The sequence below is a fragment of the Reinekea marinisedimentorum genome (genome assembly GCF_004341165.1).
In the GTDB taxonomy this organism is placed as follows: domain Bacteria; phylum Pseudomonadota; class Gammaproteobacteria; order Pseudomonadales; family Natronospirillaceae; genus Reinekea; species Reinekea marinisedimentorum.
In genome coordinates, this window is record NZ_SLZR01000017.1 from 1 (window position 1) to 55,562 (window position 55,562).

Here is a 55,562-nt window from a genome sequence, read left to right on the forward strand (position 1 = left end):
CCAAACCGCCTCCAGCGGGTCTTCGCGAGTTCGCCAATTGCGCTCGTTCTTGCTTCGAGGGGTTGTGGATTGTTCGATGCGTCGCCCGGATCGGACGGAGATGCCTGCCTTGGCGGCTGCGGTTTCCTGGGTGGCACCCTGTTGTCGATGCTGCATGTACAGCTCCTCTTGTCGGTTGGTGATGTGATGACCTGGCACCTTGTACTCCGTAGTGGATAACAAGATGCCGATTGTCACACCAACCGGCCAAGATAGTTGTCGTCAACCGGTCACGCTAATTGTCGCCGAACACACAGTTAACAAATATCTAAAAGACTACGCCAAAAAGCCTTTAATCAATATTACAGAAGAGATAGTAAAGAAAGAGCACGCCCGAATATCTGCGTTTAGCCATGCGCAGGCTGATGCCGTTATGCGGCTACTGCGTGCCATATTTAACTACGCCAAATATGAATACAGGGGTGTGGATAACTCGTTCATCTTTGCTCTGAACCCAGTGGAAATACTTAGCCACCACCGGCTATGGAACAATGTAGGCCGCCGCAACACCCGAATCACTATAGGCCAGCTGCCAGACTGGTTTAAAGGGCTTGAGGCCGTTAGGCAAACTGGTGACAGCTTTACTGTTGCGGTATGCGACCTGGCAGAAATGGCCATACTTACCGGCCTGCGCCGCTCTGAACTACTTAGCCTACGTTGGGAGCAAGTAAACCTTACTGAGAAAACCTACTACCTGAGTAAAACCAAAAACGGCGAACCTTTGGAATTACCTATAGGTGACAGAGTATTGGAAATTCTTCAAAGCCGGTACAAAGTAAAAGATGTTATCGGTTTTGTATTCAATACTGACAATGCTTACGGCGTTATCAAGGAACCTAAAAAAGCCCTAACCAAAATACGCACCGAAACCGGCATTGAGTTTTCGCTACATGATCTTCGCCGTACCTTCACCACAACAGCGGAATCAATAAACGTTGGTCAGTATATGATCAAGCGACTGCTAAACCACAAAACCCGCCGTGATGATGTTACCGCCGGTTATATTGTTCTTACGCCTGAAGAACTGCGAGTGCCTGCTCAACAAATTGAAAACAGAATATTAGAGCATGCGGGCATTCTACTTTCTGAGGACACACATAAAAATGAAGGCTCAACAGATAAAACCTTGTTGGAATTACTAGCCAAACTTTCGGAAAAGCAAAAGCAGGACTTAATAGAATCAATCAAGGAAGAAAATAAATGATCAAACTGTTTAAGGCATTGGCATTTGTATTATTTACCACCCTTTTAGCCACCAGTTCAATCGCTATAGGAAAGCTGGAAATGCCTGAAGGGATGAGGCTTCATTTAGATCATTACTTGAATACTGGTGATTTAGCTTATTCGTACAACTGGGATGGATATCCATATCGGTCTGAGAGAATACAAATCAGCACGGAAAAAGTTAAGAAAATGCTAGACGAAGCAATTGCTATTTATATTGAAAACGGGCATGTCAAATACAACCCATGCTCAAATATCTACGGATATAAGTACCCCGCGCAAAATGTAAAAACAGTATTCTACAGACTGACAGAAACGGGATTCTTAATAATAACTGCGAATGAAGGCAGTGAACTCTTTGAATATATTGAAGGGCAGCTCTGCGAGGTGCCTAAACAGAAAAGCTAACCACACGATTCCATGAATTTATAGGAATTCAACCATCAAAACTAAGCGAGCGTGAGTAAAGCATGAGTAACGAAGATGACAGCCCAGCATATGACCCTTGGGCAGATTTCGAAGACGAGTCAGAACCATACACCCCCCTAAGCGAAAGACAAAAAATTGAGCAGCGACAGCAACGAGTATCTGTTCTAGAAAATATTGAGTTACAAGCTCAACTATTAAATGAATTTACTTGCTTAGACTCATGGGCGCTCTTTAGTGAAGCAATCCCTTTAGCCATGGGAATCCACCCGAAACATTCAGACTCGATTGGGCTAATCGACTTTGAAATGTTCAACGATATATCAAGGCTAGCCCGTGCAACTATCGGTGCAAATTCACTAGTTCTAAACCCTTCAGACAAAGAAGAGCTATGGAGGGTAAAGCCTAAAGAATTTGCACAATGGCTAATATCTAAGAAAATCAACATGATTGAGCCATTGCGAGCCATAACTTCCGACAAGCCTTCAAAGCAAAAGAAGGCAGACCCGAGCATAAAAGAACCAAGCGCCAGGCTTGAGCGTTTTGCCGCAGTTAGAGAAAAAATATTTATAGCGGCTTTAGCTGTACTCGCTAACTATCGCGATCAGTGCATTGGTAAAAGCGGGCATGTCTCGGCAAACGCCATATATGATGTCATGAACGACAAAGCGTTAATCTGGTTTGAAGATGGTGAACTACCTCTTGATGATCGAACGATAATAGATCATATTTCGAAAGCGATCAAAACAGCCAAATAATCTCATATGAGCCTAGGAGCCATTCAATTTGAATTCTAGTATCAAGCTTCCAGATTACTTACAAAACATAACTTTCAACAAGTTCAGGGCCCCCGCAACCAGCCTTGAAACTGACCTTCCTTTTGAGTTATTGGAACCACGCATATTTGAAAGGCTTTGCTGCGATCTAGTTCACAAAAGACTCAACCTAACGCTTACAGATGAAGTGATAGATATCTTGCCAATTGGAGAATCCGGCCAAAAACAATATGGTGCAGATATTTTTCTAAAGAACAACGAGAATGGCAAAGGAGAGGTTACTCTCTATGAAGTTAAACGTGTTAAATCTTATACATTAAGTGACTATAAGAAGGCTGTATCAAGATTTTTAAATAACTATGACAACTGGGGTTTTGATATCACCCAATTCAATCTTTTTGTGGCTGATAACATATCTGCAGAAAGCATTGCTTTATGGCAACGTGAAGCGATGAAGCTATCTAAAAAGAACATTAGCTATAGGGTTATACCTAGCTCTACATTAAATAAATGGATCAGAAGATTTCCAGAGCTAGTATATAAATATTTTCACCCTGCCTGGACTGAGATGCTATTTGGTGAATCAGCAATATGGCACTTAGAAAAATATGGTATTTGGTCCTATGAGGAACCCGCTTGCTGGGTGAACTACACAACCCCCAAAAAAACGCTTTATCATGACACATTAACTTACATTAACGACCATGTGAAAATTCATGCTTATTTACCTACCATTGAAAAGAATAGCGCCAGTTGCTTTATTGAGTTTCGAAACGGTAGATTTTCTCATGTTCTCTTAACTCTCAATCACAAGCAGTTAGTCAACAATTTTTTCGTGGCTGCAAACTTTCCTATAAATGAAACATCTAGGCCATTTTTAACAAAAAGAATAGATAGTGATGATTACTACTGCGATATCGGTAATTGTAGGATCAGCCTAACTCTACATGAAGCTGAAAGCTTTTGTGAGGCTTTAGATGTTTGTTCGGAAGAATATTGCCAAAATGTAGAAAATATCGAAGACACATGGAGATCAAAGAACTTCAACTATCACATAAACTCAACCGAAAATATTCCTATGCTTAAAGTCAATCGAAGCTTATGGTCTCTGCTGCTTGATTTTTCTAGGTACCATGACGCATTTAATACAACCGGTCCCTGGAGCATATTTGATAGCTGTCCTGGGTGGCTAAAGGTATATACCAAGCATGCATCAAAAAATATGGATGCAGGGTATCACGTGTTTATTACTCCAATGGGTGACGATAATAGCTTTTCAAACTTCAGAAAAAGCGATGACGATGTAATATTAACTTGGCAACCACCAAACGATAGAGCATTGTCCACAGACAATGCTATTATCAACCCTAGAAGATATTGGGATATCGAAACAACTCACAATTGGATTCGTTTTGAGTTAATCCCAAGGGCGCTAGAATGGGAAAAAGAAATTAGAAAAAAACCACTTAAAGAAAGAGTCAAGAGTATTGTCCTCAGAAGTAACGGCCAATTCCCTAACTATGACCCTCAAAAATATAGCAAATCTCTTTTTACTGAATCCCCGTCGTCTAAAATAAACACTTCAGGCAGTGTTAAAAGCCTATTGTTTGTAGTGAATGAACTACAGTCATTCTTTAACAGACATGTAAATAGCGCCTACATCGACCATGACAGCTATAAAAACTTGTTTCATGTCCTTAGTGAAGTTTTATCTAAATCCGATAGTAATGACTTCTCATACCTTCATGGGAATCTGAGTTACCTTGAGGCATCAGATATGAGCTCACTTATTAGATCAATAAGAGAACATCCATATGGGGAGAAATCAGGGTGTGGAAACTCATTCCGTATAGATTGCGTACTGCGATGCATACAAGTTTCTTTACGAGATTATAAAAGCCACCTAAACAATTATGAAATTCGAGGCTTAATTAATGACTTAACTCCATTAATTAAAATCGTAGAAAGGCGAATGCTATTGATACGACAGACTCGATTTTTCAATCAATAATAGAACAACTCATTTTACGAGCCACCCCACCGAATTTAACTACGTACGAAGTTAAGGTTAACTTCGTAACCATCTAGGTCAATAGCATTCATTATCCCCCTCAGAAATAAAACGAACTGAGGTGAACTAATGACTTACTACCAGAATGATCAACTATTAACCCCAAACCAAGCCTCCGAAATCCTAGGCGTATCGGTCCAAACCCTTGCAATCTGGCGCTGCAACAAACGCTACAACCTGAATTACGTAAAAGTAGGCCGTTACGTGCGTTATCGCTATGCCGATATCCTCGCCTTCATTGAAGCTCAAACCGTAGTTGCGTAAGGGGGTTGAACATGACTTCCAACAAGCCACACACAAAAGGCAAACGCAGCAACACCCGACCTATAGGTAAGCACTACCCTAACCCTAAATCCCGTAGGGTTGGGGTCTACCTCGTTTGCATTGCGGGGTTTGGGGTTTTAATGCTGATTTTACAGGTAGCCATATTGGCTAGACCCAGCGTGTGCTCTGGGGTTTTGGGGTCTGACCCCAAACCTACTGTGGTCGCTAAAAACGATCTAAAACCCCTAGACCCTTGGAAATAAGCGGGGTCTAGGGTTTTTGGATCAGAAAAAGCTAGATCAGCGATTATCCGTAATCGGTACGCCTGAGTGCCGCACTTTTGCACGTGAGATATTTATAGCTCACATGCCGGTTTCCTTGATCCTGAAATCGTATTACGTACGCACAGCAAAATATGAAGGCTATGTTGAAGCAAACCGGAAACTTGGCCGAATTAATAAGCGTCTAACCTGGCATGACGGCGGTACGTTCATTTTTGATGATTCCCGGGTGAAGCACCTGGCTATTATTTACAGCGGCGCGGCAAAGGGCATTTTTGACAAAAGGCTAAAGAAAACCTCTTCACTTCTTACTGCTGTAAAAGCGGTACGCACCTACCTGCACACCAACAGCATTACCGGCTACTTTCCTAAGAACCTTGAAACTCGTTCAGATGAGCAGCTAATGGGCTTTGTTGTCCGTACATTCGATGAAGGATTCTGGCGTAGGCACTTACGCCGCATCTCAGAGCAAACCATTGAATCTGTACTGCGTGAGCTAGGCGCAACTAAGAAGCAGGTAGCGCCATACATTTCTAACTTCAGCTACAGCAAGAAAAAGCTAAACCGGCGCCGTAACCGTGTTTTCTTAGAAACTCACAAAGCCGTTTCTGAGTCTGGTGAAGAAGTCAGCCTAGAAAAAGCTAACGAGTCTTCTGTGTCTAACCCTAAGAACCGAGTCGCTGAACTCATGGTGCGTATGCGTGGGCAAGAAGAATTCGCACGCGAAGAAGGCCGTACAGCCCTATTTATGACGATGACCTGCCCTAGCGCTTATCACGCTTTTATGGGTAGCTCTGGCCGGGCCAACCCAAATTTCAAGGGCTTTAACCCTAAGCAGGGCCTAGAGTATCTGAACTCAACATGGCAACGAATAAGAGATGAGATCAAGAAAAACAAGATTCAAACCTTTGGTATGCGCGTATGCGAGCCTCACCATGACGGTACACCTCACTTTCACTTTTTGATTTATATCGAAAAAGATGATGTTCAGAAATACAAAGAAATATTCAAGAAGCATTGCCTGAAAGTCGATGGTGACGAACAGGGCGCAGAAGAGCACCGCTGTGACATTGAAGAACTGGACGTTAAAAACGGCTCTCCTACAGGTTACTTAGCCAAGTACATATCCAAAAACATCAACGGCGAAGGCGTAGGTGAAGATTTTGAAGCCGATCTTGATGCTACTGCTTCATCTGACCGCGTCAGCGCCTGGGCTTCTCTATGGGGTATTCGCCAGTTTTCAGAGATTAATACCATTCCGGTAACGGTTTACCGTGAATGCCGCCGTTTAAAAGGTCAACTAACAGGTGAAAAAGCAGGAAAAGCGGAAGAAGTTCGCGCCGCGGCTGATAAGGCAGACTATGCCGCCTATATGCGTGCCATGGGCGGTCCAAATACTAAACGTACTGATTTAGTTCTGCGTGCGTTCCATATTCTGAAAGATAAGAAAAACAAGTTTAACGAGGCAGTTACTCGTTTACTGGGGTTGCTGGATAAGGCCAGCAATGAAGTTATTCAGACTAAGCCTGAAGAATGGTCTATTCAGCCACTGTGGATGGTGGTTGATCAAGAGGCGGCGCAGCCGCCTCCCTTGGAGTACTGGCAATAAGTGTAGAATCAAAATTCAAAACGAGATTGCGTAATACTAATGAAAGGCTGCTGCAAGTGACCACTACTTTGATCGATTTCCAACAAACCCCCAATAAAATCTGCAACATCAAGGCCACTACTTTCTAAAAACTCAATCTCACCATCTATATATTCTATCCATTGCTTACGCTTATGAACTAATACAGGGCTATTTAGGTTTAATAGCTCAATAGTGTATTCAGCTTTTTTAATTTCTTCCGCTTCAAGGCTTGCATTTGGGAAAACCTCACCAGAAGAAAGATAGACAATAAATTCATTTACATTGCACTCTGTGCAAAATAAAAATTTTTCTTCATCAAGAAAAGCTCTTTTATAGTGTCCACCAAAGTACTCTTCTTTATTGATTGTACGCAAATCGGTATCGGACAAAGAGCAAATGATCAGATTGTCAGGCTCGAAAGTTAGTTCGGGGTAGCCCGTTTTAGGTCGAATGTGCTCAATGTGGCAGCCATACCTACTACTGCTAATCAAAATTTCCGTATACGCGCACAGTCCCTCTTGTTCGCGTAGGAAAGACTCTCTAATTTCCTTTTTATGGGGAGATCTAAACCTTTTCCATGCCTTAACCGCTTCACTAGCTGTAGCTAGTGGATTGAGTCTCTTATTCTCTAAGGCTTGCGTTGTGCTCACCCTATTAACTTTTCGCACGTTGTAATGCCTTAATTCTCTTAATTGACCTATCTAACCTAACAATTAAAGAATGCCCATCACCAAGCTTACGCTTCAACTCTTCAATCGAGTCAATAACCTCTCTATCTAAGATTCCACTCTCAATCTTTTGGCTTAATTTTTTATACTGATCAACTTCTGGTAATGGAGGTAAAGGATCAACGTACATAATCTGATGCATCACATCGCCACTCGTCTCAGCATATGAATTTCCTCTAGGACGGCTAACAATAAGATCGTCCTCCACATTCATCCCTATGGACAAAATATTGTTATATGGGACAGTAGTTAATACAGTAGGACTATGCGTTGAAAAGATAAACTGAATATTTGGAAAGGTACTTTCTAGTACTCTAACTATTCTTTGTTGCCACTCAGGATGTAAGTGCAAATCAATTTCATCTACTAACACTATGCCTTTCCCTTCTAGTGGGTTGCCCTGATTTGGATTTAATAAAATCAATCTTCGCGCAATATCGGCGATAAGGGCAATCAGAGATCTTTCACCTTGTGAAAGCTGCAAGATATTTAATGTTTCTTCATTTTTTTCTATAAGTAATCCAAGTGGCTTTCGTGACACACGCAAATTCTTGTAACCAGGCATAACTCCAGAAATCGCATTGGATAGCATGTCAATTAGCGCCTGAGGATTAGATGTCTTTCGTTTTGATAACTTATCTTTTAAAACGGCTATTTTATTTCTAATATCACTTTCCATGCTTTCTAAGGTGGTAATATTAGCATTTCCACTTTCCAGCATATCTTTAAGGACTTTTCCCTGCCCTTCTAAAGCTGCCAACTCAGTTGTGAGAGGGGAGCTATTTGCTAAGGCTTCATTACGAAGGTCGTCTAAGTCTTTAAACCATCTAAAGAACTGCTTAAAGTCGGTAGATCCATTGAGTGAGTCACTGTAACCTGCATGCTTTGAAAAAAAACCATCAGGAGTTATGTCATCTGGCCACTCAATATCTTTTTTGATAACTTCAATTGCCCGTTCGACTGAGTAAAATGCTATAAGAGGCAGGTTAAAATCTTTAACATTACTGTCGGCAACTCGAAACATTGAGCCAAGTGTTTTTATATCTTCGTATTCACCTCTCTTGGAAACGTCGGCACCTGAAACCACTTTTGTCACATCGGTTGTGAAAATCTGGGAGCCACAAAAACTTAGCTTTGAAATGATTGAAGCATAGCCATGTTCTGAGTCGTTATTAATATCTAAAGAATCTATCTTTTTACCTTGCCCACTCTCAGACATAATAGTATTTGCAAGCCAACTCAACGATTTTGCTATTGCCTCTAAAATCGTAGTTTTACCAACGCCGTTATTTCCTACAATAATTACTGAATTATGTTTATTTTCAAGCAACCTAGGAAACTCAATATTTACAGACTTAAAAATACGAAAGTCAAAAAGAGCTAAAGAAGAAAGGGAAATTGTATAGTTTTTAATGCTTTCTAAGAATATCGATAAATACTTATTAGACTCAGCAACGTCCTGTTCAACAAACTGTCCTTTACCATAATATTTATATAGCTGAAAACTAGCGCGAATATCTCCATTTTTTGCAGCAGATTCTAACTTTCTAATCGTAGCTCTGTGCCTCTTTACACCTGAATCAATCATTTCCTTTCTCACATGTTAAAATCTGGTGAATTACCTTACTTGTATATTTTTTTTCGAATCTACGCCTTAGATCCGGCTCAACATCAAATGCAAAAGACAGCAAACCTTTTAAATGCAGGGTATCATCTGGGTCTAACTGATCACTTGAAAACTGATAAATTAAAGAGGATATATACCTCTTTCTTTGCCTTCCGATGGACAAGCTTCCTTTATTAGTAATTGTAATTCCCGTCACATGCCGATTATGAGCCTTTGAAGAAAAGACTGTCTTTGATTCATTGACCGACAGCTTTCCTTGATACTCATTAGCTAGAACACCCTTAATATAGTCTGGCAAATCAAAGAGACACCCTCTTTTATTGGTAGACAAAGTAATGTCATCAGCGTATCTAGTATATTTAAGCCCATTAGCAAAGCAGTATTCACTCATTCTTATATCAAATGGATACATAATAAAATTTGATACTAGGGGAGAGCTAGGCGCACCGACGCTTAAAATAAGTCTTCCAGATGAACTTTTGTTTGGAGACCAAAACAGTAACTTTGTCAGTAGCCATTTGTCGCGGTCGGCTACCTCCAAACCTACCTTTTCAACTACATCAAAAAATAAACTGGGATTAATAGAATTGAAAAAATTCTGAAGATCCATTTTTAATAGATAACTAGATTTAGCGTGAACTCGCGCGTTATCTTTAATCCCAACGCCTTGCCGGTACGCATAGGCACAGCTATGTACTGGAAGAAGCTCAGTTACGTAGGAGATTATTAACCGTTGATAGGCTTTTAACATTCGGGAAGGGTGGGCGATAACTCGAGAACCTGATGTTCTCTTTGGAATCCGATATATCTTATATCTATTTGGGGCTGTTAACGCAAAACCCCTAACATCTTGCTCTGAAATATCTAGATCACGCGCTAGTCTTTCAAAAAAATCCATCTAGGACCTATATATGTTGGAATAAGGCGGCGCTAAACATATTAATTTAGCGCCGCCTTAATAACCCTTTACTAGAGGCCGCGGGGTTAAGGCTTTGCCCTGATTCCCGAGCGAAGAATGAGAGAGGGAATCAGGGCAAAGCCTTAACCCCGCAATCATAATCTTAATCAATAAGTTTGAGTCTGGCTAAACGCCCGACTAGACCGAAAGTACTGTAGGTCCAATAACACTAAAGAGTTAATCCAAGTTTAACTGATGCTTCTATAACCAGCAATCCTGTCATTTCTACTAAAGGTTGAAGTAGCACCAGGGTAGCACCAGAATTCGAAGATGAAAATTCAGGAGCTAAAATCAAGATAGGTTAGAACGACGAAAGCCCCGTGCTTTATGGGCTACGGGGCTTTCTGAATGTGGTGCCGGCACCAAGAGTCGAACTCGGGACCTACTGATTACAAGTCAGTTGCTCTACCAACTGAGCTATGCCGGCTAACGGAGGCGAACTATATAGATGACTTTTTAAAAGGTCAACAACTATCTGATAAATAACAGGTTTTTATTTATTCCCCGGCAAAATATTTACCAAATACGCCGGTTTGCCAATGAACTATACTAGCCAGAACGCTTATTTTCCCGGGTCGATGTATGCTGCGCCTGATAATTCTTACTTTTACCGCTGTGTTGGTGCAGCAAAGTTATGCTGAAAGCTTCACGTTTTGCCTGGAAGATCAGGCCAATCCGCCTTTTATTCACGGGCCTAACGACTGGGGCCAAAGCGATAACGGGCTGTTCCCCGATCTGGTGGCGATCGCCGCTAAAGAAGCCGGTATGGATATTCAGTATATAAGGCGCCCATGGAAGCGATGCCAGCAGAGTCTTAAACAGGGTGAGGTCGACGCCCTCTATGCGTTTATTTATACCGCAGAGCGAGATCAATGGGCGGCGTTCCCTAAAACGAAAGGCCAGCCGGACCAGCGCTATGCGTATCTTGGCAACTATAAGGTATTCACCCACAAAAACAGCAGCCTGAATTGGGATGGGACGGCCTTCAGCGATCCGCAGGCGATGGTTCAGTCGATACCCGGCTACGTTGCCGACCAGCGCCTTAAGGCGATGCAGATCATGCCGCAGATTGAGCTGCAACCGATGCAGGGCTTAGAGATGGTGTCCAGAGGCAGGATTGATGGCTACGTTATCGACCGGCTGATTGGCTGGGAGCTGGCGCACCTGCTTAATATCGCGGACAGCGTTAAAACCATAGAGCAACCCTTTATGGAGCAACCCTGGTATATCGCTTTTTCTAAGCAGGCTTATGGTCATTCAAGGCCGGAGATTGAGGCGTTTTGGACTGCACTGGAACAAGCAAGGATCCGGTACAGCCCAACACTGGAAGCTAAATATATCGAAGTACCTGAATAGTTACCTGTTCACGGTCTCTTCTACTTTTTCCAGCTTCTTATGACGAACGTCTTTACCTTTAACCAGATAAATAACGTTTTCTGAAATGTTCTGGGCGTGATCACCAATACGCTCCAGCGCGCGCAATGCCCACAGTACATTCAGTGCACGGGTAATGGTGCGCGGATCTTCCATCATCTTGGTCACCAGCGTGCGCACAGCGGTGTTGTATTCCAGATCTACCGCCTTATCTTGCTGCATCACCTCAAAGGCGGAGTCTGCGTCCAGGCGGGCAAATGAATCCAGTGACGACTGCACCATTTCACGCACCTTTTCGCCCAAGTGACGCAGTTCAACATAGCCTTGCGGGCCGGCGCCGTCGTTGGAAAGCTCAATCGCCTGCTGGGCAATCTTTACCGCCTCATCGCCAATACGCTCAAGATCGTTTACCGTTTTTGAAACAGCGATAATGAAACGCAAATCGGTTGCTGCCGGGTTACGCTTGGCCAGAATCTGAGTTGTTTCTTTATCGATCTTCAACTCCATCTTGTTGACGTCTTTATCCATCTGGATGGCTTCAGAGGCCAGTTCGCTGTCTACATTCACCAAAGACTTAAAAGCAATTTCAATTTGCTGTTCAACAATGCCACCCATTTCCATCAGGTGGTTACGCGCTTCTTCCAGTTCAGCATTGAATTGCCCTGAAGTGTGCTTATCAAACGTGATACTTACCATGCTAATTATCTCCTTAACCGAATCGGCCAGTGATGTAGTCTTCCGTTAAACGATGCTCAGGCGCAGTGAAGATTTTATCAGTCGCGCCAACTTCTACCAGTCTGCCCAGGTGGAAATAAGCAGTACGGGAAGAAACTCGCGCAGCCTGTTGCATACTGTGGGTAACAATAGCAATCGTGAAGTTTTCTGAAAGCTCAGCAATCAATTCTTCAATGCGCGCGGTTGCGATTGGGTCCAGCGCAGAGCATGGTTCATCCATCAGGATCACTTCCGGAGAAACCGCAATCGTTCGGGCAATACACAGACGCTGCTGCTGACCACCGGATAAACCGGTTGCCGGCTGATCGAGGCGATCCTTTACTTCATTCCAGATACTGGCTTTTTGCAGCGCAGTTTCAACAATTTCATCCAGCTCCGCCTTACGCGTCACCAGGCCATGAATACGCGGGCCATAGGCAACGTTATCGTAGATAGACTTTGGAAACGGGTTCGGCTTCTGAAACACCATGCCAACGCGTGCGCGCAGGTTTACCACATCCATTTTTTTGTCGTAGATGTTGTCGCCATCCAAATGGATATCGCCCTTCACCCGGCAAATATCAATGGTGTCGTTCATACGGTTCAGCGTTCGCAAAAAGGTGGACTTGCCACAGCCAGACGGGCCGATCATCGCCAACACTTCGTTTTTACCGATATCCAGATCGACGCCGAAAATCGCCTGTTTTTCACCATAGAAAACATCAACGCCACGGGTTGTCATACGCGCGTTGTCTTTTAACGTTGGCTTACCTACCGTGCTGGACCAGCCTTCAAAGATTTGTGCCAATTCATCGTTCGTGTTCGTGGTCACTTTAAAACCCCTTAAAAAAATATGTACGGTCTGGTGTTACCAGGTTTTCTCGAATTTCTTACGCAAATAAACAGCCAGCAGGTTCATGATGGCCAGGAAGCCCAGCAGCACCATGATTGCGCCCGATGTTTTCGCAACAAAGGCGCGCTCTGGCAGGTCGGACCACAGGTAAACCTGAACAGGAAGTACTGTAGCAGGGTCTAGCGGGCCACCCGGAATATCGGCAATAAAGGCTACCATACCGATCATCAGCAAGGGGGCTGTTTCACCCAGTGCCTGAGCCATACCAATAATAGTACCCGTCAGCATACCCGGCATCGCCAGTGGCAATACATGGTGCATCACCATTTGCATCTTGGAGGCACCCAACCCCAGTGCAGCCTCACGAATGGATGGCGGCACGGCCTTAATGGCGGAACGAGATGAAATAATAATCGTCGGCAGTGTCATCAGCGTTAACACCAGGCCACCTACAACCGGCGCTGAACGCGGCAGGTGGAACACGTTAATAAATACCGCCAAGCCCAATAAACCAAAGACAATGGATGGCACGGCTGCCAGGTTATTGATGTTGACCTCAATGACCTCTGTTAGGCGGTTCTGCGGTGCAAACTCTTCCAGGTAAATGGCCGCAGCAACCCCAATCGGGAAAGACAGCAGTAACGTGACCAGCAAGGTATAGAAAGAACCGATCATGGCACCCCGGATACCGGCTTGCTCGGGCTCGCGCGAGTCACCTGCGGTAAAGAAGGTGGTGTTAAACTTCTGTCGGATCTCACCTTCGGCTTCCAGACTATCGATCAGAGACAGCTGCAGATCGGTAATACGGCGCTCACTTTCCGGCACGGTACGGTCGACCTGACCTTTCATCACGGCGTCGATTTCATCGTCGGCAACAATCCAGATTTCTTCCGATGTACCGAGCTTCTCGGGGTTAGCCAGCAAACGATCACGAAGTGAGTACTCGGCAATGCTACTGACCAGCGCGTTACGCTGACGAACGGCGGAGCGACCACTTACTTCCGGGAAGCGCTCAGCCAGGGAGGTACTCAGCAGCCCGCGCCAATCGGCCCATTTCAGCTCATCTTCGTCTGTCAGATCGGTAACGCCAATAACATCCGGGTCGTAATTAATGGTCAGCTTGATTTCCGAAGTCATAAAAGACGACGCGCCGCCATAAAAAATGGTACCCAGCAGCATTGCCAGAAACGCCATGCCTAAGCAAATAGACATTATGCCGTAAACCTGAAAACGCTTTTCCTTGGCATAACGGGCCTTCAGGTTTTTCTGCATGCGCTCCTGCTTTACCTCAGCAAGGCGCTCAATGGCATTCAATTGATTAGTCATATTGCTCTCTAAACCTCTTAACCACAGCCAATGCAATCACGTTAAGCATCAGCGTTACAAAGAACAGCATTAAACCAAGCGCGAATGCAGCCAGGGTTTTTGCACTGTCGAACTCCTGATCACCCACCAACAGAGTTGCGATCTGAACCGTGACCGTTGTAACTGCCTCTAATGGATTGGCCGTCAGGTTAGCGGCAAGGCCTGCCGCCATCACAACAATCATGGTTTCGCCAATCGCACGCGATGCCGCCAGAAGCACACCGCTGACGATGCCCGGAAGCGCTGCCGGGAAGATAACCTGTTTTACAGTTTCACTTTTGGTTGCACCCAGGCCGTAGGAGCCATCGCGCAATGAACGCGGCACGGCATTGATAACATCGTCCGCCAGGCTGGATACAAAAGGAATAATCATAATGCCCATAACCAGGCCGGCGGCCAGAGCACTTTCTGAAGAAACACCGTTAACACCGATGCCTTCGAAGAAGCCCTTCAGCTTTGGTGCCATGGTTAATGCCGCAAAGAAGCCGTAGACAACGGTTGGAATACCGGCCAGCACCTCAAGCAGTGGCTTGATAATTGAGCGCACCCGGGAGCTGGCATATTCAACCAAATACACAGCCGTCATCAACCCGACCGGCACCGCAACCAACAGCGCGATACCGGCAATCATCAGGGTACCGACAAACAACGGGATTGCGCCAAAGGCACCGGATGAGCCGGCAACCTCAGCATTAATAGCGATTTGCGGGCTCCACTTAATACCGAACACAAACTCGGTAAATGGCACCTTATGGAAGAAGCGAATAGATTCAAATACGACGGAAAACACAATGCCTACCGTCGTTAGAATAGCGATCATTGAGCTGGCCAGCAGTAAAGCCTCGACCACCTTCTCGAACTGGTTGCGCGCACGCTGTTCGGGCTTGATCAACCGCCAGCCCCAAACACCACCAAGCACAGTCAGGGCAATCACCAGTACGGTTCGGCCTGTGGTGCTGGTTGTCATCAGGTTGTTTAATGCTTCTACCGCCGGATAAAAGGCCGGATCGGAAGCCTCGGTAATAATACCTTTCTGCAGGTTATAGATTTCAGCCCAGACCAGATCCAGGCGCGACCCGGAGAGAGCCTGATAACTTTCCGGTAGCAGAGAAAAAACGGAATTCTGAATTATGACGTCTTGAAACGCACTCCACAGGGCAAGCAAGATAACCCCAGGAATAGCTGCCCATGCCGCAGCCAAAAGACCATAATAGTTGGGTAAGGAATGGAGATACCTAATACCACCAACTGATTGTGCGACATCTACCGAGCGCTTGCGGCCTAAAACAAAAACCGCGGCGACGATGATAATCAGCAACAAAAACAAGGACGAAGACGTCATATTGGCTCCTGAAAAACCTATTATTTTCTGTTATCGCCCTAGCGAAACGGCGCTTTTCCAGTCCTTTCCAGCATTCAGCTAATGGCGACAAACAGAATTCAACTACCTAACGAGCCATTTCCCTGGCTTTCTTTTTACAACGAAAAAAAAGAGCCTGGCTGAGCCGGCTCTTCTTTTTTAAAAGTAATGAATGATTAGTTCATTACCAAAACTTTTTGAGTCTGAACGGCTTTACGCATTTCTTTCAGCTCAGCGCCACCCAGAGGGATCAGGCCTTTTTCAGCCAGGTAACCATCTTCAGCCTGTGCAGCCGGGCTCAGGAACAGCTCAGCATATTCCAGAACGCCAGGGATTACACCGATGTGCTGCTTCTTGATGAAGAAGTGCAGCGGGCGAGAAACAGGGTAAGAGCCATCCGCAATGTTGTCGAAAGTGATATCAACACCGTTGAAGGAAGCGCCCTGCAGCTTATCGCTGTTCTGATCCAGGAACGAGTAACCGAAGATGCCGTAAGCTGTGGTATCGGCATCCAGCTTCTGAACGATCAGGTTGTCGTTTTCACCCGCTTCAACGAAAGCACCATCTTCACGCATAGAAGTACATACTTCATCGCTCAGGCCTTCATAGGCTTCACAGCCTTCTTCCATAACCAGCTCAACGAACGCGGCACGAGTACCGGACGTTGGCGGTGGACCCAGAACGCGGATCGCTACGTTTGGCAGAGATGGATTCACATCCTTCCAGGTTTTATTTGGGTTAGCGATCAGCTTGCCACTCGCATCCGGTACTTCAGCAGCCAGAGCCAGGAACAGATCCTTTTGGGTTACGTCAAGCTTAACGCCTTTCTTGCTGTTCGCCAGAGCGATGCCGTCATAACCGATTTTAACTTCGATAATATCAATACCTTTCTCTGCACAGGCATCGAACTGAGATTGCTTAATGTAGCTTGAAGAGTTTGTAATATCCGGAGTGTTCTCACCCACACCTTCACAGAACAGCTTCAAACCACCACCGGAACCGGTAGATTCAATAGTAGGCGTCGCATAAGAGGTCGCTTTACCAAAACGCTCTGCAACAACGGTTGCAAACGGGTACACTGTAGATGAACCAACGATGCTGATTTGGTCACGGGCGAAGCTCGGTACTGCAGCCATGGTAGCTGTAGTTGCCAGAATCGCAGCAAAAATAGTCTTCTTCACAGGATTTCCTCCAAAAATTTAGGTCTGAGCCTTCAACTCGGGGAAGGATCGTAGACGCCGTTAATGACAATCATATGAATTAAATGTGACAGAAAGATTACAGCCGTCATATTCTGCCGGAGCTGCCGTCTTCTATGTGAATACGGCGGTTTCACGCGTATACTTCCGCCGTATTTTTTAAACCATTTATGACAGTAAGTGCTGCTATATGAAGAAATTAGACGAATCCAACCCTGAACCACGCGGTGAGTTACAGCTACGCGTTTTAGCAATGCCAACGGACGCAAACCCGATCGGTGATATTTCCGGTGGCTGGCTGGTTACCCAAATGGATTCCGCGGCCAGTATCGTTGCCAATCGCATTACCAAAGGGCGCACCGCCACTATGGCGATCGGTGACATGAGCTTCATTCGGCCAATCAAGGTTGGCTCAGTGGTTTGTTGCTACGCCCAGGTTAAATCGGTCGGCCGCAGCTCCGTTCGCATATCCATTGAGGTTTGGAGCCGCATGCCGGAGGATGAAGAGCGTCAAAAAGTAACAGAAGCCGAATTTGTTTATGTCGCCATAGACAGCAATCGGCGGTTGCGTTCGATCAGAGAGGCCTGATCCTGCGGCCTGATGGCCCCACTCATCCATCAGGCCTGTGAACTCAGCATTACAGTAATTCCTGACATCTGTCATTTGTTACAGTTTTATTAACCCGCCGATCAACTATAATTGCTCTTCAAAATTATCATGCGAAGACTGCAATAATGACAAGTACCAGTCCATTATCCTTACTGTTCGGTAAGTCACCTGTTAAGCCGATGCAACAGCACATCGTGAAAGCGTATAGCTGTGCCAAGCTACTGATACCCTTTTTTGAAGCAGCCTACGAAGGCGACTACGCAACTGCGGAGACTGTCCGTCAGGACATCACCCTGCTAGAGCGCGAAGCAGACGCCTTAAAAAAGGATATCCGGAAACACCTGCCAAACAGTTTGTTCATGCCTGTACCGCGATCTGACCTTCTTGAGCTTTTAAGCATGCAAGATCGTATCGCCAACAGGGCAAAAGATATCTCCGGAATTATGCTCGGACGGGAAATGTCCATCCCCGCACCGATCCAACCATTGATGATGAAATACCTTAAAGCGGCCATCAACACCGCAAAACGCGCCAAAAATGCACTGGATGAGCTTGATGAGCTCTACGAAACCGGATTTTCCAGTAAGGAAGTCGACCTTGTGGATACCCTGCTGAAAAAGCTTGATGACCAGGAGCACAGAACTGACGAATTCGAAATCGAAATGCGCCGGTCTCTGAAAGCGATCGAAAGCAACAACCCCCCTATAGACATGATGTTCCTATATCGGGTCATAGAACAGATTGGCGACCTGGCCGATGTTTCACAACGTGTCGGTAGCCGCTTACAAATCCTGATGGCCCGTTAACAAAACCGTTTTAAAATATTTAAGGAATTTCTCATGTCTATCATCAGTGAATATGGGCAGATATTTATTATTTTGGCCTGTATCTTCGGCTTTATTATGGCCTGGGGCGTTGGTGCTAACGATGTAGCCAACGCCATGGGGACGTCAGTCGGCTCTAAAGCCCTGACCATCAGGCAGGCGATTGTTATTGCCATCATATTTGAATTTGCCGGCGCCTATCTGGCCGGCGGGGAAGTTACCGGAACTATCCGTAAGGGGATTATTGACCCGGCTATCATGGCAGATAATCCCGAATTACTCGTCTACGGGATGATGTCCGCACTGCTGGCTGCGGGCATATGGCTGGCCATAGCCTCCTGGCGCGGCTGGCCGGTTTCAACCACCCACTCCATTGTTGGCGCGATTGTCGGCTTCGCGGCAGTGGGCATTGGCGTCGACTCCGTAGCCTGGGGCAAGGTATTCTCCATTGTTATGAGCTGGGTTGTTTCACCGCTGATCTCCGGGGTGTTCGCCTTTATTATCTTTACCAGCGTTTATAAGCTGATTCTCAACACCGACGACCCGTTCACTAACGCGAAACGTCTGGTCCCTGTCTATATGTTTTTCGTCGGCTTCATGATCGCCATGGTGACGTTACTGAAAGGCCTGAAGCACGTTGGTCTTCATATTTCTTTTGGCCAGGCAACGCTTTATGCCGCTGCGGTGGGTGTCGCTGTCATGGCTCTGGGTGCAGCCATGCTCTCCAGAATTAAGATGGATCCGGAAGCGAACAAGGAATTCAGGTTTTACTCTGTTGAGAGAGTTTTCTCCATCCTGATGATTTTCACCGCCTGCGCCATGGCATTCGCCCACGGCTCAAACGATGTTGCCAATGCGATTGGCCCGCTGGCTGCCGTTGTCGGCGTCGTTCAGAACCACGGCGAAATCCTGGCTAAAAGCGCACTGCCCAGCTGGGTACTGTTGCTGGGCGGCTTGGGCATTGTGACCGGCCTGGCCACTTACGGCTATAAAGTCATTGGAACAATCGGCAAGAAGATTACCGAGCTGACACCCAGCCGTGGCTTCGCCGCAGAGCTGGCCGCAGCAACAACGGTAGTGATCGCTTCCGGCACGGGTCTTCCGGTATCAACCACTCATACACTGGTGGGCGCGGTACTCGGTGTCGGTCTGGCTCGGGGCATTTCAGCACTCAACCTTAAGGTTATCGGCAACATTGTCTCTTCCTGGGTAGTGACCCTGCCTGCCGGTGCCGGCCTTTCTATCCTGTTCTTCTTCCTGTTTAAGTCTATATTTGGTTAAGCAGCACCGATTGGGCGTACAATGAGTGCGCCCTTCCCTTTACCATTCTATGCTCTTCTCCGGCCTACAGTGGCCAATTGAGCACCACACCGTCGTCTTACACCCAATATGCGTAGGTGCGTTTTGAGGCGCTATAACAAACTGAGTACTGATAGCGAGCCCAAAAAACCGGGCCTCACCACCGAACCTCTGAACCTCTGAACCTCTGAACCTCTGAACTTCTGAACTTCTGAACTTCTGAACTTCTGAACTTCTGAACTTCTGAACTTCTGAACTTCTGAACTTCTGAACTTCTGAGCCTAACCTCGCTACCCTGATCTTTCCCCTGTAGCCCTGCTATGACGCTGTGAACCAACACTCCCTTCGCAACCAACACGCTGGTCGACCGTGACGCCTCTTAACCGAGGGTAAATGACTATCTGGACTTTTCGGCAAGCATAAAAAAACCCAGCCTAAGCTGGGTTCTTCATTTCGTTAATTCGCTAACTTAGTCTTCGCTTTCTTCAGCTTCAACTACAGGGCGATCAACTAATTCAACGATGGCCATTGGTGCACTGTCGCCAGCGCGGAAGCCACACTTAAGAACGCGCAGGTAACCACCCGGGCGGCCTTGGTAGCGAGGACCTAATTCGTTGAACAACTTACCTACAGACTCTTTTGAACGAGTACGGTCGAAAGCCAGTCGACGATTAGCAACAGAATCTTCTTTTGCTAATGTGATCAGTGGCTCAGCAACACGTCGCAATTCTTTCGCCTTAGGCAAGGTCGTTTTAATCACTTCATGCTCGAACAGGCTGTTAGCTAGATTTTGCAACATAGCCTTACGGTGAGCACTGGTGCGGTTAAAGTGACGACCACTTTTACGATGACGCATTTCTACATTCCTTACCAGTCAGACTAAAGGTTACGCAAGAACCTTGTCGTCATTCTTTAAACTTGCAGGCGGCCATGCTTCCAGAACCATTCCCAGAGACAGACCTTTAGATGCCAACACATCTTTAATTTCAGTTAATGATTTCTTACCCAGGTTAGGCGTTTTCAACAGCTCAACCTCAGTACGTTGAATCAGATCACCGATATAGTAGATGTTCTCTGCCTTCAGGCAGTTCGCACTACGTACGGTCAGTTCCAGATCATCAACAGGGCGCAACAGGATAGGATCGATCTTATCTTCTTCCTTCTCCTGAACCGCTTCTGCCTGATGGTCCAGATCAACAAACGCAGCAACTTGCTGCTGAAGAATAGTCGCTGAGCGGCGAATTGCTTCTTCAGGATCTAAAGTTCCGTTTGTTTCTAATTCAATAACCAACTTATCCAGGTCGGTGCGCTGCTCAACACGCGCGTTATCAACGCTGTAAGCAACACGACGAACCGGACTGAATGTTGCATCTAACTGCAAGCGACCAATTGGTTTACTCTCATCTTCCTCGCTGCCACGGGCTTCTGCTGGTACGTAACCACGACCCATTGAAACTTTCAGAGTCATATTAACGTCTGCGCTACTGCCCATATGAGCAATAACGTGTTCCGGGTTGGCTACTTCCACTCCATGATCAAGCTGAATATCTCCAGCAGTCAGGGTGCCGGCACCAGACTTTTTCAAGACCAGTGTGCACTCTTCGCGATCGTGAAGCTTTACAGCAACATCTTTCAGGTTAAGAAGGATTTCTTGAACGTCTTCCTGTACACCCTCGATTGAGCTGTATTCATGCAAAACACCGTCGATTTCAACTTCGGTGATTGCCGCGCCTGGCATGGAGGACAGCAGAATACGACGTAAAGCGTTACCCAGGGTATGTCCAAAACCACGTTCCAGTGGCTCCAGAGTAATTTTCGCCCGGTTGGCGTTTACTTCCTGCACATCGATATGACGTGGTGTCAAAAAGTCGTTTGCTGAACGCTGCATAGATGCCCCTATTTGCAGTGAGATTACTTGGAGTACAATTCTACAATCAAGTTTTCGTTGATATCAGCGGAGATGTCTGAACGATCAGGTACTGATACGAACTTACCTTCCAGCTTCTTAGCATCAACTTCAACCCAGGAGATTGGATTACGAGAAGCAGCAACTTCCAGCGCATTTTTAATACGCAGCTGGTTTGCAGACTTTTCGCGAACAGATACAACATCACCTGCTTTAACTTGATATGACGGAATGTTTACCGATTGGCCATTCACCAAAATTGCTTTGTGCGCAACCAGCTGACGTGATTCAGCGCGGGTAACACCAAAACCCATACGATAAACAACATTATCTAAACGGCTTTCAAGAAGCTGCAGCAAGTTTTCACCTGTTGCGCCTTTGATACGTGCCGCTTCTGAATAGTAGTTACGGAATTGCTTTTCAAGCACTCCGTACATACGACGAACTTTCTGCTTTTCGCGAAGCTGTACACCGTAGTCGGATAAGCGACCGCGACGAGCACCATGAACACCTGGTACAGTCTCGATCTTACATTTCGAATCCAGTGCGCGGACACCGCTCTTTAAAAATAGATCAGTGCCTTCACGACGAGACAGCTTACACTTAGGACCAATATAACGTGCCATTAATCTCTGTCTCCTTAATTAAACGCGACGCTTTTTAGGCGGACGACAACCGTTGTGTGGGATTGGGGTAACATCAGTAATATTGCTGATGCGATATCCCACTGCGTTTAATGCGCGTACCGCAGATTCACGACCTGGACCAGGACCTTTAACTTCCACATCCAGATTTTTAAGACCATATTCCTGTGCAGCTGTACCAGCGCGCTCTGCAGCGACCTGTGCTGCGAAAGGTGTGCTCTTTCGCGATCCACGGAAACCGGAGCCACCAGCAGTTGCCCAACTCAGGGTATTGCCTTGGCGGTCCGTGATGGTCACGATGGTGTTGTTAAAAGAAGCATGGATGTGCGCAATGCCATCCGCTACTTGCTTTTTCACCTTCTTACGTGACTTCGTACCTGGCTTTGCCATCTTCGATTTCCTATGTAAATTAATTAGTGCAACTCAAACTTAACGTTTGATTGGCTTTTTAGGACCTTTACGGGTGCGTGCGTTATTCTTCGTGTTCTGACCGCGAACGGGCAGATTACGACGATGTCGAATACCACGGTTACATCCCAAATCCATCAAGCGCTTAATATTCATCTGTACTTCTCGGCGAAGGTCACCCTCTACCTCGAATTTACCAACTTCGGTACGAATTTCGTCAAGCTTGGCTTCATCTAAAGAAGAAACCTTAGTTGATGGTTCGATACCGACAGCTTTACAGATGTCATTAGCACGGGTGCGACCAATACCAAAGATATAGGTCAGGGAAATCACCGCATGCTTATTGTCAGGTATATTGACGCCTGCTATACGGGCCATTCAACTTACTCCGTCTTAATAAGATCAACAGGCGACATGCCTGCTGATGTGCTTGCTTCCCCCCAAAACTGAGGGCGCGAAAGAATAGCGCCTGCTACTGCTAAAAGCAAGAGCTATTCCAGTAATAAAATTACCCTTGACGCTGCTTGTGCTTAGGATCAGAACAGATCACACGCACAGAACCATTTCTACGGATAACTTTGCAGCTACGGCAGATTTTCTTTACAGATGCACGTACTTTCATGTTTAACTCCAGTTACCGGCTCAGAAAAGATTACCGGATGATTTCAAATTAGATTTCTTCATCAATGAGGAATATTGATGCGACATCAGATGACTTTGCACCTGAGCCATGAAATCCATAACAACCACGACCACAATCAACAAAGAAGTTCCGCCTAAATAAAACGGCACATTAACAGCCATCACCAGGCCCTGTGGTAACAGAGACACAGCAGTGATGTATAACGCACCGAAGAACGTCAGACGAGCGGACACACCATCGATATAACGGGATGTTTGCTCACCCGGGCGAATACCTGGAATAAAAGCTCCAGATCGCTTCAGATTTTCTGCAACGTCTTTCGGGTTAAAAGTAACCGCGGTATAGAAGTAGCAGAAGAACACAACCGCTGCAGCAAACAGCACCAGGTATAACGGCTGGTTAGGGCCCAGCAAAATAGCCAGATCCTGCAACCACTCCATACCTTCATTTTGACCGAACCAATTACCCAAAGAGGCAGGGAACAGTAAAATACTGGAAGCAAAAATAGGTGGGATTACACCCGCCATATTCACTTTCAAAGGCAAGTGACTGCTTTGAGCCTGAAAAACCTTACGGCCTTGCTGACGCTTCGCATAGTTAATCGTAATACGACGCTGACCACGCTCGATGAACACAACAAAAGCAACAACGGCCACTGCGAACAAACCAACCAGCAGTAGCGCGATAATGCTCAGGTCACCAAGCCTGGCAGATTCAAAACTTTGACCAATTGCGCCTGGCAAACCAGCCACAATACCGGAAAAGATAATCAGAGAAATACCGTTACCAATACCGCGTTCTGTGATCTGCTCGCCCAGCCACATCAGGAACATAGTACCTGTCGTGAAGGTTACCACTGAAACGAAATAGAAGCTGAAAGTCGCAGCAAACGCGATACCCTGACTGGCCAGACCAGCAGAAATTGCGAAAGACTGGACAGTCGCCAGCACCAAAGTTAAATAACGGGTGTACTGAGACATCTTACGACGCCCGGCTTCACCGTCTTTCTTCAGCTGTTCCAGTTGTGGGCTAACAACAGTTAGCAGTTGCATGATAATTGATGCACTAATATACGGCATGATGCCGAGTGCAAAAATACTCATACGCTCAAGAGAACCACCGGAGAACATGTTAATCATGCTCAGGATAGTGTCTTGATTACGCTCAAAAAGAGCGGCCAATTGGTCTGGGTTAATCCCAGGTACAGGAATGTGCGCGCCGATCCGGTATACCAGCAATGCCAGCAACACAAATCGAAGGCGAGCCCAAAGCTCGCCTAATGCACTACCACTAATTCCTGCCGGTAGTCCTTGATTGGTCATAGGTAATTATTCCTCTACCTTGCCGCCTGCTGCTTCAATTGCAGCTTTTGCACCTTTAGTGACTTTCAAGCCTTTCACAGTCACAGCGGATTTGATCTCGCCAGACAGGATTACTCGAGCACTCTGAATTTTTTCACCGATGATATCGGCTTTCTTCAATGCTGCCAGGTCGACGACTTCGCCTTCAACCAGAGCCAATTCGTGCAAACGAATTTCTGCAACCAGAGGGGCTTTACGCGAGTTAAAACCAAACTTAGGCAGACGACGTTGCAAAGGCATTTGACCGCCTTCGAAACCAGGCTTAACGGAACCACCAGAGCGAGACTTCAGACCCTTGTGACCACGACCACCGGTTTTACCCAGGCCAGAACCGATACCACGACCTACACGCTTAGCGGAAGTCTTAGCACCCTCAGCCGGGCTTATCGTATTTAAATACATACCATTACTCCTCAATAACACGAACTAAGTAGTTCACTTTATTGATCATTCCGCGTACAGCGGGAGTATCTTCGAGTTCACGAACCTGATTCATTTTAGTCAGACCCAAACCTTTAACCGATAAACGGTGCTTAGGCTGACAACCAATCGGGCTGCGAACTAACTGAACTTTAACTGTTTTATTAGCCATGGTTTCTTACCCCAGAATATTTTCAACAGACAGTCCACGCTTTGCAGCGATTTCGTCTGGAGAACGCATCATGGACAAACCTTTAACCGTTGCACGTACAACGTTTGCCGGGTTTGTAGAGCCATAACACTTCGCAAGAATGTTGTGTACACCTGCAACTTCCAGGACAGCACGCATCGCACCGCCTGCAATTACACCAGTACCTTCAGAGGCTGGCTGCATGTACACCTTGGAACCACCGTGACGAGCGCTTACAGGGTACTGCAGAGTGCCATCAACGATGTTTACTTCAACCATATTTCTGCGAGCAGAATCCATAGCCTTCTGGATAGCAACAGGCACTTCTTTCGCTTTACCGCGACCGAAGCCAACCTTACCGTTACCATCGCCAACTACTGTTAAGGCTGTGAAGCCGAAAATACGACCACCCTTAACAACTTTCGCTACACGGTTAACCTGTACCAGTTTTTCCTGCAGATCACCGCCAGCTTGAACTTGATCATTATTCGCCATCATTCACACCTTAGAATTTCAGGCCGCCTTCACGGGCCGCGTCTGCCAACGACTTAATACGACCATGGTATTTAAAACCAGATCGATCAAAAGCCACCTCTTCAATACCGGCTGCTTTAGCGCGCTCTGCAATCAGAGCACCGACTTTAGCTGCAGCTTCGGTATTACTTGTTGCGCCTGAACGCAGTGACTCATCCAATGTAGATGCATTGGCGAGCACTTCGTTGCCAGTAGGCGCGATGATTTGCGCGTAGATATGCTGGTTTGTGCGGTTTACACACAAACGATGCATACGCAAATCGCGAATTTTTACGCGGCTGCGAAGAGCACGGCGTAAACGGGAAACTTTCTTTTCGCTCATAACCTATGCCCTTACTTTTTCTTAGCTTCTTTACGACGAACGTATTCGTCAGCGTAACGTACACCTTTACCTTTATAAGGCTCTGGCGGACGGAATGCGCGGATTTCCGCAGCAACCTGGCCCAACAACTGCTTATCGGCACTTTTCAGTACGATTTCAGTGTTGCTTGGCGTTTCAGCAGAAACACCTTCTGGCAGGCTGTAGTCAACAGGGTGAGAGAAACCCAGAGTCAGGTTTACAACGCCACCAGCTGCTTTTGCACGATAACCAACACCGTTCAGTACCAGTTTCTTTTCGAAACCCTGAGAAACACCGGTAACCATGTTGTTAACCAGCGCACGCATAGTACCGGACATAGCGTGAGCTATTTTACCGCCATCACGTGGTGAAAAAGTAAGCGCTTCACCTTCCTGCTTGATTTCAACAGAAGGATGCTGAGCTTGAGTCAAAGTTGCCTTACCGGCCTTAACTGTAATGGATGCAGTATCCAGTTTAACTTCAACACCGGAAGGAATTGTCACAGGAGATTTTGCTATTCGAGACATGCTATTTACTCCTTAGAATACTTCACAAAGGACTTCACCACCAACTTGAGCAGCGCGAGCTGCACGGTCAGTCATGACGCCTTTTGAAGTGGAAACAATAGCAATACCCAAACCGCCTGATACTTTAGGCAGATCCTGTGCGCCACGGTATTGACGTAAACCAGGACGGGAAATTCGCTTAATCGATTCGATTACCGGCTTGCCTTCGAAGTATTTCAGCTCAATGGTCATGATCTTCTTAACATCACCTTCTACAGTGAAGTCACCTACATAACCTTCGGCTTTCAATACTTCAGCAACTGCAACCTTCTGCTTAGAAGAAGGAAGTGCAACTGCAGCATGACCGGAACGCTGTGCATTACGAATACGTGTGAACATATCCGCAAGCGTGTCTTGCATACTCATTGAATGTAACCTCTATAATCAGCTAAAACGCGGTAGCCGGAGCGTTATTGCTCCGGCCCAGGCCGTTTTGCTTACCAACTTGCTTTTTTAAGCCCCGGAACATTGCCTAACATGGCTTGTTCACGGAGAACGTTTCGGGACAGGCCAAACTTACGGTAAACCGCATGTGGACGACCAGTCACCTGACAACGGCGCTGCATTCTAACAGGACTTGCGTCTTTTGGAAGCTTTTGCAGTGCAATTTGTGCTTCCCACACTTCCTCATCAGATGATGCAGGATTCTTAATAACTGCTTTCAGCGCTGCACGCTTTTCAGCGTACTTAGCTACAGTCTTGGCGCGCTTAGCTTCGCGAGCCTTCATACTCTCTTTAGCCATGAACCTTACCCCTTAGCTTTTAAACGGGAAGGACAACGCTTTCAACAGAGCGCGGCCTTCATCATTGGTGCGAGCCGTAGTAGTGATAGTAATATCCATACCACGCAATTTATCTACTTTATCGTATTCGATTTCTGGGAAGATAATCTGCTCTTTCACACCCATGCTGTAGTTACCACGACCGTCGAATGACTTCGGGTTAATACCACGGAAGTCACGTACACGAGGCAAAGAGATATCAACCATACGATCCAGGAATTCCCACATGCGATCTTTACGCAGGGTAACCTTGGCACCGATAGGCCAACCTTCACGAACCTTAAAGCCTGCAACGGATTTACGCGCTTTAGTCACAACAACTTTCTGACCAGAAATTGCTTCTAAATCTTTAACTGCGCTTTCCAGCTGCTTCTTGTCGCCCAGAGCTTCACCAACACCCATGTTCAAAGTGACTTTGGTGATGCGTGGAACTTCCATTACGTTCTTGTAACCGAACTCTTTTAGAAGCGCGGGTACAACGTCAGATTTGTATAGATCTTTGAGTCTAGACATAGTCGTATCCCTTATTCACCAATTACTTTGTTAGTGGATTTGAAGATTCGAACCTTGGTTCCATCTTCGTTCAGTTTGAAGCCAACACGGTCACCCTTAGAGGTTTCCGGGTTATAGATAGCAACGTTAGAGGCTGCGATCGGTGCTTCCTTCTCGATGATGCCACCCTGCACTTGAGCGTGCGGGTTTGGCTTCTGGTGTTTTTTAACCATGTTCACACCAGACACCAGGAATTTGTCACCTTTCTTCGCGTCAAAAATCACAGCAGTGATCTTGCCACGCTTGCCTTTATCTTTGCCGGCGATAACGACGACGTCGTCGCCTTTAATTAACTTACGCATTTTTTCTCTCCACTTCCTGCTTCCGTCTCATACGAAAGCCCCGTGAGGGGCTTAAAGTACTTCCGGTGCCAGGGAAATGATTTTCATGAATTTTTCAGTACGCAGTTCGCGGGTCACAGGGCCGAAGATACGAGTACCAATCGGCGCGTTAGACGCGTTTAGCAATACTGCTGAGTTCGTGTCAAAACGAATGATAGAACCATCCGGACGACGAACACCTTTTTTAGTGCGAACAACAACCGCGTTCATCACTTGGCCTTTCTTAACTTTGCCGCGAGGAATTGCTTCTTTCACGGAAACTTTAATCAGATCGCCAATGTGCGCGTAACGACGGTGTGAGCCACCCAGTACTTTAATACACTGGACTCGTTTAGCTCCGCTGTTGTCAGCAACATCCAATACGGATTCTGTTTGGATCATCTCTCAAACTCCCGAATTAAACGCGGACTGCGCGTTCGTCGATACTTACCAACCGCCAAGTCTTAGACTTAGACATAGGACGGCACTCTTCGACAGTCACGGTATCACCCATGCCACACTCATTCTTTTCATCGTGAGCGTGAATCTTGGTTGAGCGCTTAACGAATTTCCCGTAGATCGGGTGCTTCACTTTGCGCTCTAGCAATACTGTGATTGTCTTGTCAGCTTTGTTGCTGACAACTTGACCAGTTACGGTACGAGCTGTTTTTTCAGACATATCAAGCACCTGCTTTTTCGTTCAGTACAGTTTTCACACGTGCAATGTCCTTGCGGACTTGCGGAAGCAAATGCGTTTGAGTCAGCTGACCCGTCGCCTTTTGCATGCGATATTTAAATTGATCGCGCAGCAAGTCCAACAGAGTGCTATTCAACTCGTCTACAGACTTTTCACGAAGATCTTTAGCGTTCATCACATCACCTGTCGCTTAACGAAAGTGGTGGCTACCGGAATCTTCGCTGCCGCTAAGCGGAACGCTTCGCGTGCGATTTCTTCGTCAACACCTTCCATTTCGTATAAAACCTTGCCTGGCTGAATCTGGCAAACCCAGTATTCAACGTTACCTTTACCTTTACCCTGACGAACCTCTAGAGGCTTACGAGTAATAGGTTTGTCCGGAAATACGCGAATCCAGATTTTACCGCCACGCTTAACGTGACGTGTCATTGCACGACGCGCAGATTCAATTTGGCGCGCAGTGATGCGGCCACGACCTGTCGCTTTTAACGCGTACTCACCGAAGCTAACTTTACTTCCGCGTTCTGCCAGGCCACGGTTGCGGCCTTTCATCATCTTGCGGAATTTTGTACGTTTAGGCTGTAACATCTACGTACTCCTTATCGCTTCTGGTTTTTCTTAGGCTGTGCTTTAGCTTTGGTACGAACTTCTTCGATACCACCTAAAACTTCACCTTTGAAAATCCAAACTTTAACGCCGATAACACCGTAAGTAGTGTTAGCTTCAGCAGTTGCATAGTCGATATCAGCACGCAAAGTGTGCAGAGGAACACGACCTTCCAGATACCACTCTGAACGAGCGATTTCCGCGCCGCCTAAACGACCGCTCACCTGAACACGGATACCTTCCGCACCAGAACGCATAGCATTCTGCATAGCGCGCTTCATAGCACGACGGAACATAACACGACGCTCAAGCTGACCAGCGATAGACTGAGCAACCAGCTTACTGTCTAAATCAGGCTTACGAATTTCTTCGATGTTGATGTGTACCGGAATACCCATCATCTTTGTCAGATCCTGACGCAGAACTTCAACATCTTCACCTTTCTTACCGATCACGATACCTGGGCGAGCAGTATGAATGGAGATTTTCGCATTCTGAGCAGGACGTTCAATAACGATCTTGCTAACAGAAGCCTTTTCTAATTTCTTTTCCAGATAGCTACGAACTTCAATGTCGTTCAGCAGCTTATCGGAGTATGTATCTGAACCTGCATACCAGACCGAGTTGTGGTCTTTAGTGATGCCGAGTCGGATACCAGTCGGATGAACCTTTTGACCCATTTTGAATGACTCCTCTTAATTCTGCTCGGCAACTTTGACCGTGATGTGGCTAGTACGCTTCAGAATACGATCCGCACGGCCTTTAGCACGTGGGCGAATACGCTTCATCGTCATGCCTTCATCTACGAACACAGTCGATACAGTTAACTCATCGATATCCGCACCGTTGTTATGCTCAGCGTTAGCAATGGCAGACTCTAAAACCTTCTTAAAAAGGTCAGCACCTTTTTTAGGGCTAAAAGTCAAAATATCCAAAGCTTCAGCGACGCCTTTACCACGAATCATGTTCGCGATTAGACGACCCTTCTGAGCAGACAGACGCGCACCGCGCAATACAGCTTGTGTTTCCATCTTATCTACCCCTTAACGCTTAGCTTTCTTATCCGCAGCATGACCTTTATAAGTACGAGTTAAAGCGAACTCGCCTAGTTTGTGACCAACCATATCTTCGGTCACAAATACAGGTACATGTTGACGGCCATTATGGACTGCAAAGGTCAACCCGACGAAGTCAGGGAAGATTGTGGAGCGACGCGACCAAGTTTTAATTGGACGCTTTTCGCCTGCTTCCAGTGCAGCCTCTACCTTTTTCATCAAGTGCAGGTCAACGAAAGGACCTTTCTTAAGTGAACGTGGCACAGCCTTTTCCTCTTAATTCAATTATTTAGAACGACGACGAACGATGTATTTGTCCGTACGCTTGTTCTTACGTGTTTTGTAACCTTTAGTAGGCACGCCCCAAGGTGTAACAGGGTGACGACCACCAGAAGTACGACCTTCACCACCACCATGTGGGTGATCTACCGGGTTCATTGCAACACCACGAACAGTCGGGCGAACACCACGCCAGCGAGTTGCACCAGCTTTACCTAGCTGACGCAGGCTGTGTTCAGAGTTGCTAACTTCACCCAGAGTTGCGCGGCAGTCTGCCAGCACTTTACGCATTTCGCCTGAACGAAGACGCAGAGTTGCATAAGCACCCTCACGAGCAACCAGCTGAATAGAAGTACCTGCAGAGCGAGCCAACTGACCACCCTTGCCTGGCTTCAATTCAACGTTGTGTACAACAGAACCGACCGGAATGCTGCGCAGTGGCATGCTGTTACCGATTTTAATAGGAGCGTGTTCGCCAGAGATGATTGCATCTCCTGCTTTCAGGCCGTTTGGAGCCAGAATGTAACGACGCTCACCATCGCGGTAACATACCAGAGCGATGTGCGCAGAACGGTTTGGATCGTATTCCAGACGCTCAACCTTCGCTTCAATACCGTCTTTGTTGCGCTTGAAGTCAACCAGACGATAGTGATGCTTATGACCGCCACCAATGTGACGAGTCGTGATGCGACCGTTGTTGTTACGACCACCGGACTTAGATTTTTTCTCAACCAATGCTGCATGAGGAGCGCCTTTGTGCAGCTCATCATTAACAATCTTGGTTAAGTGACGACGACCAGCTGAGGTCGGTTTTGCTTTGACAATTGCCATTGCTATTAACCCCTATCTTATTCTGCCGCCAGGAAATCGATTTCCTGACCTGCTGCCAGACGAACGTATGCCTTTTTAACATCGTTACGCTTACCCATGCCACGCTGAGTGCGCTTGGTTTTACCCTTTTGGATAAGTGTACGAACAGATTCCACTTTAACTTCGAACAACTGCTCTACAGCCTTTTTGATTTCAGGCTTAGTAGCATCGCTCGCTACGCGGAATACGTATTGGCTGTTATCTTCAGCTACGATTGTCGCTTTTTCAGAGATGTGTGGTCCGAAAACGACTTGATAGATGCGTTCCTGGTTCATGCGAACACCTCCTGAAGCTTTTCAATCGCAGCAACAGTGACAACTACCTTCTCGTAAGAAACCAGGTTCAGCGGGTTAACACCAGCTACATCACTAACTTCTACGTGAGGTACGTTACGTGCTGAAAGATATAAGTTCTGATCAACTTCATCTGCAACGATCAAAGCATTTGAAACATTGACATCTTTCATTTTTGCCAGGAAGGCTTTGGTTTTAGGCTGATCGAATTTCAGATCTTCAACCACAACCAGACGATCCTGACGAACCAGCTCAGACAAGATCGATTTCATCGCGCCGCGATACATCTTCTTGTTCACTTTTTGAGTCCAGTTCTGTGGAGAGCGAGCAAAAGCGTGACCACCGCCAACCCAGATTGGGGAGCGAATAGTACCTGCACGAGCGCGGCCCGTACCCTTTTGACGCCAAGGCTTAGCACCACCACCAGCAACATCTGAACGGTTTTTAGTAGCAACAGAACCCTGTCGCGCACCCGCCAGGTATGCGGTAACTACCTGATGAACTAAAGCTTCGTTATATTCATTACCAAAGGTTGCATCGTTCAGCTCAACCTTTGACTCAGCGTTTGCAACTTTAATATCCATTGCGACCCCTTAGCCTTTTACTGCAGGTTGAACAAATACGTGTGAACCGGTTGCACCGGGAACACCACCTTTGATGAGCAACAAGTTACGCTCTGCATCTACGCGTACAACTTCCAGAGACTGGACAGTTTTGCGCTCTGCACCCATGTGACCCGCCATTTTCTTACCTTTCCAGACACGACCAGGCGTCTGGCACTGACCGATAGAACCGGGAGCGCGGTGAGAAAGAGAGTTACCGTGAGTTGCGTCTTGCATGCTGAAGTTGTGACGTTTGATGCTGCCAGCGAAACCTTTACCCTTGGAGGTACCGATCACATCGACTTTTTGACCCGCTTCAAAGACTTCAACAGTCAGCTCTTTACCCGCTTCAAATTCTGAAACGTCAGCAACTGTGAATTCACGAGTCAATACACCCATCTCAACATTAGCTTTCGCAAAATGACCTGCTTCTGCTTTGCTAATATGATTTGCACGTTTTTTTCCAGCAGTTAGCTGGATAGCGGAATAACCGTCAGCTTCAACAGTTTTAACCTGTGAAATGCGGTTTGGTTCCACTTCTACAACCGTTACAGGTATAGAACTACCTTGCTCGGTAAAAATCCGAGTCATACCTGCTTTACGGCCAATCAAACCAATTGACATTTTAAACTTCCTCTATGTACGGGGCTAAAACCCGCTATGGCCGCCCTATTCATCTTGCGATTCAAAAGGGCCGTTACAGTAGAGACATCTACTTTTCTTTTTACGAATTAGCCGAGGCTAATTTGAATATCCACACCCGCTGCCAAATCCAACTTACGCAGTGCATCGACTGTCTTTTCAGTTGGTTCAACAATGTCCAGCATGCGCTTGTGAGTACGAATTTCGTACTGGTCGCGCGCATCCTTATTCACGTGCGGAGAGATCAGCACAGTAAAACGTTCTTTACGAGTAGGCAGTGGAATCGGACCACGCACCTGCGCGCCTGTACGCTTAGCTGTGTCGACAATTTCTTGAGTCGACGCATCGATCAATCGATGATCGAACGCTTTCAAGCGAATTCTGATCTTTTGGTTCTGCATGTGACCAAAGCTCCAAGATTGTTAAACAGCAATATTACCCTCGAATTTGAGGGAGGCGTATTGTATGTATCTTGAACACCTCTGTCAACGCAATATTTCTTTCCAAAAAGTGCAACCAAAACAACGAGTTACCCCTATATAGCAGCATCTTAGGGGTATTTTTTTAACTTAGACTTGATCGCAGTAACGGCTGTTACGCTAAAAACACCGGCGCACAGCCGGCATGCAAAAACAGCAACGGCGCAAAGCTAAAAACCGGGCTCGCGATAACAACCCGGCCCTCTGGCGGCCCTTTATTGAACGGATATCAACAATCACCGGCCATCGCTCTGTGTGAGTGCTATTGTCATATTGGTGTGATACAGTTCACGTTCTCGTGCGGAGATAAACAACCAGTGGCCTCGGCAGCAAAGAAGATCAATGACACTACGCTCCTTATTCCTGTAAGGCTCTTACAGCGTGGGATGTTTGTCTGCCGACTCGACAGACCCTGGCTTGGTACGCCGTTCCTGATGCAGGGTTTCCTGGTTCAGACCGCCGACGAGCTAATGACTCTGCAGCACCTGTGCGAAGCGGTCTATATCGATACCGAAAAAAGCCTGGTATCACTGAAGAAAAAATCCTCTAAAAAGCTATTCCGGCAAGTCTATACCGAGCTACCACTGGAAATCCCGACAACGGTCGATCGCCAACTGGCTGTCACCGGGTTGAAAAAAGCACTGCCTGTTTACAGCCAGAGCTACAGCCTCCTGAAGTCGTCCTTTAATGACTACAGAAAGAACCAGCGAATAGAAGCCAAGGTTCTGGAGCAGCAGGTCGACAACTGCCTGGAGGCCATCCTTTCCAATACCACAGCCATGTCCTGGCTGACCCGGGTTAAAAGCCACCACAGCTACACCAGCGAACACGCAATGCATGTCAGCATGCTGGCGATGGTATTTGCGGTGCATTGCGGCTGGAGTAAAGATGAAGCCAAAGAAGCCGGGCTGGCCGGGCTTTTATTTGATCTCGGTAAGGTACGAATACCCAAGCAGCTGCTTAATAAAGAAGAAGCACTTGCGGAATCTGAACTCACCATGATGCGCGAGCACACCAAGTGGAGCCGCTACTACCTGGAGAAATCCGGGTTCAGCCGAAACATCATTGATGCTGCCTACTTCCATCACGAACAACCCGACGGAAAAGGTTACCCCACCGGCCGGATTGGCAAGCAAGTGCCTCTGCTGGCTCGGTTGATCCGTATTCTCGATGCCTACGATGCCATGATCAGCACTCGTCCATATGCCGAGGAACGCACCGTCTTTGAGGCAGTCAGGATGCTGTATCGGGGTCGTGGCCGTCTGTTCGACAGCGAACTGGTCGATCAGTTTATCGAGATGACCGGTGTCTACCCGGTTGGCACCGTGGTTGAACTGAGCACCGGTGAGGTCGCGGTGGTCATTGGCCAGAACAATGGCGCCCGCCTCCTCCCGAGAGTCTCTGTCATTAGGGACAAAAACAAAGAGCAGACCCCGGAACGGCCCATCAACCTGCTGGCCCAGACCGATCCGGAAGGTCGACCTACCATCGCCGTTAAAAAGATGCTGCACGATGGTAGCTATGGCGTATTCCTTAAAGACTACACTCGCTCGCTGCTGATCGGCTAGTGGGCCATGCGGCTACCTTGCTGACAAAATACTGTTCAATCACGCTAAACTTAAGCGAAAGCTAACGGATATCGATTTATGCATTGGGATTGGCTACTAAGTATTGGGGCAGGTTTCTATACTGCGGCAGTCGTTGCGCTGTCACTGCGAATTCTCATGAAACGCCGGCCGGTTGGCGTCACGCTGGCCTGGCTATTATTTCTGTTCATCCTGCCGGTGCTGGGCATCATCTTTTACCTGCTGTTCGGTGAGCGCTATATCGGCCGGATCCGCGCTAAAAGGGCCCGCAACCAGTACCAGGATTATTCGAAGTGGCTGGAAAGAACCCTACAAAAGCAGAATCAGTACCTTAAAAACAACAAGCCGCTGCGCCCGGTCATGGAACTGGCGCAGAAAGGTTTTGGCCTACCCGTTATCGGTACTAATAAGTGGCGGCTGATCAGTCACGCTAACGAACTGTTCCGCAGCCTGATTAGTGATCTGCAGTCAGCCCGGCAGGTTGTCTTTATCGAATTCTATATTCTTGAGGATGAAGGCGGTGTGCATGAGGTGCTCAGCGCAATGACTGAGGCCGCCAAGCGGGGTGTGCAGGTACATCTGATGCTCGACAGTGTGGGCTCCGGTGCTTTTTTGAAAAGCAAACGCTGCAGTGAAATGATCAAGCAGGGGGTGAAGATACTGGAGGTACTGCACGCCTATCCTTTCCGCCTGACGCTGCGCCGGCAGGACCTTCGCCAACACCGCAAACTCATCACCATTGACAACCAGATTGCCTACACCGGTTCAATGAATCTGGTCGATCCCGAGTTCTTTAAAACCCGATCCGGTGTCGGCCCGTGGATCGACCTGATGGCGCGCCTGGAGGGCGATATCGCCAAGGTCACTCAGGCCGCACTGATATTTGACTGGGAAATGGAAACCGGCACCCGGCTGGAGAAGTATCTGGCCTACCCGACTCTGGCCAACAACTGCGAAACGCTGATGCAGCTGCTGCCGACCGGCCCGGCATTTAATGATGAAATTCTGTTGCAGGTGTTGCTGACCACAGTTCACAACGCACGCCGTCAGATAACCCTGACCACCCCATACTTCGTACCCGATGATTCCCTGCTGCAGGCACTGAAAGCCGCCGCAAGGCGCGGGCTCGATGTCACCATCATCGTACCGAAAAAAAACGACAGCAAGCTGGCTCAGCTGGCCGGTCGCTCGTTCTATGAAGATCTGCTGACCGCCGGCGTAAAAATCCAGCGCTATGTCGGTGGCCTGCTGCATACCAAGACGGTCATCATTGACCGTGATCTGGTGCTGCTGGGCTCGGTTAACCTCGATATGCGTTCAATCTGGCTGAACTTTGAATCGACTCTGATTGTGGATGATGCCGAGTTTTGCGCGGAAGTGCAGAAGGTGGTGGATGACTATTCCAAGAATGCCGAGCTGATAGACCTCGCGTCTTGGGTGAACCGGCCAGCACATCGCAGGTTGTTGGAAAACATTGCGCAGCTGGCCAGCCCCTTGCTTTAACGCCAAGCGGGCTTAAAAGGCATTTTCTCCGACAAACGGATTTGACTGACGCTCACGCCCGAAGGTCGATTCCGGCCCGTGCCCGGGAATGAACTTCACTTCATCGCCCAACAGCCAGAGCTTTTTGGTAATGGAGTTAATCAGATCCATATGATTGCTCTGCGGGAAATCCGTTCGGCCAATAGAGCCGGAGAACAACACATCGCCGACCCAGGCAAGCTTTTGCGCCTCATGGAAAAATACGATATGGCCGGGGGTATGGCCCGGCGTGGCGATGACTTTCAGGCTCTCGTTACCGACCGGAACAGTTTCACCCTCTTCCAGCCAACGATCCGGATCAACATTGCGCAAACCGAACAAGCCATACATGCGGCACTGATCCTCAATGGATTCCAGCCAGAACTGATCGGCCTTACCCGGACCAATCACAGGAATGCCGAGCTGCTCACGCAGAGACTGAGCGCCACCGGCATGGTCAAGATGCCCGTGCGTCAGATACAAAGCCTTCAGCTCAACGCCGGCATCCTTCACCGCCTTAAGCAGCATGTCTGGTTCACCGCCCGGATCAATCAATACACCCTCGTTGGTTTCATCGCACCAAACGATAGAGCAGTTCTGCATCAGGTCGGTTACGGGAACAATTTTATAACGAAGCACAGGGTTGATCCTTTGTAGATAAAGTAGCCAACCATTGTAGCGAATTAGCTCAGCCAGCCAAAAGCTAACTTACACCTATCAGCTGGTTTCGTGATCTCGATAGAATAAAGTCACTGACCAGGCCAATCGCCCTGGTTAAATGCTGCTCGTGGGTCAGACCACTGGATTTACGCGGTTTCAGGTCGTGGTCGCCATCCTCAAACCATTCAATTTGTACATTCTCGGGCAGGCGGTAGCGGGCAACCTCCTGACGGTTGCCCATGGCATCCCGTTCACCCTGACAAATCAGCACAGGGCTGTCGAATTCCACAAAGTGGTCGGTACGCACCTTTTCCGGCTTACCGAGTGCATGGAACGGGTAGCCAAGCACCACCGTCGCCGCAACGGGCTGCTGCGCAGCAAGCAAGGTAGCCATGCGACCACCCATGGATTTGCCTCCGATCACCGGATTCTCAACATCGAGCTGGCTCAGTACCTCCCGAAAATGATCCAGCAACTTGGGCTGGCGATCAGGCGGCTGCCTGCGGCCGCTGGCACGCTGCCGCTGCATATAAAGAAACTCAAACCGCACGACTCTGACACCGTGGTCTGCAATACCCCTTGCAACTACGTTCATAAAATCTGAATCCATTGGCGCTCCTGCCCCATGCGCCAACACTAAAACCGGACAACCTACATCACCATCTACAAGAATTTGATTCACCTAGTGAGCCTTTTTTGTCTCTCATGAAAAAATCGAACAACGTTAAAGAACCTCATAGTAAAAGCAATACACCAAAATGAACAACTAGAGCACGTCTAAAAAATCAACATCCACTGCGGTAACCTGCTGATTTTGAGACCTTATTTGCTATACCGCCATGGGCACGTTCGAATGACTGGTGCGAACAAGATCACTTATTTTCTCGGCAATCATGATCGTTGGCGCATTTGTATTACCTCCAATGATAGTCGGCATCACCGAAGCATCAACCACCCGCAACCCGACCAAACCATGAACTTGCAGCTCACTGTTAACCACCGCCATGGCATCCGTTCCCATCCGGCAACTGCCCAGCGGGTGGTAGACCGTATCGGCTCTGTTGCGGATTTCCATCAGTAATTGGTCGTCTGGCAGGTGCAGGGCTGGGTTCGTCTCTTTGACGGCATAATCCTTCATGGCAGCAGCCTGCATAATCTTCTGCGAAAGGCGCACACCTTTGAGCAAGGCTTGAGCATCACTTTCAACATCGAGGAAGTTGGGGTTAATCAGCGGCGCAGCAAATGGGTCCGCATTGGCCAGTTTGATCCAGCCCCGGCTTTCCGGCCGCAGAATACAGGTATGGCAACTTACACCGTGGAACGGCGACACCTTACGGGCGTGATCCTGCAGAATCCCGACCACAAAATGCAGCTGAATGTCCGGTCGTGCCAGTGACGGGTCTGTTTTCAGAAAGCCACCCGCTTCTGCGCCATTACTGTTCATCAGGCCACGGGGGTTGCCCTGCCGGAAGCGCCAGGCATCGCGCAGCAGATGCCAGATTCCTGCAGGCGACGGCCCGAGCACATCACGCCGGCCGGTGCGGAAGGTTGAAACGTAATCCGGGTGATCGGCCAGGCCCTTGCCAACACCCGGCAAATGATGAACCACGGGGATACCCAGCGCCTTCAGCTCCTCCTGCGGACCAACGCCGCTCAGCAACAGGATCTGCGGTGAATTTATGGCACCGGCACTCAGAATAACCTCCCGCCGGCAGTCGAAACGAATCGTCTTGCCCATGTAGTTAACCTCTGCACCGGTACAGCGCTTGCCGGCAAAGTTCAGCTTCAGCACCTTAGCTCTGGTAAACACCAGCAGGTTTCGACGTTGTTTTGCATCGGTTAGGTAAGCCCTGGCACTGCTGCAGCGGCGACCGTCTTTATGGGTGACCTGGTAAACCCCGACGCCTTCCTGCTCGTCACCGTTAAAGTCATCGTTCACCGGGAAACCAGCCTGTTTACCGGCAGCGACAAAGGCATCGCGGGCGCCAGACGGGCTCATCAGCTCCGCGACGTTAAGCGGCCCGCCCTGACCATGCAGATCACCCGAATGGGTTTCGTTATTTTCTGCCTTTAGGAAGTACGGCAGAACATCTTTCCAGCCCCAGCCTTGATTACCCAGCTCCGCCCAGTCATCGTAATCCTGCTGGTGACCGCGAATATAGACCATGGCATTAATAGAGCTGGAGCCACCCAGCGTTTTCCCGCGCGGCTGATAGCCCTGCCGCCCGTTCAAACCTGGCTGAGGCACCGTTTTATAGGCGTAATTCAGGTAGGGGGTTGGTACGGTTGTGATCATGCCAAAGGGCACATGAATAGCGGCGGAGCGATCCTGCGCGCCATATTCCAGCAAGGCAACGGAAACAGCCGGGTCTTCAGACAGCCGGCTGGCCATAACGGCACCGGCAGAGCCGCCGCCAATGACGATGTAGTCGAACTCCATAAGCCCACCCCACTAATAAAATCCCCGAGCATTTGAATCAGTCTAGCCATTCGTTAGCCCGACCATTGTTCAACCACAAAAAAACAGGTTAATTAATTACCCAATGCAACAGCGGATAAACGTATCCCGGCATTAATGAGCTAAACTCAAGGATAGTTTTTACCGGGAGATCACCCATGAGCGTTGCTGCCATCGGCATTTTCATGCTCATCATCGTTTTGCTGTTTTACTGGCGCATGGTCAGCGAGCGTAACCCTGTTCGCAAAGTAAGAAGCACTACAGAAGAAATACTGGAAAAGGTTCAGGTGTTTGAATCACTGGCCAAAGATGCTGAGGCGCTGAAGTACCTGAATGAGCAACTGCAGAAAATGCCGGCAGACGCGCAGCTGCTGAACAAGAAAGAAGAGCTCACCGGGCGGCTTAACCCGCCACAAGAGCCATAAAAAAGGCAGCGTCAGTGCTGCCTTTATGCTGAAAAACGCCCGATACGACCATCAATAGTCGTTGGCATCCTGAATACTTAGCTTGGATGCCTGACCACTGAGGTGTTGGGAATCCGTTTCCTGATCGAGCTTAATCATCAGGCGCAGGTCGTTTTCTGAGTCGGCATGGGCCAGCGCATCTTCATAGGTAATATCACCACGGCTGTAGGCCTTAAACAGCGCCTGATCGAACGTCTGCATGCCCTGCTCGCCTGATTTAGACATCAGGTCTTTCAGCAGGTGAACATCTCCTTTACGAACGTGATCTGCCACCAACGGCGTATTCAGCAGAACCTCGATGACAGCCTTACGGCCCAGGCCATCCGGTGTTGGCACCAGTTGCTGGGCAACAATGCCACGCAGGTTCAGCGATAAATCCATCCACAGCTGACGCTGACGCTCATGAGGGAAGAAGTGCATAACCCGGTCAAGCGCCTGGTTAGCGTTGTTGGCGTGCAGCGTAGCCAGACAGAGGTGACCGGTTTCGGCAAACGCCAGCGCGTACTCCATGGTCTCGCGGGTACGGATCTCACCAATCATGATCACATCCGGCGCCTGACGCAGGGTATTCTTCAGTGCAACCTCGAATGAATCGGTATCGATACCCACCTCGCGCTGGGTCACGATGCAGCCTTCATGCTGATGAATAAATTCAATCGGGTCTTCAATAGAAATAATGTGACCCTTAGAGTTGCGGTTACGGTGACCGATCATGGCCGCCAGGCTGGTCGACTTACCGGTACCGGTTGCACCCACGAAGATCACCAGACCACGCTTGGTCATCGCCAGCTTTTTAATCACTTCCGGCAGACCGAGTTCTTCAATACGGGGAATACGCGTTTCGATGCGACGCAGCACCATGCCGGCCAGGTTACGCTGATGGAACGAGCTGCAGCGGAAGCGCCCGATACCGCGCGCGGAAACGGCAAAGTTACATTCCTGAGTTTCATCAAATTCGCGCCGTTGCTTTTCTGACATCACAGACAGCACCAGCTCGCGGGTTTTTTCCGGGCTTAACGGGTTTTTCGTGACTGGCACAACCTGACCGTTAATTTTCATGCTTGGCGGAACACCCGCCGTAATGAAAAGGTCGGATGCGCCCTTTTCAACCATTAAGCGCAGTAACTTATCGAATTCCATTTTTATTCCCTTTGGCTGTGAGGCGTCTCACGTCTCACGTCTCACGTCTCACGTCTCACGTCTCACGTCTCACGTCTCACGTCTCACGTCTCACGTCTCACAATAATATTAAAAGTTATCCGGCTGCTTGGCCTTTTCTTTCGCCACTTCGCGACTGATCATGCCGCGCTGGACAAGGTTAGTCAGAGCCTGATCCAGTGTCTGCATGCCGTACTGGGCACCGGTCTGAATGGCTGAATACATCTGCGCGACCTTGTCCTCACGGATCAGGTTACGGATCGCCGGCGTACCGATCATAATCTCATGAGCGGCAACACGGCCGCCGCCGTTCTTCTTCAGCAGAGTCTGCGAGATAACGGCCATTAAAGATTCAGACAACATGGACCGAACCATCGATTTCTCTGCCGCCGGAAACACATCGACAACACGGTCAATGGTTTTCGCCGCAGACTGGGTATGCAAAGTACCAAAAACCATGTGACCGGTTTCGGCAGCTTCCAGTGCCAGTCGAATGGTTTCCAGATCTCGCATTTCGCCCACCAGAATGATATCCGGGTCTTCCCGCAGCGCTGAGCGCAGTGCTTCGCTGAAGCCTAAGGTATCGCGGTGAACCTCACGCTGGTTCACCAGACACTTCTTGGATTCGTGCACGAATTCAATCGGGTCCTCAATGGTGAGGATGTGCTCATACTTGGTTTCGTTCAGGTAGTTGATCATTGCCGCCAGTGTGGTCGACTTACCGGAACCGGTTGGCCCGGTGACCAGACAAATACCGCGGGCGGTATCGGCGATGTCTTTAAACACCTGACCCATGCCCAAATCTTCCATGGTCAGTACCTTGGAAGGAATGGTACGGAACACCGCACCGGAACCACGGTTCTGGGTAAAGGCGTTTACCCGGAAACGGGCCACACCCGGAACTTCGAAAGAAAAGTCAGTCTCAAAGAATTCTTCAAAGTCTTTTCGCTGCTTATCGTTCATGATGTCGTAAATCAGCGAATGCACTTCTTTGTGCGACAGCGGTGGCAGGTTAATCCGGCGAATGTCGCCGTCCACCCGGATCATCGGCGGCAGGCCGGAAGACAGATGTAAGTCGGATGCATTCTGTTTTGCACTGAAGGCAAGTAACTCGGTAATGTCCATTCACAACTCCGATTGTTTAATGGGCTGTTTATCTGAAAGCTAAAAAACAAACAGGGCTGTAAAGGAGCCGCTCTTTGTCAGGTATTCTTTTAATCCAGCAGGATAAGTTTTTGTTACAATTCGTTTTTTACACAGCTTAGCACAGCCAGCTAAATGGCTGGCAAGCACCCAGTTAATATAGAGCCACTTAATGCCAAATTTGCAGCTTAAATCACGACTCCAGGCGGTCAACGAGCGCATAGACGCCGCCTGCTCCAATGCCGGCCGCGATCGTAACAGCGTCACGCTGCTGGCTGTCAGCAAAACCAAACCGCTCGACGATATCATCAGCGCCTATCAGGCCGGACAACGTCACTTCGCTGAGAACTACGCACAGGAAGCTGTCGAAAAACGGCAGAATGCGCCCTTCAGTGACGCTGTGTGGCACTTCATTGGCCCACTGCAATCAAACAAAACCCGGCCAATAGCCGAGCATTTTGACTGGGTACACACCGTTGACCGGGCAAAGATAGCGCGCCGTCTGAGCGATCAGCGACCACCGGGCATGGCACCGTTAAACCTGCTGATTCAGGTGAATATCAGCAAAGACCCGGCCAAGTCTGGCGTCACCCCAGAACAGGCGGTCACACTGGCCGGGCAGATCAGCGAACTGCCAAATGTACGCTTTCGCGGCCTGATGACCATTCTGGAGGCAGACCTGCCCGCCGAAGCCCGGCTCGCCCAGTTCCAGAGTTTGAAAAACCTGCAGGTCGACCTCATTAACAGTCACCCTGAATGCAGCGAACTGTCGATGGGCATGAGCAGCGATTTTGAACAGGCCATTGCCGCCGGCGCAACCATGGTGCGGGTCGGCAGCGATATATTCGGCAGCCGTAATAAGCCCGCCCCCTAAAGGAGATTCATCATGAGTATTCAAAAACTTGGCTTTATCGGCGGCGGCAATATGGCCAACGCCATCATCGGCGGCCTGATCGAAAGCGGCTTTGCCGCAAGCGACATCATGGTCTGCGACCTCAATGAAGCGCAATTGACCCGCTTTGCCAACGCCGGCAGCAAAACCACAACGCAGGCAGTCGATGTCATGCAGTGGGCCGACGCCGTCGTGCTAGCGGTGAAACCGCAGGTTTTAAAAGCGGTGGTAACCCCGCTGGCTGAATACGCTCAACAACACCGGCCGTTGGTTATCAGCATTGTGGCTGCGATTCCATCCACCAGCATTGATCAGTGGCTCGGAGGCAATAACCCAATTATCCGCACCATGCCGAATACCCCGGCGCTTGTGAAAGCCGGCGCGACCGGGTTATTTGCCAATGAACGGACCAGCGAAGCACAGCAGCAGTTTGCTGAGCAGCTGTTTTCCGCCATCGGCCAGGCGGTTTGGGTATCCGATGAAAACCTGCTGCACTCGGTAACCGCTGCAGCAGGCAGTGCACCGGCTTACTTCTTCCGCTTTGCCGAAGCCATGACGAAGGCGGCTATGACACAAAACCTGAGCGAACAGCAGGCGCGTGAGCTGATTGGCCAGACCATGCTCGGTGCGGCAAAAATGATTATGGAAACAGACGAATCCATCGAGCAAATGTGTAAGAATGTCTGCTCGCCGAACGGCACCACAGAGCGCGCCGTTGCCAGCTTTGAAAGTAACCACATCGACAGCATTGTCGGTCAGGCTATGACCGCTTGCTATGAAAGATCTATTGAATTGTCTGAACAGCTAGCAGACTAACAGGAGCAAAGAATGTTCATCATCGCCATGATTCTGAAAACCGCCTTCAGCATTGTACTTATCTCGACCGTGGCGCGGTTTCTGGCACAGATGGCGCGTGCCGATTTCTACAACCCGCTGGCACAGACGGTGGTGAAAATTACCGATCCATTCCTGCGACCCATGCGCCGCATCATACCCAGCGTTTCCGGGCTGGATGTCTCTTCGCTGATCCTGCTGTTTGTTGGCCAGTTCATTCTGGCCACACTGATTATTCTGATGTCCGGCTATAACCCGGTGCAGTACCTGGCCAACCTGGCTGTTGGCGCACTGATCGCCACCGGCGTTGTCATCTTGTGGGTCATCTACTGGTCGATGATCATCGTCGCCATTTCCAGCTTCATTCTGATGGGCCAGCATAATCCGTTTGTTCACTTTATCGGGCAGATGATCGAGCCTTTCGTTGGCCCGTTCCGCAAGCTGAACCTGCAGGTAGGGATGCTCGACCTGTCGTTCATCATAGCGATCATTGCCATCTACATCCTGAAAGATTTCCTGTTGATACAAACCGTCGGCAAATTCGTCGGGTTCAATCCTGCACTGTTTATTGGCGGCTAAGACACCGCGTTGCAGGCAAGTACCCATAACAGTCGACATAGAATTTAAAGAGCTAGAATCATGCCTAAAGAAATACCCGCCGACAGCGTAGGTATCGTTGCGCCTCAGGTCGCCCAGTTTGATGAGCCGCTGACACTGCGCAGCGGCCGCGTCATTGAAAGCTACCAGCTGTGTTATGAAACCTACGGTACGCTGAATGAAGACCGCTCCAATGCCATTCTGGTTTGCCATGCCCTCAGTGGTCACCATCATGCCGCCGGCTATCACAGCATGGACGACAAAAAGCCGGGCTGGTTTGATTCCGCCATTGGCCCCGGCAAGCCAATGGATACCAATAAATACTTTGTCGTCGCACTGAACAATCTGGGCGGCTGCCATGGCTCAACCGGCCCGACCAGCATCGACCCGGCAACGGGCGAGCCTTACGGCCCTAACTTCCCGATTATGGCCGTGCGTGACTGGGTGACCAGTCAGGCCAGGCTCGCAGACCGCCTGGGCATTGACTGCTGGTACGCCGTTGTTGGTGGTTCACTGGGTGGCATGCAGGCACTGCGCTGGTCGATAGACTACCCGGAGCGACTGAAAAAATGCGCCGTGATTGCCGCTGCGCCGAAGCTGACGGCACAGAACATCGCCTTTAATGAGGTCGCCCGGCAATCCATCACCAGCGATACCGAATTCCACGAAGGCTACTATTATAAGCACGATACCATTCCCCGCCGGGGCTTGGCGCTGGCGAGGATGCTCGGCCATATCACCTACCTGAGTGAAGACAGCATGCGCGATAAGTTCGGTCGCGACCTGAAGACCGGCAAGCTGAGCTTTAATTACGACATCGATTTCGAGGTGGAAAGCTACCTGCGTTATCAGGGTGAGCGCTTTTCCGATGCCTTCGATGCCAACACCTACCTGCTGATGACCAAATCGCTGGATTACTTCGACCCGGCGGCGGATTTCGATCACGACCTTGCCAAGTGCCTGAGCAAGAGCCAGTGCAAATTTCTGGTGGTGTCGTTTTCGACCGACTGGCGCTTTGCACCGGAGCGCAGCAAAGAGATTGTTGACGCCCTGGTGCGCGCACAAAAACCGGTTTCTTACCTGGAAGTTGACGCCCCGCAAGGCCACGATGCCTTCCTGTTCCCGATACCGGAGTACTTCAACTTTTTATCAAACTTCCTGACACCCGCCGGAGTTGCCAATGCGTAGTGACCTGAAACACATTTCCAACTGGGTGAAAGAAGGCGATCGTGTACTCGACTTAGGCTGTGGTGACGGCGAATTACTGCATCACCTGCAAAGTACAAAAAAGACCACCGGCTATGGCATGGAGATTAATCCGGAGCAGATTGTCACCTGTGTGGCGCGCGGTGTGGACGTGATTCATCAGGACCTGAACGACAGCCTCGATTACCTGGACGATGCCAGTTTCGATACCGTCATGATGACCCAATCGCTGCAACAGACGCGTCACCCCGATGTGCTGCTGAACGAGCTGGTGCGCATCGGCAAAAGAGCCATTGTCACCTTCCCGAACTTCGGCCACTGGACCACGCGTATTTATTTGGGCCTGCGAGGCATGATGCCGATGTCTAAAACACTGCCCTATCGCTGGTATAACACGCCCAACATTCACCTTTGCACGTTCAAAGACTTTGAAGTTCTGTGCAAGGAGAACGGCATTCGCATCATTCAGCGAACCGTGGTCAACACCAATCATGAGGAAAGCTGGCAGATCAAGCTGTTCCCCAACATTCTCGGTCAGGTTGCGCTCTACCACGTTGAGAAGGAAACCGTCTGATGCTGAAAAGGCTTGCCGCCGGCGCATTGCTTTTTACCCTTAGCCTGCTGGCATGGGCAGAGCAAAAAGTAGAGTTCAGTCATTACGAGCTGCATTACATTGTGCTCAATACCACTGAAATTCCACCGCAGGTTGCGGAGCGGTATAACATCACACGCTCCGGCAAGCAGGCCTTTATCAACCTTTCCGTTCTGCAAAAAACAATTGGCGACTACGGCACCCCGGTTGCCGCCACCATAACAGCCAGGCAACGCTCACTGGTGGGCCAGACCAGCCTTATCAGCTTGCGTGAAGTCCGCGAAGGCGACGCCATCTATTACATCGGCACCTTCCGAATATTCGACCAGGAAACCCTGTGGTTTGATATCGAACTGGAACTGAACGACGGAACCACATTCGATTACAGCTTTGCACAGAAGGTCTGGCAGGAATAAGCCCGCCGCTACAACCCTCCTGCACCACAAGTGTCAAAATAATCCTGACCAAATGCACAATTGGCCGTCAATTTCTGGCCGTTCTGCACATTTCGGCAAGTTTCGTCAATGAAGCGTCAAAAGCCATCACAGAAACCCTGTAAAAATGTGATCTACGTCACATAAAAATTGCAGACCCCATCAAAACAATGCTTTCGTTACTTCTTCCTCTTTAATCTGAATCCGGCTTCATCTTCACGCTTTTTTATTCGGACAGTCAGTACCCCATTCAAGAGGACAGAGATTTGAAACACTCACTTTTAGCGATGGCCATCCTTGGCTGCAGTGCCTCCGGCTGGGCAGGCAACATCCACTATGTCAACAGTGGCCCGGCGGTGACCGTGGGCGCAGCCAGTAACGCTCAACTTTCCAGTTCCGGCAAATTCAACCCGGCTGCCATCAGCCTGAACACCCAGACCAGTCGAATCGGTGTTGCAGAAGCAACCATTGGCTTTGAAATGGAAGGCCTGGGCAGCTTCAATACCGTATTTGAAGACCTGTCGGACCAGATTAATGTGGTCACCGATACCTTCGATGACTATGAAAATGATGAAGCCACCACCGGCGATGTATTGGCCGCTGTGGACGATCTGGAAACCTCGTTCGATGAAAACCTGAGCATGCTTTCCGACCGCTTTTATTTTACCGGCAACGCCTACACCAGCATCCTTTCGCCTGTTGCTGTGGATATGGGCCGGTACGGCACCTTCAGCATTGGCCTTTCGTCACTGACTCAGGCACGCGCGAGCATCCTGCACGACACCCTGGAGTTTGATATTGATGCCCAGGAGATCTCCGATGCCAGCGAAAACGACGAAGACCTGGAACCAACCGATTACCTGGATACCACCTCTTCGCTGTACCTGAAGCAGGGTCAGGTATTCAATGTTGATCTGGCCTGGGCGCATGTATTGCCGCAAATTGAGTTCACTGAACGCTTTGGTATTCAGGCCACCGGCGGCTTGCGCGCCACCATTATCGGCTACAACCTGCAAAAGAACCTGTACCCGATTAAAGACCTTATCGAATCCGTCGATGAAGATTCCGGTGAGCTGATGGATGACATCAGCGATGATGTCACCGATATTTTTACCTCAGACATGAACTACACCGTGGCACTGGATGCCGGCATTACCCTGCAACGCAATAACACGCTGGTCGGTCTGACGGTTTACAACCTGAACAACCCAACATTGGAATACGAGGCACTGGGCGGTGACTGCGCCAGCATCAGCGACAGCGATGACCAGAGCGAGTGCTACCACGCCGAGTATTTTGCCTCGATCGGCGATATCGCACTGAACGAATCACATTCCATGTCACCGACCGTGACCCTCGATGCTGTTCAGGGCTTCAAGAACAACCGCATCGCACTTTCCGGTGCCATCGATTTACTGCCGACCAAGAATGTCTTCGGCGACGAACATCAGGACTTCGCCCTCGGCGTGCTGCTGCAGCCCAACAGCTGGTATTGGCCGCGCTTGCGCATGGGGCTGGGCAAGGACCTGACCGATCTTGACCCGACCCGTCTGGCGGTCGGTGTCACCCTGTTCAATTTCCTGCAGGTTGACTCGCAAATGACGGCGGTACTTGGCGACCTGTTCAGTGATGACGACACCGAAGCTGGCGATGCTATCCGCAGCGCATCTGTATCTGCATCCATCAACATTGCTTTTTAAGCCCGGAGAGTATTCATGAAACGTAACGTCTTTTTAGTAACAGCCTTGGCGGCTGGCATCGCTTTAACCGGTTGTAATGTCGCAGATCAGGACGGTGACGGCACCGACAGCCGTGTGGGACTGAATGGCTTAGCGGTCGATGGCCGTGTTGCTGGCGGAAAGGTATGGGTCGACTCCAATAACAACTACGAAGTCGACGATTTCGAACCCTATGCGTTTACCGATTCCGATGGCTATTACAGCTATAACCCACTCACAAACACTAACTATTGCACGCTGCCAGTTATTTCTGACGAATATCAGCGCCACTGTTTAGTGTATGGAAGCACGGTAAACAGCATGATTGTGCGAATTAAGGGCGGAATAGATCTTTCTACGGGTGAGCGCCTGAAGGGCCTGATGGCCATGAGCAGCTCAATTTCAGAGTCGGCTGAGATTTCAATGACACCTCTGGTGCTGTCACCGATCACCACTCTGTTAAGTGCCGCCCCAACAGAGAGTGCACAAAACTCAATACGCTCAGCATTAGGAATTACGTCCAACGCAGACCTGAGACTGGACTTCTCAACGGCTTCAGATGACACATCCAAAAGATTCCTGGCAAATGCGGTTGCCGTGCAAACCATGATAGATGTCCTCGCCAATTCAGCTGATGACGGTATAACGGAAGCCCAGGCTCAGCGAAGCATCATTGATCAGATTTCTTTGAGTGTTTCGACGAACTTGACTGCTCCAACAAGTTTTAATAGCGCGACGCTGGCCGAAATGGTGAGTACCGTTTCAACGAACAGTACCAAGCAAACAAGCATTGCATCCCGGCTAGAAGCCCTCAACAGTGAAATCAATAAAATAAGCACTGCGATCAATCTTGATGAGGTTAACGCCAACCTGAAAGCCGCAGAAGTTATCTCGCAGTTGGTTAAGAGTGAAGCAAACGCTGAGCATTCATCTGAAGCATCTGCCGCCGCAGCAGTTCTCGACAGTGGAATGACCGACCTGGTCGGACTACTCGAAACGCAGTTTTCTTCAGACACGACGACTGAATTCGATATAACTTCGATTACCCGGGAGCTTATCGAAGCTGGCGAGGATGACCCGACTTTTGGCAGCGACATCTCAGCCGTCATTAACTCTGCAATCGACGAGTCAGTATTATCTACCGAAACCAGTTGGGGTGGTGAATGGTTTGTTCTACAGCCGAGTGAAGAATACGCCGAAGATGTCGCGGCAGGCTCTTACGTTGCGCTCTATCTGGAAGGCGATGTTGACTCTAAAAGCGGAAGCATTTCAGTTTGTGTTAACGCTGCTGCAGCGGATAGCACCGATGCCAACGAAGCACTCACTAACGAATACATGACCGGTAGCTGGACAAAAATTTCCGATGGTGTCGTGACGTTAGTAATCGACTTTGAAGGGCAGGAATTTGAAGGAACAATGAAGGCCAAAGACAGTACCGACGCCAACGGCAACCCGTTCTTTCGCTTTTCTACGGATATTGAAGATATCGACGAAGATGGTGATGCCATCTCCAATCAGGTTGGTGTAATCGCTATTTCATATTCTGATGTCCCAGATTCATCTGATGACTGTGAATCAGATATCGACGCTGAGTTAAGCCTGGTACTGTAAATTACAGAGGCCAGATTGAGTTATCTAATGCCACCTTCGGGTGGCTTTTTTTGTGTTTCATCAACCTCAGGTGCACAATCCGTGCAGAAGTGTTGCAGTTTGTATCCGCCACCGGCAGACTGGCCTCTTTCTACAGAGGGATAAAAATGAAAAAAACACTAGGATTATTAGCTGCTGTTGCAGCAGTCAGTGCCTGTCAAACTACACCTACCCGGGCAATTAACGTCGCCAATGAATACACCGCGCCCGCCGAAACAGCAGACGCCAGAGAGCAGATGCGTCCTGCCCTGACGGAATGGTGTGATGATTACCTTAATAACATGGAAGGTGCAGTCTTAAGCTGCAAGCTGATCAGCGATGTCATGCTGTTTTCCATCAGGTTAAAGCCGCGCTATGAATGGGATGCCTCGGGTATCGAAGCCACCACCGATGGGCTCTCCGACTGGGCATGCCAGGCTTTTGAAGGCCCCTTTGCAGCCGGTTACGCCTTTGCCACCAATATTGATGGCACCACCAAAGTTAAGGTGACAACCCGCGAGACCTGCGCGGCTAAGCAAGGCTAAGCAAAAATCGCCGGATTCACCCAGTTTTCCGGCGCGTCTTCGCCTTCATTCTGGTACGGTAATACGCCGATCAATGGCGCCCGTAACATGCGTTGCAGCGTTTGAATGTTCTCGTTACGAACTGCCATCTCCGGATCGATGCAGTTTGCAATCCAGCCAGCCAGCTTCAGCCCATCACGCTCAATCGCTTCAGCGGTGAGCAGCGCATGATTCAGGCAACCCAGCTTCATCCCCACCACCAGAATGACATCCAGCTGCAAATCTTTAGCGACATCGGCCAGGGTTTCATTGAAATTCAGCGGCACGCGCCAGCCGCCTGCACCTTCAACCAATACAAAGTCGGCCTGCGTGGTCATAAAGGTGCCGCGACAATAGCCGGAAACAGTCTGAACACTAAGCCGCTTTTGTTCCTGGTGAGCAGCAATGTGCGGGGCAATCGGCTGCTTCAGCAGCACCGGATTGACCTGTGCATAATCCAGCTTTACGGATGAAGCGGCCATCAGCGCACGCGCATCCTCGTTGCTCCAGTGATCATCAATCTGCTCGGCTCCGGCAGCGACCGGCTTTAACCCCAAGGTGGATAAACCAAGCTGACCGGCACGGGTTAACAGCATCTCTGACACCTTGGTTTTACCAACGTCGGTGTCGGTCCCGGCAATAAAGTAACGTTTTCTCACGCAGTCAATCTCACGACAATTCAGGTTTTCTTACGATCAGGTAGTAGACATCCCAAGTGGCGGGAAAGTGGCCGTCACGGCAACGGAACTGTTCATAACACTGCAGCATTTGGCGCAGGCGGTTCCTGCCCGGCGCTGCCGGGCGATCAACGTGGCTGGCACCCAGTTGTTTGAGTTCATGCAACAGGGTCATTGGGCTCTGATACCGAACCTGCAGGCGTTGTTCACGCCACAGTATGGTTTCAAAACCGCACTCCCAAACGGGTTCCAGCCAATGGATGCCATCATGAAATCGGTTCACATGCGGCACATCATCAACCATCGCCCAGGCCTGACGCAGCTCCCACAAAGTGCGTGGGCCTAGCGTCGCCAGCGCCATCACGCCACCGGGGCGTAAGGCTTTTTGCATGTGCTGGATAAACAGCGCCGGCGATTCCAGCCACTGCACTGCCAGACTGGAAACTGCAACATCAATGCTGTTTGCAGCGAAGGGCTCTGCCTCCAGATCGCACACCCGGGTTTCAACTTCCGGGAGCTTGCGACGGGCAATATTCAGCATGTCGCTGCTGATATCAGCGGCAATGATGTGGTCGGGCCGGGCCAGCTGCTGCAGCTTGGGCAGGCAATAGCCCGTACCCGTACCCATATCCAATGCTGTTCCGCCGCGCGGCACATGGACGGATTTCAGCTTGGCAAACAGCTCATCCGCGATATGACGCTGCAAATGTGCGGCATCATCGTAACTGGCGGCGGCTTTTGAAAAGGTTTTGGCAACAGAGACTTTATTCATGCATTCCTATCCAGCGGGCAACGGCATCAGGGTTCTGCCATAACAATGCGTGCTCACCGGGCATAGTCGTAATGGATTCAGCAATGTTCTGCCAGCCCGTCGAGGCAGGAAATACCGGCACCAGCTGATCAGCTTCGGCCAGTAATACATGGATCGGGCAGGAGAATTTGGAGCGGGAAACATCGATCTGGTACAACCAGCTCAGGTGGTCAGACTGGTCTGAGTCGAGCATCAGGGGCAGCAATTTAAACGCATTAATCGAGCTGACCAGCCGCGAAAATCGCTTGCGGGTATGAACGGCATCTTTCTTATAGTAACTGGCAAAATCACGGGCAAAGTGATCCTGCATGCCATAACGCCCAACAAAGTGTGAGCTGCTGTTCATCACCAGAACCTTGGTCACCTGGCTGGAGCGCAGCGCCAGTTCACAGGCCAACAGCGCGCCCAGAGACCAGCCGACCAGCGTGGTATCGGCCGGCAGTTTGGCGGCGGTTGTTTCCAGCCACTCTTCACGGCTGCCGGTAAATTCGGCATAGCTGAGGGTGGGTTGTGCTTCATCGCCCATAGCCTGCCACAAAGGTTCAAATACCTCTGCACCAAACTGCCAACCCGGTACCCACAGTCGTGTCATTTTAAGTCTTCCATAACGCCTAACAGATATTCTACATTGTCGGCAGTGTGTTCTGCACTCAATGTAACGCGCAGCCGGGAAGTCCCCTTCGGAACCGTTGGAGGACGAATAGCGGTCACCAGAATACCGCGCTTCAGTAGTTGCTCACTCATTGAGACCGCTTTTTCGTTTGCACCGATCACGACAGGCTGAATTGGCGTATAAGACGGCATTAATTCATAGCCAAGCGTCTTAATACCTTCACGAAACTGCTGAATACGCTCTGTGAGATTCGTCCGCGCTGCATTGGCACCGGCAACTAACTTCAACGCCGCACGGCTTGCAGCCGCAATGGCCGGGGGTGTCGCGGTGGTATAGATGTATGGTCTGGAGACCTGCATCAGGTAATCAATTGTCGATTTATCACCGGCCACAAAGGCGCCACTCGTTCCAAAAGCTTTTCCCAATGTACCCACAATTAAGGGCACTTGCTCACTGCTTAAGCCTAGCTTATGGACCAAGCCACCGCCACATTGACCGATCACCCCAATGCCATGCGCATCGTCGACCATGAGCCAGGCACTGCTGGCCCGGGCAATATCAGCCATCTCGCACAGGTTGGCACAATCTCCGTCCATTGAGAATACGCCATCAGTCACGATGAGCTTCTTGCCTTGGGCGCGCTCCAGCTGCTGAGCCAGATGATCGGTATCGTTGTGGCGATAGCGCAACGACCTGGCTCCACTCAGGCGCACACCATCGATCAAAGATGCGTGGTTGAGTTTATCTTCCAGCACGGTATCGCGGCGCGACATCAGCGCACTGATCACGCCGATATTGGCCATGTACCCGGTGCTGAACACCAGAGCCGCCTCCCGGTCGACCAAGGCCGCCAGCTCCTGTTCCAGCAGTTCGTGCTCCAGATGATGGCCGGAAACCAAGTGCGAAGCGCCTGCGCCAACACCGTACTGCTCTGCGGCTGCGCGCATTGCAGCGGCTATAGACGGGTGGTTCGCCAGACCGAGGTAATCATTGCTGGTAAAGGACAGCACTTCTTTGCCATTAATGACCGGGCGGGTGCTTTGCGCCGACTGCAGCTGGTTGCGCGAGCGCAGCAAGTGCTCTTGCTTTCGCTGCGCCAACCAGCCGGGGATGTCATCAAAGCTGCGCACAGCCAAACCTGTTACAGCGTGGCATCGTAGAAGACGTTGTTATTGCGCTTCGGGCAATTTTTTGGATCGAACGGTTCAACATCGTCCGGCAATGGCGCAGCATCGGCATTAATGCCCAGCTTGTTAAACAGAGCGCGGTCACTGTTGGCTTCCGGATTGGCGGTGGTGAGCAGTTTATCGCCATAGAAGATGGAGTTAGCACCGGCAAAGAAGGCCATGGCCTGCATCTCTTCACTCATATTTTCGCGCCCGGCCGACAGACGCACATGCGACCGTGGCATCAGAATGCGGGCAACCGCGATGGCCCGCAGGAACTCAATGGCGTCAATCTCTTCGTTATCGGCCATGGGCGTGCCTTCAACCTTCACCAGCATGTTTACCGGTACGCTTTCCGGGTGCGGGTTCATGTTGGCCAGTTGAATGAGCAGGCCTGCACGGTCTTCAACGCCTTCGCCCATGCCCAGAATACCGCCGGAGCAGATCTTCATGCCGGCATCGCGCACGTTCTGCAGTGTTTCCAGGCGATCGGCATAGGTGCGGGTGGTGATGATCTCGCCATAGTATTCCGGCGAGGTATCCAGGTTATGGTTGTAATAATCGAGCCCGGCTTCCGCCAGTGCCTGTGCCTGCGCGCCTTCGATTATGCCCAGGGTCATACAGGTTTCCATGCCCAGCTCTTTCACGCCCTTCACCATCTCCAGAATGTAGGGAAAGTCTTTCGCCGCCGGCGAGCGGTAGGAAGCACCCATGCAGAAACGGCTGGCTCCGGCGTCTTTTGCGGCCTGCGCCTGTTCAATCACCTTCTGCACTTCAATGAGCTTTTCTTTTTCAAGGCCGGTGTTGTAGTGCGCCGACTGCGGGCAGTATTTGCAATCCTCCGGGCAGGCACCGGTCTTAATAGACAGCAGCGTACTCACCTGAACGGCATTCGGGTTGAAATTGGCGCGGTGTACAGATGCGGCCTGAAACATCAGGTCATTGAACGGCAGGTTAAACAGCTGAACAACTTCTTCTTTATTCCAATTGTGGCGGGTTGCAGGCATTTTCTGAGCGGTCATTTCTTGC

At 49.2% G+C, this 55,562-nt stretch carries 68 protein-coding genes, 1 tRNA gene and 1 pseudogene; 22 read left to right on the forward strand and 48 right to left on the reverse strand.

Features of this window, described 5'->3' with window-relative positions:
• A pseudogene (locus BCF53_RS19460) lies at window positions 1-156 on the reverse strand (IS21 family transposase); the annotation flags it as partial.
• A gap of 67 nt (window positions 157-223) precedes the next feature.
• Here BCF53_RS19460 and BCF53_RS15510 point away from each other — a divergent pair.
• The 6 genes from BCF53_RS15510 to BCF53_RS15535 all read left to right on the forward strand — a co-directional run bounded on the left by BCF53_RS15510 (window position 224) and on the right by BCF53_RS15535 (window position 6,690).
• On the forward strand, window positions 224-1,243 hold the full coding sequence (locus BCF53_RS15510; RefSeq protein WP_132703005.1) for a tyrosine-type recombinase/integrase: 1,020 nt from the start codon (window positions 224-226) through the stop codon (window positions 1,241-1,243).
• Window positions 1,240-1,671 carry a hypothetical protein gene (locus BCF53_RS15515; protein WP_132703007.1) on the forward strand — a complete coding sequence of 144 codons (432 nt, stop codon included), beginning with the start codon at window positions 1,240-1,242 and terminating at the stop codon, window positions 1,669-1,671. The genes BCF53_RS15510 and BCF53_RS15515 overlap by 4 nt, the downstream gene beginning before the upstream one ends.
• Before the next feature lie 62 nt (window positions 1,672-1,733).
• Window positions 1,734-2,447 carry a hypothetical protein gene (locus BCF53_RS15520; protein WP_132703009.1) on the forward strand — a complete coding sequence of 238 codons (714 nt, stop codon included), beginning with the start codon at window positions 1,734-1,736 and terminating at the stop codon, window positions 2,445-2,447.
• 28 nt (window positions 2,448-2,475) lie between these two features.
• Window positions 2,476-4,476, forward strand: coding sequence for a hypothetical protein (locus BCF53_RS15525; protein WP_132703011.1), 2,001 nt, complete (start codon window positions 2,476-2,478; stop codon window positions 4,474-4,476).
• 129 nt (window positions 4,477-4,605) lie between these two features.
• Window positions 4,606-4,800, forward strand: coding sequence for a helix-turn-helix domain-containing protein (locus BCF53_RS15530; protein ID WP_132703013.1), 195 nt, complete (start codon window positions 4,606-4,608; stop codon window positions 4,798-4,800).
• Window positions 4,801-5,178: 378 nt separating this feature from the next.
• Window positions 5,179-6,690 carry a replication endonuclease gene (locus tag BCF53_RS15535; RefSeq protein WP_165901945.1) on the forward strand — a complete coding sequence of 504 codons (1,512 nt, stop codon included), beginning with the start codon at window positions 5,179-5,181 and terminating at the stop codon, window positions 6,688-6,690.
• 8 nt (window positions 6,691-6,698) lie between these two features.
• Here BCF53_RS15535 and BCF53_RS15540 read toward each other — a convergent pair whose 3' ends face one another.
• From BCF53_RS15540 to BCF53_RS15555, 4 genes are all read right to left on the reverse strand, one after another.
• Window positions 6,699-7,379: a retron system putative HNH endonuclease gene (locus tag BCF53_RS15540; RefSeq protein WP_165901946.1), complete on the reverse strand. Its 681-nt coding sequence runs from the start codon at window positions 7,377-7,379 to the stop codon at window positions 6,699-6,701.
• Window positions 7,366-9,027 carry an AAA family ATPase gene (locus tag BCF53_RS15545; protein ID WP_132703019.1) on the reverse strand — a complete coding sequence of 554 codons (1,662 nt, stop codon included), beginning with the start codon at window positions 9,025-9,027 and terminating at the stop codon, window positions 7,366-7,368. The genes BCF53_RS15540 and BCF53_RS15545 overlap by 14 nt, the downstream gene beginning before the upstream one ends.
• On the reverse strand, window positions 9,020-9,964 hold the full coding sequence (locus tag BCF53_RS15550; protein ID WP_132703021.1) for a retron St85 family RNA-directed DNA polymerase: 945 nt from the start codon (window positions 9,962-9,964) through the stop codon (window positions 9,020-9,022). Before BCF53_RS15550 ends, BCF53_RS15545 begins: the two co-directional genes overlap by 8 nt.
• A 411-nt stretch (window positions 9,965-10,375) precedes the next feature.
• Window positions 10,376-10,451: transfer RNA gene (locus BCF53_RS15555), tRNA-Thr, on the reverse strand.
• A gap of 155 nt (window positions 10,452-10,606) precedes the next feature.
• On the opposite strand from BCF53_RS15555, the gene BCF53_RS15560 reads away from it, so the two are divergent.
• Window positions 10,607-11,380, forward strand: a complete 774-nt coding sequence (locus BCF53_RS15560; RefSeq protein WP_132703023.1) for a transporter substrate-binding domain-containing protein — start codon at window positions 10,607-10,609, stop codon at window positions 11,378-11,380.
• On the opposite strand, the gene phoU is transcribed toward BCF53_RS15560, so the two are convergent.
• The 5 genes from phoU to BCF53_RS15585 form a co-directional block, all read right to left on the reverse strand.
• On the reverse strand, window positions 11,381-12,094 hold the full coding sequence (gene phoU, locus BCF53_RS15565; protein ID WP_132703025.1) for a phosphate signaling complex protein PhoU: 714 nt from the start codon (window positions 12,092-12,094) through the stop codon (window positions 11,381-11,383).
• A gap of 13 nt (window positions 12,095-12,107) precedes the next feature.
• Window positions 12,108-12,854: a phosphate ABC transporter ATP-binding protein PstB gene (pstB, locus tag BCF53_RS15570; RefSeq protein ID WP_243645850.1), complete on the reverse strand. Its 747-nt coding sequence runs from the start codon at window positions 12,852-12,854 to the stop codon at window positions 12,108-12,110.
• Window positions 12,855-12,980: 126 nt separating this feature from the next.
• Window positions 12,981-14,291 (reverse strand): phosphate ABC transporter permease PstA, encoded by a 1,311-nt coding sequence (pstA, locus tag BCF53_RS15575; protein WP_132703029.1) that lies wholly within the window; start codon window positions 14,289-14,291, stop codon window positions 12,981-12,983.
• A complete protein-coding gene (pstC, locus tag BCF53_RS15580) occupies window positions 14,284-15,672 on the reverse strand; it encodes a phosphate ABC transporter permease subunit PstC (protein WP_132703031.1) in 1,389 nt (462 codons plus the stop codon). Before pstC ends, pstA begins: the two co-directional genes overlap by 8 nt.
• Before the next feature lie 194 nt (window positions 15,673-15,866).
• Entirely contained in the window at window positions 15,867-16,871 is a 1,005-nt protein-coding gene (locus BCF53_RS15585; RefSeq protein ID WP_243645848.1) for a substrate-binding domain-containing protein, read from the reverse strand.
• A 208-nt stretch (window positions 16,872-17,079) separates the two neighbouring features.
• Here BCF53_RS15585 and BCF53_RS15590 point away from each other — a divergent pair, with 208 nt between their 5' ends.
• The 3 genes from BCF53_RS15590 to BCF53_RS15600 all read left to right on the forward strand — a co-directional run bounded on the left by BCF53_RS15590 (window position 17,080) and on the right by BCF53_RS15600 (window position 19,604).
• Entirely contained in the window at window positions 17,080-17,478 is a 399-nt protein-coding gene (locus tag BCF53_RS15590; RefSeq protein ID WP_132703033.1) for an acyl-CoA thioesterase, read from the forward strand.
• A gap of 146 nt (window positions 17,479-17,624) precedes the next feature.
• Complete coding sequence (locus BCF53_RS15595) at window positions 17,625-18,305, forward strand: TIGR00153 family protein (RefSeq protein ID WP_132703035.1); 681 nt, start codon at window positions 17,625-17,627, stop codon at window positions 18,303-18,305.
• Window positions 18,306-18,338: 33 nt separating this feature from the next.
• Window positions 18,339-19,604 carry an inorganic phosphate transporter gene (locus BCF53_RS15600; protein WP_132703037.1) on the forward strand — a complete coding sequence of 422 codons (1,266 nt, stop codon included), beginning with the start codon at window positions 18,339-18,341 and terminating at the stop codon, window positions 19,602-19,604.
• Between the two features lie 487 nt (window positions 19,605-20,091).
• Here the strand turns inward: BCF53_RS15600 and rplQ are convergent, their stop codons facing one another.
• From rplQ to rpsJ, 28 genes are all read right to left on the reverse strand, one after another.
• Window positions 20,092-20,478, reverse strand: coding sequence for a 50S ribosomal protein L17 (rplQ, locus tag BCF53_RS15605; protein ID WP_132703039.1), 387 nt, complete (start codon window positions 20,476-20,478; stop codon window positions 20,092-20,094).
• A gap of 30 nt (window positions 20,479-20,508) precedes the next feature.
• Window positions 20,509-21,510 (reverse strand): DNA-directed RNA polymerase subunit alpha, encoded by a 1,002-nt coding sequence (locus BCF53_RS15610; RefSeq protein WP_132703041.1) that lies wholly within the window; start codon window positions 21,508-21,510, stop codon window positions 20,509-20,511.
• 23 nt (window positions 21,511-21,533) lie between these two features.
• Window positions 21,534-22,154 (reverse strand): 30S ribosomal protein S4, encoded by a 621-nt coding sequence (rpsD, locus tag BCF53_RS15615; RefSeq protein ID WP_132703043.1) that lies wholly within the window; start codon window positions 22,152-22,154, stop codon window positions 21,534-21,536.
• 18 nt (window positions 22,155-22,172) lie between these two features.
• Window positions 22,173-22,562 (reverse strand): 30S ribosomal protein S11, encoded by a 390-nt coding sequence (rpsK, locus tag BCF53_RS15620; protein ID WP_132703045.1) that lies wholly within the window; start codon window positions 22,560-22,562, stop codon window positions 22,173-22,175.
• A gap of 39 nt (window positions 22,563-22,601) precedes the next feature.
• Window positions 22,602-22,958: a 30S ribosomal protein S13 gene (gene rpsM, locus BCF53_RS15625; RefSeq protein WP_132703047.1), complete on the reverse strand. Its 357-nt coding sequence runs from the start codon at window positions 22,956-22,958 to the stop codon at window positions 22,602-22,604.
• A gap of 130 nt (window positions 22,959-23,088) precedes the next feature.
• A complete protein-coding gene (rpmJ, locus tag BCF53_RS15630) occupies window positions 23,089-23,202 on the reverse strand; it encodes a 50S ribosomal protein L36 (protein ID WP_132703049.1) in 114 nt (37 codons plus the stop codon).
• A gap of 20 nt (window positions 23,203-23,222) precedes the next feature.
• Window positions 23,223-24,545: a preprotein translocase subunit SecY gene (gene secY / locus BCF53_RS15635; protein ID WP_132703051.1), complete on the reverse strand. Its 1,323-nt coding sequence runs from the start codon at window positions 24,543-24,545 to the stop codon at window positions 23,223-23,225.
• 6 nt (window positions 24,546-24,551) lie between these two features.
• The gene (rplO, locus tag BCF53_RS15640) at window positions 24,552-24,986 is read right to left on the reverse strand and encodes a 50S ribosomal protein L15 (protein ID WP_132703053.1); all 435 of its coding nucleotides are present in this window, start codon (window positions 24,984-24,986) and stop codon (window positions 24,552-24,554) included.
• Between the two features lie 4 nt (window positions 24,987-24,990).
• On the reverse strand, window positions 24,991-25,176 hold the full coding sequence (gene rpmD, locus BCF53_RS15645) for a 50S ribosomal protein L30 (protein ID WP_132703055.1): 186 nt from the start codon (window positions 25,174-25,176) through the stop codon (window positions 24,991-24,993).
• 6 nt (window positions 25,177-25,182) lie between these two features.
• A complete protein-coding gene (rpsE, locus tag BCF53_RS15650) occupies window positions 25,183-25,689 on the reverse strand; it encodes a 30S ribosomal protein S5 (RefSeq protein WP_132703057.1) in 507 nt (168 codons plus the stop codon).
• A gap of 10 nt (window positions 25,690-25,699) precedes the next feature.
• Window positions 25,700-26,050: a 50S ribosomal protein L18 gene (gene rplR / locus BCF53_RS15655; RefSeq protein WP_132703059.1), complete on the reverse strand. Its 351-nt coding sequence runs from the start codon at window positions 26,048-26,050 to the stop codon at window positions 25,700-25,702.
• Between the two features lie 11 nt (window positions 26,051-26,061).
• A complete protein-coding gene (rplF, locus tag BCF53_RS15660) occupies window positions 26,062-26,595 on the reverse strand; it encodes a 50S ribosomal protein L6 (RefSeq protein ID WP_132703061.1) in 534 nt (177 codons plus the stop codon).
• Window positions 26,596-26,607: 12 nt separating this feature from the next.
• A complete protein-coding gene (gene rpsH, locus BCF53_RS15665; RefSeq protein ID WP_132703063.1) occupies window positions 26,608-27,000 on the reverse strand; it encodes a 30S ribosomal protein S8 in 393 nt (130 codons plus the stop codon).
• Between the two features lie 71 nt (window positions 27,001-27,071).
• A complete protein-coding gene (gene rpsN / locus BCF53_RS15670; RefSeq protein WP_132703065.1) occupies window positions 27,072-27,377 on the reverse strand; it encodes a 30S ribosomal protein S14 in 306 nt (101 codons plus the stop codon).
• 12 nt (window positions 27,378-27,389) lie between these two features.
• Window positions 27,390-27,929, reverse strand: coding sequence for a 50S ribosomal protein L5 (rplE, locus tag BCF53_RS15675; RefSeq protein WP_132703067.1), 540 nt, complete (start codon window positions 27,927-27,929; stop codon window positions 27,390-27,392).
• An 11-nt stretch (window positions 27,930-27,940) separates the two neighbouring features.
• Entirely contained in the window at window positions 27,941-28,270 is a 330-nt protein-coding gene (rplX, locus tag BCF53_RS15680; protein WP_132703069.1) for a 50S ribosomal protein L24, read from the reverse strand.
• Between the two features lie 51 nt (window positions 28,271-28,321).
• Complete coding sequence (gene rplN / locus BCF53_RS15685; RefSeq protein ID WP_132703071.1) at window positions 28,322-28,690, reverse strand: 50S ribosomal protein L14; 369 nt, start codon at window positions 28,688-28,690, stop codon at window positions 28,322-28,324.
• 16 nt (window positions 28,691-28,706) lie between these two features.
• A complete protein-coding gene (gene rpsQ / locus BCF53_RS15690) occupies window positions 28,707-28,967 on the reverse strand; it encodes a 30S ribosomal protein S17 (protein WP_132703073.1) in 261 nt (86 codons plus the stop codon).
• Between the two features lies 1 nt (window position 28,968).
• On the reverse strand, window positions 28,969-29,160 hold the full coding sequence (gene rpmC / locus BCF53_RS15695; RefSeq protein WP_132703075.1) for a 50S ribosomal protein L29: 192 nt from the start codon (window positions 29,158-29,160) through the stop codon (window positions 28,969-28,971).
• Window positions 29,160-29,573, reverse strand: coding sequence for a 50S ribosomal protein L16 (rplP, locus tag BCF53_RS15700; RefSeq protein WP_132703077.1), 414 nt, complete (start codon window positions 29,571-29,573; stop codon window positions 29,160-29,162). The genes rpmC and rplP overlap by 1 nt, the downstream gene beginning before the upstream one ends.
• A gap of 11 nt (window positions 29,574-29,584) precedes the next feature.
• Complete coding sequence (gene rpsC, locus BCF53_RS15705) at window positions 29,585-30,271, reverse strand: 30S ribosomal protein S3 (protein ID WP_132703079.1); 687 nt, start codon at window positions 30,269-30,271, stop codon at window positions 29,585-29,587.
• Between the two features lie 15 nt (window positions 30,272-30,286).
• Window positions 30,287-30,622 carry a 50S ribosomal protein L22 gene (gene rplV, locus BCF53_RS15710; RefSeq protein WP_132703081.1) on the reverse strand — a complete coding sequence of 112 codons (336 nt, stop codon included), beginning with the start codon at window positions 30,620-30,622 and terminating at the stop codon, window positions 30,287-30,289.
• 12 nt (window positions 30,623-30,634) lie between these two features.
• Window positions 30,635-30,910: a 30S ribosomal protein S19 gene (gene rpsS, locus BCF53_RS15715; RefSeq protein ID WP_132703083.1), complete on the reverse strand. Its 276-nt coding sequence runs from the start codon at window positions 30,908-30,910 to the stop codon at window positions 30,635-30,637.
• Between the two features lie 21 nt (window positions 30,911-30,931).
• Complete coding sequence (gene rplB / locus BCF53_RS15720) at window positions 30,932-31,756, reverse strand: 50S ribosomal protein L2 (RefSeq protein ID WP_132703085.1); 825 nt, start codon at window positions 31,754-31,756, stop codon at window positions 30,932-30,934.
• A 17-nt stretch (window positions 31,757-31,773) separates the two neighbouring features.
• Window positions 31,774-32,070, reverse strand: coding sequence for a 50S ribosomal protein L23 (gene rplW, locus BCF53_RS15725; protein ID WP_132703087.1), 297 nt, complete (start codon window positions 32,068-32,070; stop codon window positions 31,774-31,776).
• Window positions 32,067-32,672, reverse strand: a complete 606-nt coding sequence (gene rplD, locus BCF53_RS15730; RefSeq protein ID WP_132703089.1) for a 50S ribosomal protein L4 — start codon at window positions 32,670-32,672, stop codon at window positions 32,067-32,069. The genes rplW and rplD overlap by 4 nt, the downstream gene beginning before the upstream one ends.
• Before the next feature lie 9 nt (window positions 32,673-32,681).
• Complete coding sequence (rplC, locus tag BCF53_RS15735; protein ID WP_132703091.1) at window positions 32,682-33,314, reverse strand: 50S ribosomal protein L3; 633 nt, start codon at window positions 33,312-33,314, stop codon at window positions 32,682-32,684.
• Window positions 33,315-33,421: 107 nt separating this feature from the next.
• Entirely contained in the window at window positions 33,422-33,733 is a 312-nt protein-coding gene (gene rpsJ / locus BCF53_RS15740; protein WP_008044356.1) for a 30S ribosomal protein S10, read from the reverse strand.
• 395 nt (window positions 33,734-34,128) lie between these two features.
• On the opposite strand from rpsJ, the gene BCF53_RS15745 reads away from it, so the two are divergent.
• The gene (locus tag BCF53_RS15745; protein WP_279389141.1) at window positions 34,129-35,379 is read left to right on the forward strand and encodes an HD-GYP domain-containing protein; all 1,251 of its coding nucleotides are present in this window, start codon (window positions 34,129-34,131) and stop codon (window positions 35,377-35,379) included.
• A gap of 78 nt (window positions 35,380-35,457) precedes the next feature.
• Complete coding sequence (gene cls / locus BCF53_RS15750; RefSeq protein WP_132703095.1) at window positions 35,458-36,900, forward strand: cardiolipin synthase; 1,443 nt, start codon at window positions 35,458-35,460, stop codon at window positions 36,898-36,900.
• A 12-nt stretch (window positions 36,901-36,912) separates the two neighbouring features.
• Here cls and BCF53_RS15755 read toward each other — a convergent pair whose 3' ends face one another.
• The 3 genes from BCF53_RS15755 to BCF53_RS15765 form a co-directional block, all read right to left on the reverse strand.
• Window positions 36,913-37,557, reverse strand: coding sequence for an MBL fold metallo-hydrolase (locus tag BCF53_RS15755; RefSeq protein ID WP_279389142.1), 645 nt, complete (start codon window positions 37,555-37,557; stop codon window positions 36,913-36,915).
• Window positions 37,558-37,621: 64 nt separating this feature from the next.
• On the reverse strand, window positions 37,622-38,260 hold the full coding sequence (locus BCF53_RS15760; protein WP_132703097.1) for an alpha/beta fold hydrolase: 639 nt from the start codon (window positions 38,258-38,260) through the stop codon (window positions 37,622-37,624).
• Window positions 38,261-38,407: 147 nt separating this feature from the next.
• Window positions 38,408-40,018, reverse strand: a complete 1,611-nt coding sequence (locus BCF53_RS15765; RefSeq protein WP_132703099.1) for a GMC family oxidoreductase — start codon at window positions 40,016-40,018, stop codon at window positions 38,408-38,410.
• A gap of 176 nt (window positions 40,019-40,194) precedes the next feature.
• Here BCF53_RS15765 and BCF53_RS15770 point away from each other — a divergent pair, with 176 nt between their 5' ends.
• Window positions 40,195-40,461 carry a hypothetical protein gene (locus BCF53_RS15770; RefSeq protein WP_132703101.1) on the forward strand — a complete coding sequence of 89 codons (267 nt, stop codon included), beginning with the start codon at window positions 40,195-40,197 and terminating at the stop codon, window positions 40,459-40,461.
• 51 nt (window positions 40,462-40,512) lie between these two features.
• Here BCF53_RS15770 and BCF53_RS15775 read toward each other — a convergent pair whose 3' ends face one another.
• Window positions 40,513-41,640, reverse strand: coding sequence for a PilT/PilU family type 4a pilus ATPase (locus BCF53_RS15775; RefSeq protein WP_132703103.1), 1,128 nt, complete (start codon window positions 41,638-41,640; stop codon window positions 40,513-40,515).
• A 108-nt stretch (window positions 41,641-41,748) separates the two neighbouring features.
• Complete coding sequence (locus BCF53_RS15780) at window positions 41,749-42,783, reverse strand: type IV pilus twitching motility protein PilT (RefSeq protein WP_132703105.1); 1,035 nt, start codon at window positions 42,781-42,783, stop codon at window positions 41,749-41,751.
• A 190-nt stretch (window positions 42,784-42,973) separates the two neighbouring features.
• Here BCF53_RS15780 and BCF53_RS15785 point away from each other — a divergent pair, with 190 nt between their 5' ends.
• The 9 genes from BCF53_RS15785 to BCF53_RS15825 all read left to right on the forward strand — a co-directional run bounded on the left by BCF53_RS15785 (window position 42,974) and on the right by BCF53_RS15825 (window position 51,248).
• The gene (locus BCF53_RS15785) at window positions 42,974-43,675 is read left to right on the forward strand and encodes a YggS family pyridoxal phosphate-dependent enzyme (RefSeq protein ID WP_132703107.1); all 702 of its coding nucleotides are present in this window, start codon (window positions 42,974-42,976) and stop codon (window positions 43,673-43,675) included.
• A gap of 12 nt (window positions 43,676-43,687) precedes the next feature.
• The gene (proC, locus tag BCF53_RS15790; protein ID WP_132703109.1) at window positions 43,688-44,509 is read left to right on the forward strand and encodes a pyrroline-5-carboxylate reductase; all 822 of its coding nucleotides are present in this window, start codon (window positions 43,688-43,690) and stop codon (window positions 44,507-44,509) included.
• A gap of 12 nt (window positions 44,510-44,521) precedes the next feature.
• Window positions 44,522-45,106: a YggT family protein gene (locus BCF53_RS15795; protein ID WP_132703111.1), complete on the forward strand. Its 585-nt coding sequence runs from the start codon at window positions 44,522-44,524 to the stop codon at window positions 45,104-45,106.
• 60 nt (window positions 45,107-45,166) lie between these two features.
• Entirely contained in the window at window positions 45,167-46,312 is a 1,146-nt protein-coding gene (metX, locus tag BCF53_RS15800) for a homoserine O-succinyltransferase MetX (RefSeq protein ID WP_132703113.1), read from the forward strand.
• The gene (metW, locus tag BCF53_RS15805) at window positions 46,305-46,904 is read left to right on the forward strand and encodes a methionine biosynthesis protein MetW (RefSeq protein WP_132703115.1); all 600 of its coding nucleotides are present in this window, start codon (window positions 46,305-46,307) and stop codon (window positions 46,902-46,904) included. The genes metX and metW overlap by 8 nt, the downstream gene beginning before the upstream one ends.
• Window positions 46,904-47,338: a DUF4426 domain-containing protein gene (locus BCF53_RS15810; protein ID WP_132703117.1), complete on the forward strand. Its 435-nt coding sequence runs from the start codon at window positions 46,904-46,906 to the stop codon at window positions 47,336-47,338. Before metW ends, BCF53_RS15810 begins: the two co-directional genes overlap by 1 nt.
• A 284-nt stretch (window positions 47,339-47,622) precedes the next feature.
• The gene (gene traF, locus BCF53_RS15815; protein WP_132703119.1) at window positions 47,623-49,056 is read left to right on the forward strand and encodes a conjugal transfer protein TraF; all 1,434 of its coding nucleotides are present in this window, start codon (window positions 47,623-47,625) and stop codon (window positions 49,054-49,056) included.
• A gap of 15 nt (window positions 49,057-49,071) precedes the next feature.
• Window positions 49,072-50,685 carry a hypothetical protein gene (locus BCF53_RS15820; protein WP_132703121.1) on the forward strand — a complete coding sequence of 538 codons (1,614 nt, stop codon included), beginning with the start codon at window positions 49,072-49,074 and terminating at the stop codon, window positions 50,683-50,685.
• A 146-nt stretch (window positions 50,686-50,831) separates the two neighbouring features.
• Window positions 50,832-51,248: a hypothetical protein gene (locus tag BCF53_RS15825; RefSeq protein WP_132703123.1), complete on the forward strand. Its 417-nt coding sequence runs from the start codon at window positions 50,832-50,834 to the stop codon at window positions 51,246-51,248.
• Here BCF53_RS15825 and bioD read toward each other — a convergent pair.
• Genes bioD through bioB form a run of 5 tightly spaced genes read right to left on the reverse strand, consistent with a single transcriptional unit; the run spans window position 51,245 to window position 55,555 of the window.
• Entirely contained in the window at window positions 51,245-51,925 is a 681-nt protein-coding gene (gene bioD / locus BCF53_RS15830) for a dethiobiotin synthase (protein WP_132703125.1), read from the reverse strand. The two genes, BCF53_RS15825 and bioD, sit on opposite strands and share 4 nt — an antisense overlap.
• 10 nt (window positions 51,926-51,935) lie before the next feature.
• Window positions 51,936-52,715 (reverse strand): malonyl-ACP O-methyltransferase BioC, encoded by a 780-nt coding sequence (bioC, locus tag BCF53_RS15835; RefSeq protein WP_132703127.1) that lies wholly within the window; start codon window positions 52,713-52,715, stop codon window positions 51,936-51,938.
• Window positions 52,708-53,346, reverse strand: coding sequence for an alpha/beta fold hydrolase (locus tag BCF53_RS15840; RefSeq protein ID WP_132703129.1), 639 nt, complete (start codon window positions 53,344-53,346; stop codon window positions 52,708-52,710). Before BCF53_RS15840 ends, bioC begins: the two co-directional genes overlap by 8 nt.
• Complete coding sequence (gene bioF, locus BCF53_RS15845) at window positions 53,343-54,497, reverse strand: 8-amino-7-oxononanoate synthase (RefSeq protein ID WP_132703131.1); 1,155 nt, start codon at window positions 54,495-54,497, stop codon at window positions 53,343-53,345. The genes BCF53_RS15840 and bioF overlap by 4 nt, the downstream gene beginning before the upstream one ends.
• 11 nt (window positions 54,498-54,508) lie before the next feature.
• Window positions 54,509-55,555, reverse strand: coding sequence for a biotin synthase BioB (gene bioB, locus BCF53_RS15850; protein ID WP_132703133.1), 1,047 nt, complete (start codon window positions 55,553-55,555; stop codon window positions 54,509-54,511).
• Window positions 55,556-55,562 lie beyond the last annotated feature (7 nt).

Bases quoted from the DNA above. Each gene is read 5' to 3' on its own strand.
- BCF53_RS15510 (WP_132703005.1), top strand. From the start codon at position 224: ATGCCGATTGTCACACCAACCGGCCAAGATAGTTGTCGTCAACCGGTC.
- BCF53_RS15515 (WP_132703007.1), top strand. From the start codon at position 1,240: ATGATCAAACTGTTTAAGGCATTGGCATTTGTATTATTTACCACCCTT.
- BCF53_RS15520 (WP_132703009.1), top strand. From the start codon at position 1,734: ATGAGTAACGAAGATGACAGCCCAGCATATGACCCTTGGGCAGATTTC.
- BCF53_RS15530 (WP_132703013.1), top strand. From the start codon at position 4,606: ATGACTTACTACCAGAATGATCAACTATTAACCCCAAACCAAGCCTCC.
- BCF53_RS15545 (WP_132703019.1), bottom strand. From the start codon at position 9,027: ATGATTGATTCAGGTGTAAAGAGGCACAGAGCTACGATTAGAAAGTTA.
- BCF53_RS15550 (WP_132703021.1), bottom strand. From the start codon at position 9,964: ATGGATTTTTTTGAAAGACTAGCGCGTGATCTAGATATTTCAGAGCAA.
- BCF53_RS15560 (WP_132703023.1), top strand. From the start codon at position 10,607: ATGCTGCGCCTGATAATTCTTACTTTTACCGCTGTGTTGGTGCAGCAA.
- phoU (WP_132703025.1), bottom strand. From the start codon at position 12,094: ATGGTAAGTATCACGTTTGATAAGCACACTTCAGGGCAATTCAATGCT.
- pstB (WP_243645850.1), bottom strand. From the start codon at position 12,854: ATGACAACCCGTGGCGTTGATGTTTTCTATGGTGAAAAACAGGCGATT.
- pstA (WP_132703029.1), bottom strand. From the start codon at position 14,291: ATGACTAATCAATTGAATGCCATTGAGCGCCTTGCTGAGGTAAAGCAG.
- pstC (WP_132703031.1), bottom strand. From the start codon at position 15,672: ATGACGTCTTCGTCCTTGTTTTTGTTGCTGATTATCATCGTCGCCGCG.
- BCF53_RS15590 (WP_132703033.1), top strand. From the start codon at position 17,080: ATGAAGAAATTAGACGAATCCAACCCTGAACCACGCGGTGAGTTACAG.
- BCF53_RS15595 (WP_132703035.1), top strand. From the start codon at position 17,625: ATGACAAGTACCAGTCCATTATCCTTACTGTTCGGTAAGTCACCTGTT.
- BCF53_RS15600 (WP_132703037.1), top strand. From the start codon at position 18,339: ATGTCTATCATCAGTGAATATGGGCAGATATTTATTATTTTGGCCTGT.
- rplQ (WP_132703039.1), bottom strand. From the start codon at position 20,478: ATGCGTCATCGTAAAAGTGGTCGTCACTTTAACCGCACCAGTGCTCAC.
- BCF53_RS15610 (WP_132703041.1), bottom strand. From the start codon at position 21,510: ATGCAGCGTTCAGCAAACGACTTTTTGACACCACGTCATATCGATGTG.
- rpsD (WP_132703043.1), bottom strand. From the start codon at position 22,154: ATGGCACGTTATATTGGTCCTAAGTGTAAGCTGTCTCGTCGTGAAGGC.
- rpsK (WP_132703045.1), bottom strand. From the start codon at position 22,562: ATGGCAAAGCCAGGTACGAAGTCACGTAAGAAGGTGAAAAAGCAAGTA.
- rpsM (WP_132703047.1), bottom strand. From the start codon at position 22,958: ATGGCCCGTATAGCAGGCGTCAATATACCTGACAATAAGCATGCGGTG.
- rpmJ (WP_132703049.1), bottom strand. From the start codon at position 23,202: ATGAAAGTACGTGCATCTGTAAAGAAAATCTGCCGTAGCTGCAAAGTT.
- secY (WP_132703051.1), bottom strand. From the start codon at position 24,545: ATGACCAATCAAGGACTACCGGCAGGAATTAGTGGTAGTGCATTAGGC.
- rplO (WP_132703053.1), bottom strand. From the start codon at position 24,986: ATGTATTTAAATACGATAAGCCCGGCTGAGGGTGCTAAGACTTCCGCT.
- rpmD (WP_132703055.1), bottom strand. From the start codon at position 25,176: ATGGCTAATAAAACAGTTAAAGTTCAGTTAGTTCGCAGCCCGATTGGT.
- rpsE (WP_132703057.1), bottom strand. From the start codon at position 25,689: ATGGCGAATAATGATCAAGTTCAAGCTGGCGGTGATCTGCAGGAAAAA.
- rplR (WP_132703059.1), bottom strand. From the start codon at position 26,050: ATGAGCGAAAAGAAAGTTTCCCGTTTACGCCGTGCTCTTCGCAGCCGC.
- rplF (WP_132703061.1), bottom strand. From the start codon at position 26,595: ATGTCTCGAATAGCAAAATCTCCTGTGACAATTCCTTCCGGTGTTGAA.
- rpsH (WP_132703063.1), bottom strand. From the start codon at position 27,000: ATGAGTATGCAAGACACGCTTGCGGATATGTTCACACGTATTCGTAAT.
- rpsN (WP_132703065.1), bottom strand. From the start codon at position 27,377: ATGGCTAAAGAGAGTATGAAGGCTCGCGAAGCTAAGCGCGCCAAGACT.
- rplE (WP_132703067.1), bottom strand. From the start codon at position 27,929: ATGTCTAGACTCAAAGATCTATACAAATCTGACGTTGTACCCGCGCTT.
- rplX (WP_132703069.1), bottom strand. From the start codon at position 28,270: ATGCGTAAGTTAATTAAAGGCGACGACGTCGTCGTTATCGCCGGCAAA.
- rplN (WP_132703071.1), bottom strand. From the start codon at position 28,690: ATGATCCAAACAGAATCCGTATTGGATGTTGCTGACAACAGCGGAGCT.
- rpsQ (WP_132703073.1), bottom strand. From the start codon at position 28,967: ATGTCTGAAAAAACAGCTCGTACCGTAACTGGTCAAGTTGTCAGCAAC.
- rpmC (WP_132703075.1), bottom strand. From the start codon at position 29,160: ATGAACGCTAAAGATCTTCGTGAAAAGTCTGTAGACGAGTTGAATAGC.
- rplP (WP_132703077.1), bottom strand. From the start codon at position 29,573: ATGTTACAGCCTAAACGTACAAAATTCCGCAAGATGATGAAAGGCCGC.
- rpsC (WP_132703079.1), bottom strand. From the start codon at position 30,271: ATGGGTCAAAAGGTTCATCCGACTGGTATCCGACTCGGCATCACTAAA.
- rplV (WP_132703081.1), bottom strand. From the start codon at position 30,622: ATGGAAACACAAGCTGTATTGCGCGGTGCGCGTCTGTCTGCTCAGAAG.
- rplB (WP_132703085.1), bottom strand. From the start codon at position 31,756: ATGGCAATTGTCAAAGCAAAACCGACCTCAGCTGGTCGTCGTCACTTA.
- rplW (WP_132703087.1), bottom strand. From the start codon at position 32,070: ATGAACCAGGAACGCATCTATCAAGTCGTTTTCGGACCACACATCTCT.
- rplD (WP_132703089.1), bottom strand. From the start codon at position 32,672: ATGGATATTAAAGTTGCAAACGCTGAGTCAAAGGTTGAGCTGAACGAT.
- rplC (WP_132703091.1), bottom strand. From the start codon at position 33,314: ATGTCAATTGGTTTGATTGGCCGTAAAGCAGGTATGACTCGGATTTTT.
- rpsJ (WP_008044356.1), bottom strand. From the start codon at position 33,733: ATGCAGAACCAAAAGATCAGAATTCGCTTGAAAGCGTTCGATCATCGA.
- cls (WP_132703095.1), top strand. From the start codon at position 35,458: ATGCATTGGGATTGGCTACTAAGTATTGGGGCAGGTTTCTATACTGCG.
- BCF53_RS15765 (WP_132703099.1), bottom strand. From the start codon at position 40,018: ATGGAGTTCGACTACATCGTCATTGGCGGCGGCTCTGCCGGTGCCGTT.
- BCF53_RS15770 (WP_132703101.1), top strand. From the start codon at position 40,195: ATGAGCGTTGCTGCCATCGGCATTTTCATGCTCATCATCGTTTTGCTG.
- BCF53_RS15775 (WP_132703103.1), bottom strand. From the start codon at position 41,640: ATGGAATTCGATAAGTTACTGCGCTTAATGGTTGAAAAGGGCGCATCC.
- BCF53_RS15780 (WP_132703105.1), bottom strand. From the start codon at position 42,783: ATGGACATTACCGAGTTACTTGCCTTCAGTGCAAAACAGAATGCATCC.
- BCF53_RS15785 (WP_132703107.1), top strand. From the start codon at position 42,974: ATGCCAAATTTGCAGCTTAAATCACGACTCCAGGCGGTCAACGAGCGC.
- proC (WP_132703109.1), top strand. From the start codon at position 43,688: ATGAGTATTCAAAAACTTGGCTTTATCGGCGGCGGCAATATGGCCAAC.
- BCF53_RS15795 (WP_132703111.1), top strand. From the start codon at position 44,522: ATGTTCATCATCGCCATGATTCTGAAAACCGCCTTCAGCATTGTACTT.
- metX (WP_132703113.1), top strand. From the start codon at position 45,167: ATGCCTAAAGAAATACCCGCCGACAGCGTAGGTATCGTTGCGCCTCAG.
- metW (WP_132703115.1), top strand. From the start codon at position 46,305: ATGCGTAGTGACCTGAAACACATTTCCAACTGGGTGAAAGAAGGCGAT.
- BCF53_RS15810 (WP_132703117.1), top strand. From the start codon at position 46,904: ATGCTGAAAAGGCTTGCCGCCGGCGCATTGCTTTTTACCCTTAGCCTG.
- BCF53_RS15820 (WP_132703121.1), top strand. From the start codon at position 49,072: ATGAAACGTAACGTCTTTTTAGTAACAGCCTTGGCGGCTGGCATCGCT.
- BCF53_RS15825 (WP_132703123.1), top strand. From the start codon at position 50,832: ATGAAAAAAACACTAGGATTATTAGCTGCTGTTGCAGCAGTCAGTGCC.
- bioC (WP_132703127.1), bottom strand. From the start codon at position 52,715: ATGAATAAAGTCTCTGTTGCCAAAACCTTTTCAAAAGCCGCCGCCAGT.
- BCF53_RS15840 (WP_132703129.1), bottom strand. From the start codon at position 53,346: ATGACACGACTGTGGGTACCGGGTTGGCAGTTTGGTGCAGAGGTATTT.
- bioB (WP_132703133.1), bottom strand. From the start codon at position 55,555: ATGACCGCTCAGAAAATGCCTGCAACCCGCCACAATTGGAATAAAGAA.